At 59.4% G+C, this 40,811-nt stretch carries 44 protein-coding genes and 7 pseudogenes; 28 read left to right on the top strand and 23 right to left on the bottom strand.

Translation table 11 applies throughout. The features are described from left to right. Positions 1–132, top strand: a pseudogene (locus EN808_RS34415) (IS481 family transposase); the annotation flags it as partial. Positions 133–351: 219 nt separating this feature from the next. Here EN808_RS34415 and EN808_RS37885 read toward each other — a convergent pair. The 4 genes from EN808_RS37885 to EN808_RS34445 all read right to left on the bottom strand — a co-directional run bounded on the left by EN808_RS37885 (position 352) and on the right by EN808_RS34445 (position 4,151). Then, positions 352–639, bottom strand: a complete 288-nt coding sequence (locus tag EN808_RS37885; RefSeq protein WP_167531277.1) for a hypothetical protein — start codon at positions 637–639, stop codon at positions 352–354. 122 nt (positions 640–761) lie between these two features. Then, a complete protein-coding gene (locus EN808_RS37460) occupies positions 762–1,409 on the bottom strand; it encodes a hypothetical protein (RefSeq protein WP_245525190.1) in 648 nt (215 codons plus the stop codon). A 226-nt stretch (positions 1,410–1,635) separates the two neighbouring features. Next, complete coding sequence (locus EN808_RS34440; protein WP_245511659.1) at positions 1,636–2,511, bottom strand: plasmid partitioning protein RepB C-terminal domain-containing protein; 876 nt, start codon at positions 2,509–2,511, stop codon at positions 1,636–1,638. Between the two features lie 80 nt (positions 2,512–2,591). Further along, positions 2,592–4,151, bottom strand: coding sequence for a recombinase family protein (locus tag EN808_RS34445; protein ID WP_135880743.1), 1,560 nt, complete (start codon positions 4,149–4,151; stop codon positions 2,592–2,594). 317 nt (positions 4,152–4,468) lie between these two features. Between EN808_RS34445 and EN808_RS34450 the strand changes: the two genes are divergently transcribed. Then, positions 4,469–4,789: a YMGG-like glycine zipper-containing protein gene (locus tag EN808_RS34450; RefSeq protein WP_135881133.1), complete on the top strand. Its 321-nt coding sequence runs from the start codon at positions 4,469–4,471 to the stop codon at positions 4,787–4,789. Here the strand turns inward: EN808_RS34450 and EN808_RS34455 are convergent. Then, the gene (locus tag EN808_RS34455; RefSeq protein ID WP_135880744.1) at positions 4,783–5,415 is read right to left on the bottom strand and encodes a methyltransferase domain-containing protein; all 633 of its coding nucleotides are present in this window, start codon (positions 5,413–5,415) and stop codon (positions 4,783–4,785) included. The two genes, EN808_RS34450 and EN808_RS34455, sit on opposite strands and share 7 nt — an antisense overlap. Before the next feature lie 118 nt (positions 5,416–5,533). Next, a pseudogene (locus EN808_RS36605) lies at positions 5,534–5,680 on the bottom strand (sorbosone dehydrogenase family protein); the annotation flags it as partial. Positions 5,681–5,957: 277 nt separating this feature from the next. On the opposite strand from EN808_RS36605, the gene EN808_RS34465 reads away from it, so the two are divergent. The 3 genes from EN808_RS34465 (at position 5,958) to EN808_RS34475 (ending at position 7,539) form a co-directional block, all read left to right on the top strand. Further along, on the top strand, positions 5,958–6,518 hold the full coding sequence (locus EN808_RS34465) for a M20/M25/M40 family metallo-hydrolase (RefSeq protein WP_135906986.1): 561 nt from the start codon (positions 5,958–5,960) through the stop codon (positions 6,516–6,518). Then, entirely contained in the window at positions 6,460–7,308 is an 849-nt protein-coding gene (locus EN808_RS34470; protein WP_135918163.1) for a hypothetical protein, read from the top strand. The genes EN808_RS34465 and EN808_RS34470 overlap by 59 nt, the downstream gene beginning before the upstream one ends. 117 nt (positions 7,309–7,425) lie before the next feature. Further along, complete coding sequence (locus EN808_RS34475; RefSeq protein ID WP_272483032.1) at positions 7,426–7,539, top strand: DUF982 domain-containing protein; 114 nt, start codon at positions 7,426–7,428, stop codon at positions 7,537–7,539. Between the two features lie 118 nt (positions 7,540–7,657). Here the strand turns inward: EN808_RS34475 and EN808_RS34480 are convergent, their stop codons facing one another. Then, on the bottom strand, positions 7,658–7,861 hold the full coding sequence (locus EN808_RS34480) for a hypothetical protein (RefSeq protein WP_135880749.1): 204 nt from the start codon (positions 7,859–7,861) through the stop codon (positions 7,658–7,660). Further along, a complete protein-coding gene (locus EN808_RS34485) occupies positions 7,858–8,124 on the bottom strand; it encodes a hypothetical protein (protein WP_135918164.1) in 267 nt (88 codons plus the stop codon). The genes EN808_RS34480 and EN808_RS34485 overlap by 4 nt, the downstream gene beginning before the upstream one ends. A 156-nt stretch (positions 8,125–8,280) precedes the next feature. Here EN808_RS34485 and EN808_RS34490 point away from each other — a divergent pair, with 156 nt between their 5' ends. The 3 genes from EN808_RS34490 to EN808_RS34495 all read left to right on the top strand — a co-directional run bounded on the left by EN808_RS34490 (position 8,281) and on the right by EN808_RS34495 (position 9,575). After that, on the top strand, positions 8,281–8,475 hold the full coding sequence (locus EN808_RS34490; protein WP_135906982.1) for a hypothetical protein: 195 nt from the start codon (positions 8,281–8,283) through the stop codon (positions 8,473–8,475). 14 nt (positions 8,476–8,489) lie between these two features. Continuing rightward, a complete protein-coding gene (locus tag EN808_RS36610) occupies positions 8,490–8,657 on the top strand; it encodes a hypothetical protein (protein WP_167531276.1) in 168 nt (55 codons plus the stop codon). Between the two features lie 87 nt (positions 8,658–8,744). After that, a complete protein-coding gene (locus tag EN808_RS34495; protein WP_135918165.1) occupies positions 8,745–9,575 on the top strand; it encodes a Ku protein in 831 nt (276 codons plus the stop codon). Between the two features lie 215 nt (positions 9,576–9,790). On the opposite strand, the gene EN808_RS34500 is transcribed toward EN808_RS34495, so the two are convergent. Beyond that, positions 9,791–10,300 (bottom strand): pyridoxamine 5'-phosphate oxidase family protein, encoded by a 510-nt coding sequence (locus tag EN808_RS34500; RefSeq protein WP_135906978.1) that lies wholly within the window; start codon positions 10,298–10,300, stop codon positions 9,791–9,793. A 180-nt stretch (positions 10,301–10,480) separates the two neighbouring features. Here EN808_RS34500 and EN808_RS34505 point away from each other — a divergent pair, with 180 nt between their 5' ends. Together EN808_RS34505 and EN808_RS34510 are read left to right on the top strand one after the other, a co-directional pair. Then, positions 10,481–11,824, top strand: coding sequence for a phospholipase D-like domain-containing protein (locus EN808_RS34505; RefSeq protein WP_245511656.1), 1,344 nt, complete (start codon positions 10,481–10,483; stop codon positions 11,822–11,824). Between the two features lie 69 nt (positions 11,825–11,893). Continuing rightward, positions 11,894–12,338: pseudogene (locus tag EN808_RS34510) on the top strand (NAD(P)H-binding protein); the annotation flags it as partial. Between the two features lie 863 nt (positions 12,339–13,201). On the opposite strand, the gene EN808_RS34515 reads toward EN808_RS34510, so the two are convergent. The 3 genes from EN808_RS34515 to EN808_RS34530 all read right to left on the bottom strand — a co-directional run bounded on the left by EN808_RS34515 (position 13,202) and on the right by EN808_RS34530 (position 14,102). Next, a complete protein-coding gene (locus tag EN808_RS34515; protein ID WP_091586081.1) occupies positions 13,202–13,405 on the bottom strand; it encodes a CsbD family protein in 204 nt (67 codons plus the stop codon). 266 nt (positions 13,406–13,671) lie between these two features. Next, a complete protein-coding gene (locus EN808_RS34525) occupies positions 13,672–13,884 on the bottom strand; it encodes a DUF768 domain-containing protein (RefSeq protein WP_135918166.1) in 213 nt (70 codons plus the stop codon). Then, on the bottom strand, positions 13,881–14,102 hold the full coding sequence (locus EN808_RS34530; RefSeq protein ID WP_135918167.1) for a DUF768 domain-containing protein: 222 nt from the start codon (positions 14,100–14,102) through the stop codon (positions 13,881–13,883). The genes EN808_RS34525 and EN808_RS34530 overlap by 4 nt, the downstream gene beginning before the upstream one ends. 1,119 nt (positions 14,103–15,221) lie before the next feature. Between EN808_RS34530 and EN808_RS36615 the strand changes: the two genes are divergently transcribed. Together EN808_RS36615 and EN808_RS37890 are read left to right on the top strand one after the other, a co-directional pair. Further along, positions 15,222–15,638, top strand: a complete 417-nt coding sequence (locus tag EN808_RS36615; protein ID WP_167531274.1) for a hypothetical protein — start codon at positions 15,222–15,224, stop codon at positions 15,636–15,638. 264 nt (positions 15,639–15,902) lie between these two features. Next, positions 15,903–16,556: a hypothetical protein gene (locus tag EN808_RS37890; protein WP_189522251.1), complete on the top strand. Its 654-nt coding sequence runs from the start codon at positions 15,903–15,905 to the stop codon at positions 16,554–16,556. Between the two features lie 122 nt (positions 16,557–16,678). Here EN808_RS37890 and EN808_RS34555 read toward each other — a convergent pair whose 3' ends face one another. Continuing rightward, a complete protein-coding gene (locus EN808_RS34555) occupies positions 16,679–16,978 on the bottom strand; it encodes a DUF1236 domain-containing protein (protein ID WP_135880760.1) in 300 nt (99 codons plus the stop codon). 402 nt (positions 16,979–17,380) lie between these two features. On the opposite strand from EN808_RS34555, the gene EN808_RS34560 reads away from it, so the two are divergent. Further along, on the top strand, positions 17,381–17,608 hold the full coding sequence (locus tag EN808_RS34560) for a hypothetical protein (protein ID WP_135918168.1): 228 nt from the start codon (positions 17,381–17,383) through the stop codon (positions 17,606–17,608). 330 nt (positions 17,609–17,938) lie between these two features. Here EN808_RS34560 and EN808_RS34565 read toward each other — a convergent pair whose 3' ends face one another. Both EN808_RS34565 and EN808_RS34570 read right to left on the bottom strand, forming a co-directional pair. Beyond that, complete coding sequence (locus EN808_RS34565; RefSeq protein WP_245525191.1) at positions 17,939–18,427, bottom strand: hypothetical protein; 489 nt, start codon at positions 18,425–18,427, stop codon at positions 17,939–17,941. After that, positions 18,424–18,630 (bottom strand): DUF3606 domain-containing protein, encoded by a 207-nt coding sequence (locus EN808_RS34570; RefSeq protein WP_135880762.1) that lies wholly within the window; start codon positions 18,628–18,630, stop codon positions 18,424–18,426. Before EN808_RS34570 ends, EN808_RS34565 begins: the two co-directional genes overlap by 4 nt. A 152-nt stretch (positions 18,631–18,782) precedes the next feature. On the opposite strand from EN808_RS34570, the pseudogene EN808_RS37895 reads away from it, so the two are divergent. Then, positions 18,783–19,162: pseudogene (locus EN808_RS37895) on the top strand (ATP-dependent DNA ligase); the annotation flags it as partial. A 113-nt stretch (positions 19,163–19,275) separates the two neighbouring features. Further along, a pseudogene (locus tag EN808_RS34580) lies at positions 19,276–19,517 on the top strand (TOBE domain-containing protein); the annotation flags it as partial. Between the two features lie 67 nt (positions 19,518–19,584). Here EN808_RS34580 and EN808_RS34585 read toward each other — a convergent pair. Beyond that, positions 19,585–20,652 carry a LacI family DNA-binding transcriptional regulator gene (locus EN808_RS34585; protein ID WP_135880763.1) on the bottom strand — a complete coding sequence of 356 codons (1,068 nt, stop codon included), beginning with the start codon at positions 20,650–20,652 and terminating at the stop codon, positions 19,585–19,587. 218 nt (positions 20,653–20,870) lie between these two features. On the opposite strand from EN808_RS34585, the gene EN808_RS34590 reads away from it, so the two are divergent. From EN808_RS34590 to EN808_RS34600, 3 genes are all read left to right on the top strand, one after another. Then, the gene (locus EN808_RS34590) at positions 20,871–21,713 is read left to right on the top strand and encodes an ABC transporter substrate-binding protein (protein ID WP_135880764.1); all 843 of its coding nucleotides are present in this window, start codon (positions 20,871–20,873) and stop codon (positions 21,711–21,713) included. 95 nt (positions 21,714–21,808) lie between these two features. Beyond that, positions 21,809–23,350, top strand: coding sequence for an amino acid ABC transporter permease/ATP-binding protein (locus EN808_RS37745; protein WP_135906966.1), 1,542 nt, complete (start codon positions 21,809–21,811; stop codon positions 23,348–23,350). A gap of 64 nt (positions 23,351–23,414) precedes the next feature. Next, positions 23,415–24,539 (top strand): FAD-binding oxidoreductase, encoded by a 1,125-nt coding sequence (locus tag EN808_RS34600; RefSeq protein ID WP_135906964.1) that lies wholly within the window; start codon positions 23,415–23,417, stop codon positions 24,537–24,539. A 788-nt stretch (positions 24,540–25,327) separates the two neighbouring features. Here EN808_RS34600 and EN808_RS34605 read toward each other — a convergent pair. Continuing rightward, entirely contained in the window at positions 25,328–25,645 is a 318-nt protein-coding gene (locus EN808_RS34605; protein WP_135880767.1) for a hypothetical protein, read from the bottom strand. A 140-nt stretch (positions 25,646–25,785) separates the two neighbouring features. Between EN808_RS34605 and EN808_RS34610 the strand changes: the two are divergent. Beyond that, positions 25,786–26,514: pseudogene (locus tag EN808_RS34610) on the top strand (IS5 family transposase). Positions 26,515–26,526: 12 nt separating this feature from the next. Here EN808_RS34610 and ligD read toward each other — a convergent pair. After that, the gene (gene ligD, locus EN808_RS34615) at positions 26,527–28,455 is read right to left on the bottom strand and encodes a DNA ligase D (protein WP_135918169.1); all 1,929 of its coding nucleotides are present in this window, start codon (positions 28,453–28,455) and stop codon (positions 26,527–26,529) included. A 129-nt stretch (positions 28,456–28,584) separates the two neighbouring features. Between ligD and EN808_RS34620 the strand changes: the two genes are divergently transcribed. Continuing rightward, a complete protein-coding gene (locus tag EN808_RS34620) occupies positions 28,585–28,764 on the top strand; it encodes a DUF3606 domain-containing protein (protein ID WP_135880768.1) in 180 nt (59 codons plus the stop codon). Positions 28,765–28,779: 15 nt separating this feature from the next. Further along, on the top strand, positions 28,780–29,556 hold the full coding sequence (gene xth / locus EN808_RS34625; RefSeq protein WP_135918170.1) for an exodeoxyribonuclease III: 777 nt from the start codon (positions 28,780–28,782) through the stop codon (positions 29,554–29,556). 826 nt (positions 29,557–30,382) lie between these two features. On the opposite strand, the gene EN808_RS34630 is transcribed toward xth, so the two are convergent. The 4 genes from EN808_RS34630 to EN808_RS34655 form a co-directional block, all read right to left on the bottom strand. Continuing rightward, positions 30,383–30,595: a hypothetical protein gene (locus tag EN808_RS34630; protein WP_135880770.1), complete on the bottom strand. Its 213-nt coding sequence runs from the start codon at positions 30,593–30,595 to the stop codon at positions 30,383–30,385. Positions 30,596–31,793: 1,198 nt separating this feature from the next. Continuing rightward, positions 31,794–32,006, bottom strand: coding sequence for a DUF768 domain-containing protein (locus tag EN808_RS34640; protein ID WP_135879692.1), 213 nt, complete (start codon positions 32,004–32,006; stop codon positions 31,794–31,796). Beyond that, positions 32,003–32,185, bottom strand: coding sequence for a hypothetical protein (locus EN808_RS34645; RefSeq protein ID WP_135880771.1), 183 nt, complete (start codon positions 32,183–32,185; stop codon positions 32,003–32,005). Before EN808_RS34645 ends, EN808_RS34640 begins: the two co-directional genes overlap by 4 nt. Before the next feature lie 671 nt (positions 32,186–32,856). Next, positions 32,857–33,075, bottom strand: coding sequence for a hypothetical protein (locus EN808_RS34655; protein ID WP_245521065.1), 219 nt, complete (start codon positions 33,073–33,075; stop codon positions 32,857–32,859). 445 nt (positions 33,076–33,520) lie between these two features. Between EN808_RS34655 and EN808_RS34660 the strand changes: the two genes are divergently transcribed. From EN808_RS34660 to EN808_RS34690, 7 genes and pseudogenes are all read left to right on the top strand, one after another. Continuing rightward, entirely contained in the window at positions 33,521–33,889 is a 369-nt protein-coding gene (locus EN808_RS34660; protein ID WP_135918171.1) for a hypothetical protein, read from the top strand. 387 nt (positions 33,890–34,276) lie between these two features. Beyond that, positions 34,277–35,452 carry a zinc-dependent alcohol dehydrogenase gene (locus tag EN808_RS34665; protein ID WP_135880775.1) on the top strand — a complete coding sequence of 392 codons (1,176 nt, stop codon included), beginning with the start codon at positions 34,277–34,279 and terminating at the stop codon, positions 35,450–35,452. A gap of 15 nt (positions 35,453–35,467) precedes the next feature. Beyond that, positions 35,468–36,129 (top strand): annotated as a pseudogene (locus EN808_RS34670) (SDR family NAD(P)-dependent oxidoreductase). Between the two features lie 62 nt (positions 36,130–36,191). Next, positions 36,192–37,082: an NAD(P)/FAD-dependent oxidoreductase gene (locus tag EN808_RS34675; RefSeq protein ID WP_135906959.1), complete on the top strand. Its 891-nt coding sequence runs from the start codon at positions 36,192–36,194 to the stop codon at positions 37,080–37,082. Positions 37,083–37,377: 295 nt separating this feature from the next. Beyond that, positions 37,378–38,550: a PHB depolymerase family esterase gene (locus EN808_RS34680; protein WP_135918172.1), complete on the top strand. Its 1,173-nt coding sequence runs from the start codon at positions 37,378–37,380 to the stop codon at positions 38,548–38,550. 770 nt (positions 38,551–39,320) lie between these two features. After that, complete coding sequence (locus tag EN808_RS34685) at positions 39,321–39,785, top strand: hypothetical protein (RefSeq protein ID WP_135880779.1); 465 nt, start codon at positions 39,321–39,323, stop codon at positions 39,783–39,785. Between the two features lie 270 nt (positions 39,786–40,055). After that, positions 40,056–40,286, top strand: coding sequence for a hypothetical protein (locus tag EN808_RS34690; RefSeq protein WP_335930848.1), 231 nt, complete (start codon positions 40,056–40,058; stop codon positions 40,284–40,286). Between the two features lie 285 nt (positions 40,287–40,571). Here the strand turns inward: EN808_RS34690 and EN808_RS37750 are convergent. Further along, positions 40,572–40,811 (bottom strand): zincin-like metallopeptidase domain-containing protein (locus tag EN808_RS37750; protein WP_272483034.1); only part of this gene is annotated, 240 nt, incomplete at its 5' end.

Genomic DNA, 40,811 nt, shown 5'->3' on the forward strand with positions numbered 1-40,811 from the left:
CACCGCGCCGCAGAGTTGCCGGTCTGGCTGCACAGATACAATTGGCACCGTCCCCACGGGAGCCTAAAGTCCAAAACACCTATCAGTCGCCTCGCTCTAACCGAGGACAACCTGTTGAGGCTCCACAACTAGCTAGCTTCCTTGCAGAAGTTGATGGCGTGGCCCGTCGGGTCACTGGCCTGTCAGGTTCGAACGTCTACCCTGCCCCAACGTAGCGGTTCCATCCCGGCCGGGGACCACCGCGTCCGGGCGATTCATTGTCCACAACATAAGCGGAATGCTTTTCATCAACCTTTTGCGGGTCGGAACAAAGGCGAATGATCACATTCATCTGCTGAAGGGACACCGTAATCAGCAGACAGGACTATAAACATGAAGGCTTTGATCTTGAGCGCCGTAGCGCTTTCTCTTGGCATCCCGGCTATCGCCACGGCCGCCGAGGCTGATGTGGTGATCACGTCGCATCACCGTCACCACCATCGCGCCGTTGTCTATAATGACGAGGGAGGTCGGCTCCATCATCGCCATCATGGGCATGTCGCATTCTATGACAATGGCGAGCGTGCGTGGCGCCACCGCCATCACCGCCGGGATACGGTCATCGTGACGATGGGTCACCGTCGCCATCACCATCGACATGTCGTCATCGATCAGGGCAACGACTAGGCCGCGTGCGTGCCCGGCTCCGCTATATTGAAAGGCTCGAGCCGGGCGCACCGCAATCTGCCGGGCTTTCTTCTCGCTGGCTTTGTGGCTAAAAACTACTGACCCATCCCGAACTTGTAGGTCAGCCTAGCCATCACGGCATCAACTTTTGCGTCGGTGCGATAGGTCTCAGGATTAGCACCGAGGCTGCCGTTATCGAACACGTTGTTGCCCGTGCTCGTCTTATGACCGAGGTCAATGTGGGTGTAGTCCACGCCGAGCGAGAGGAAAAGCTCATCTCCTGTCACCAATTTGCCATCAGTGAACAAAATGAGAACATGAGAGTCAATACCTCTTGACCTGACAGGAATATGTTCCTTATTCCTGATGTATCTGAGCAGGAAAAAGGCCATGGGAAAGCGCCAAAATGCGCCGATTGGCGAAGCTATGTCCGATTTGGAGTTTACTGCCCAGCAGGCCATAGCTGCAGCCGGTGGCGACGTTGTGGTCGCCTTGCTGACCGTCTTGGCCAGGAACGCCAAACTTGAGCGGGAACTCGTTTTGTCACGCGCGGCGGTCTCGAATGGGTTTTCTCGCGGCTGGCTTAAGGCGCGCCCATAGATGGTGGACACCGCCGAAGACAATTTCCGGATCGAGGTTTGGGATCGGGAGGAGAAGACGCATCTCGAAACCATCTGTCGATCGCCGGATGCGATGGTGAGCCAAGCTGCCTGGCATGCCGCCATCAGGCGCCGGCCCGGCATGCTGCTGATCCATTACAACAGCCGCCACGTCATGGAGAAAATGGTCACGCCGGGCGAAGTAAAGCTTCCGCCTCAAACGATCATCGACGGCAGCATACACGCCGGACTCGACGTCTCGCTCGGCGATCTGCGAGAATGGCACACTCTGCGAGCCTGGTGCAAGAATTGCTCCCACCATGCCCCGGTAAAGGCGGCCGGACTTATCCGCCGATACGGGAGGGACGCGCTATTCAGCACTGTTGAGCGAGCGCTTCTCTGCACGAGCTGCGACCGGGGCGGGCCGGTCCGGCTCGAGGTCCACAGCATGCCGCGAAACTAAGGGTGATGACCGATCGCTTGCGACCCGGCTTGCGGCGGGTGTTTCTTTGTATCGAGCCTCGCGGAAGTCGAGCAAGTTCTGAAACACCTCCAGTTGCCCCGCGAAATTGCGCGCCAGATATCGAACCAGCTTGGGGTTGTTCAGCAGTCGGTCGAAATAGCTCGTAGCGGCGATCAGGTTTAGCATTTCTGAGCCGTGGGTGCTGGCAGCGCTCAGATAGTCATGGCTGACCTCGGCAATGTTGGCTTCCATGGCGGCCATTTGCGCCGGGGAAATACCCTCGTATCTTTTTCTGCGAGCCAAGGGATTGGTGAGTTGTGATCGTGGGGTGAGCTCGATCAAGAGCCTCGCTACTCGAAATTCCACGCGGTTCATCGCGAGCATCAACCGGACAACCTCAACCTGCCGGCCCGGCACGACCTCTCGTAACAAGCCGAAAATCTTCAAGGGGGCGCCGAAATCGTTCAGCATGTCGAGAGCTTCGAGGCAGATGCCTTCGACAAGCGGCTCGTCGACGCGCGGCAAGGAAATCTGCCGGTCTTCGCAGATACCCGCTTTCACCCCGGCCTCTGGCGAATTTTGCATCAAGATCGAAGGAAGCGTTGCGAAGCCATTCGATTGAAGCAATCCTTGAAATGCAGCGATGCGCAGGACATGACGAAAGGCATCGACGACGCTTTCCATCTGGTGTTTCACCGCGTCGGCTTCCCTGATGAATTCCTGCATATTGTCGACTTGGCGCCTGTAGGTCTTCAACAAACCGGAGACACGCAGCGGGTTCATCGGCGCCCGCGAATCTACCGTCAGCCGAATGGCATGCCGATTGTTTGTGACGAAGTCGCGAAGCCCGGCTTTCGTAGTTCTCATATATTTGCCGGCATTGGTTCTCGTCTCGCCATCTCAACCACAGGATCAAGCGAAGCGAACAGGAAGGCATCAAGGCGCACGCCATTGTCGGCCTTGAGCATGTGAAGGGCAGAATGCGCTTCATGAGCGGGTGCGATTAGGAAGTCACGAACGGTCTGATTATCGGTCTCCATCCTGATCAAAATCGTCACCTCTGGCCCGATGAGACCCCGCTTCCAGAACGGCCAGCGTGGAAACCCGGCGACGTTCATCCGATATTGCGCAGTCCAAATCGCCACGGAGAATTCATCATTGACACGCATAATCTTTGTTTGGGGATCGTACAGCGCCGAGCCACCGACCCCGCCGATGTCCGAGATCAAGTTCTCGATTGTTTGCTGCCGAATCTGAATGAGCCGCCTTCTGATGTCGAGTTTCCGATAGTTCGCCGACCCGTCGTATCCGATCAACTGGTAGGCGGCGTTCATGCTTCCAAAGCGATGCGCGTAAATGCTGGCTGAATGACAGCCTGGAGCTGCATCAATTATCGGACTCGACAGCCGTCCCCGCTCTTTCCAAAGCTTGGTCAGATCGGCCAGCAACTCCTCATCGGATCTGAGGTAGGTGCGCCCCCGCCTGATAGCTTGCGCACGATCGAACACCGCCCGGGTTACGAGCGGCTTGATGACGTTGTCGGCGCGCACAAATGCGCCTGGCGGATTTCTTACCCGGTTTTGCAGAAGCCTGTGGGATATCCGGTTCCAAACACTGTTGCCGATATATTTTTCGCTGGCCAGTATCGTGCCTACGCACTCTCCGGTCCAAGGCCGGCCAAACTCGGTGACCAGGCCGCGCGCGTTTAGAGCAGCCGCAATTTCGACTGCCGTTTTTCTCCTTTTCACAAACTGGTTGAATATCCATCGGACGGTTGAAACCTCATTTTCAGGCCCGGGAACGAGAACGACGCGGTCGCTGGCCAGGCCTTTTCGCTCATCGTGATGGAGGATTCCCTTCGGATTTCCAGAGCCGTCGACAAGAAGGCGCCTCAACCCATAGCCCGCGGGGCCACCGCCGCTGAAACCGAGTTTGACTATGCGGCTTTGGCCAGCAAAGACCCTCTCTGACAGCATTCGGCTGTATTCTGCTGCCATGCTACGCTTAATAGCCTTCAGCACGTCGGACCCGACGCTCCCATCGTTGACGAACAGTTCCGCGCAGAACTCGATCCGCACTCCGGCTCTTTGGCATCGGTATTCATAAGAGGCGCTTTCATCAGTATTCTGAAAGCGTCCCCATCGGCTGACGTCATAGACCACGACAGTTTCGAAATCGGCCCGCCGGCTTTCGATATCTTCGATCAGCCGCTTCAAGCCCGGGCGTCCCCAGATGTTGAGCCCGCTTCGGCCCGGATCTTCATACGTGGCAACGATCTCATAACCCATGACATCTGCATAGTTACGGATCGCGTCCTTCTGATTGTCGATGGAGTAGATTTGCCTATCCGTCGACATGCGCAGGTATTGAGCAGCGCGAGCCCTTCGCCTTTCAAACTCGGGGTGGGTGGTTGCTTTGTCCATCGCGCGGGCCATGGTACTCAGACCTGATAATAGAGGCCTGTACCGCCTGCGATTTGGTTAGGAAAACATGTCGAGTTTGCTTCGAATGCGAGCCGTCGGCCGCATCCAGATATATATCCGTGCGCAACTATATCGGCCGTTGAGATCAGCGGGTATGCCCGTTTCTTTTCCGCTTTGGAAACCATGGCTTTCAACTCATGGGAAACCCTGACTCACTTCGTGAGAATCCGCGCCGCCGTTCCGCCGCAATGCAACCGCACTCGGGCTTCATTCGCCCCTGTCCGTCAGTCCCCGGGGCTTTGAGTGGAGTTCCAGTGATGATCATCAAGAAGGCTATTCTCGCGGTGCTGGTTACCGCAGCACTTGCCGGCTGCCAGTCGCAGACCGAAGGCCAGCAGCGCGCCACCACGGGTGCGCTCCTCGGCGGCGCCGGCGGCGCGCTGGTCGGCCAGGCGATTGGCGGCAACACCAAGAGCACTGTCATCGGCGCGGCTGGCGGTGCGCTGCTCGGCGCCGTCGTCGGTTCCGCCACCACCCCGCAGCAGCCCCGCGGCGAACAGCTCTGCCGCTACCAGGACCGCTACGGCCGCATCTACACCGCACCCTGCGACGACCGCTATTACAACGGCAACTACTGAGCCGTTGCCGCCCCCTTCTTTGCGAAGGCCCAGACCATCAGCGGGTATTCCTCGTCGTTGCTGAGGTCCCGCCACAGACCGTAGGCGCGCACAGGGCCACCGATGTGGGCCCTGGCGCAGGCCTTGTTGCCCCAGCCATGGACCTTGACATTTGCTTCGGCAAAGCCGCCCTCGACCATCAGCTGCTTCAGGCCGGCGGGCGTCCACCTGTTGTAGTCGTGTGGCCTGGCGTGCACGCGAAACAGGAACGGTGTCGCCACCATCGCCCAGCCGCCTGGCCTGGTCATGGCGTGGATGTTTTGCACGGCCGCCGCCGGCCGCCGGACATGTTCCAGCACCTGATCGGCGATGACGATGGAATATTCTTCTTCCGTACGGTCCCGGCAGATGTCGAAGGCGGGGAAATCGACCGACCGGTAGTTTGGGCACATTGTCCGCCAGTATCGGTTCCAGCCGGGCGAGATCTCGATCACGTCCGAGGCCTTGCGGTTTCCGGCTTCTAGGAAAAGCGTGAACGCCTCAATCTGGCGGATGCGCAGCCAGTTGCGCGAATCATAGCCGAGCAGGCGTTTGGCCACCTGTTTGCTGCGGTTTTTCAGGGTGCCGGCAAGGCTTGTCGTCGTCACATCGACCTCCTCCTGCCCGCCGCGAGATGAGCCTAGCCCAGGCAAGTGGGCAAAAGATGACAGGACAGCCTATCGCACCCAGGACCATAGGCGCGAATAGCCTATTGAACCGTCATCTGTACAGATCGTTGCCGATCAGAGCGACGCCGAACGGCGAGTTGAGATAATCGAGGAACACGCCCTGATATTCTGGCACGCCGTCACCGTTGGTGTCACGCAGCAGGGTTTTCCGGTTGCTCGGTCCACTATCTTCGGCCGAGCTCGCGCAGCCTTGCGTCGCGGTAGCTTCGACCGGAGAGCGACGTGGAAACAGTTGCTCGCGCTGCTTGGTCCAGCCCTGTCGCGCTCTTGAAGGAACGGGCTCGCAAACACTAGGCTGGCGGGCAAGCTGGGCCAGGAGACCGCTTTTCGCCAAGCGGAAATATGGACCATCGAGGTCGAACCCAGAGATGGCCGACACTGCGTGGCGATGCTGCTGCGCGGCAGCGGCCGAGCCACTGTCGTGCTGACGGGACACTACGATACGGTCACCACCCGCGACTATGGCGCGTTGGAGGATATCGCCAACCGACCATCTGCTCACGCCGGCGCTCGGCAAAAGCCTCGCAGATGGTGGCACAGCGGCCGCCCAACGCGCGCGCGCCGATTTTGCCTCGGGGGAATTTCTCGCCGGCCGCGGCCTGCTCGACATGAAAGCCGGCCTCGCGGCGAGATTGGCCGTCTGCACGCAATTCGCCGAGAGCGCCAATCCGCCGGGGAACATCTTTTTCCTCGCCGTTCCCGACGAGGAGAACAATTCGGCCGGCGCGCGCAAAGCCGCGCAGGCGCTGCCATTCATCGCGCGCGAACGCGATCTCGACTTGGCCGCGGCAATCAATCTCGATGCGATCGCCGACGATGGCGACGGCAGCAAGGGTCGCATCATCGCCCTGGGCACCGTCGGCAAACTACTGCCCACCGCCTATGTGATCGGCATCCCTGCCCACAGCGGCTTTCCGTTGAACGGCTTGAACGCCGCAGCTGGCCGCCGCCATCGCCAAGCGCGTGGAATGGGCGCCGGAACTGACCGACCAGTCCCAGTTGGGGACTGGCACGCCGGCTAGCCTGCTCAGCATCCACGACAGCAAGGCCGGCTATGACGTGACAACGCCGGCAAGCGCCTTTGTCACCTTCAACGTGCTGAGCTATCGCTGGGCGCCAGACGAGATGCTCGACCGTTTCGAGCGGCTTTGCGCCGATGCGGTTTCGGCCTGCCTGGGAGATCTCAAGCTGCGCCTCGGCCCAGGCAATGGCTCCGCTGCGGTCAACCTGGTCGATAGCGTTGCGCTACACCGCTTTGAGGCTATTGCTGCCGGCCTCGACGAGGACGCCAAGTCCAAGCTGGGCGAACTCGGCGCTTCGCTTGCCGACGGAGAGCTCTCGCTGCCTGAACAGTGTCGGCTCGTCACGGAAGAAGCGTGGCGATTGAGCCATCTTTCCGAGCCGGCGATCGTCGTCGGCTTTGGCTCGATCCCCTATTTGCCGACAAATCTGTACCAAACACCGGCTGCAAAGAGGTTGCGCGAAATTGCCTTAGAGATCGCCGCCAACGCAACCCGACGCTACGGCTGTGCAATCGGCTGCGCGGACTATTTCGCGGGCATCTCTGATATGAGCTTCTTTGGGGAGGCGGTCGAGTCTTCGCTCGACGTTGTTGCCCGCAACACACCTATGTGGCGCGACGGTGTGCGGTGGCCCCTGCATCGTGGCCTGGCCAACATTCCGACGATCAACATCGGTCCGTGGGGTCGGGACTATCACACGCCGCTGGAACGGCTGCACATCGGCTACTCGTTCAACGTGCTGCCACGCGTCCTTGGCGAAGTCTGTACGGCTTTGCTCAACGAAGGCTGACGCGGACGCAGAGCACTTCGTTTGTCCACTCTAACGGAGGAAGAATTTGGCGAACGCAGAGTTGGACGGCGCTGGGTGGAAGCGAGGGCGCCCGGCCGGATTGACCGGGACCGGGTGGTGATTACGGTGGCCGATTCAGCGCAACTCCTGTTGCGTGACTGGCCGGCGCCGGCCTCGGAAGTTCGTCTCGCGGCACTCAGGGGCTGCCTCGCGGTACTGCGCGGTGAATAGCCGGCGCGATTTGCCAGGCAGGCATTCCTCGTCGGAGGCAGAGACGCCGAATACTGCTGCGAACCGATTTGACCTCGTCCCGCACTTTACTTCACAGCTCAGGGCTTAGACCTAGCCCTCAGGGTTTGGGCAATGTCGGTTGAGTGGGCTGCGTGCCCTGCTGGTCGCCGCCGGTGCTGCTCTGCGGCGTCGGATTGCTGTCGATCTTCGGGTTCTTGTCGACAGGCTGGCTGTTGACCGTATCCGTCTTGGATTTGGCGGGATCCTCATTGCATCCCGTCAAGGCAGCAAGCGCAATCGTCACCAACAGAATGGTTCTCATTCCAAGCCTCCCTTCCGTGCCACTGGCAAGACGTTAGACCAGTGACCCACCCGGTCAAATCGAACCGATAGGCCTTGCCGTGATGCTTTTCTGGCCAGCACCAGATCGAGTGCCGCGTCATCGACCGGACTGCGCATGAAGGGACGGACAGCCTGGCAAGCCGACTCCGTCGAGACAAAATCGCAGGAAGTGCTTCTGGCCACGACATAGTGTTCGATCAGAATACCAACCCGTTTCAGCGCGATGTCTTGGGCATACTGCATCTGCTTCTCCTTGGCTGCCGAACTTCCGGACACGAGTGTTGTTCCACCTGTACAGAAAACTTCGCTTCCGGGCCGCCGCACCATCTGACGCTGGCGCACGGATCCAAGGGACAATCCTGCCGCGCGGTGGTTGGGGCGCAACCAGGAGCGCAAAATATGACCGGCAGCAACAAAACTGGCGGTGGTTACCGGGGCCTCAAGGAGATAGACAAGAAACTCGCCAAACTTTGGGCGAGGGCCGGTTTTAACTTGATCATCGCGGCCGATGAGCCGGCGATCAGGCAAGCGGCCGAGGGCGCTTTCGTCGAAGACGTGGCGGTGAAGCGCTTGAAGTCGATCTGGCAACCCTAGAGGGCGCCGAAAAATTGATCGCCCGGATCGGCGATCGTATCGATCTTCTTTTTCTAAATGCCGGGCGCGGCCTCGGCACGGTTTTCTCGACCAGGACTGGAAAAAAGGCCCGTCGCATCGTCGACACCAACATGACCGGAACAATCTGTCCAGCCCATCAACTGGCGGCGGGGATGCCTTGAGTCGCGTCCGGCGCCAGATGGCCGGGGTTCGTAGGAACAATTGCAGGTGGCGTCCGTTTGTTGGCTATCAGCCATCGAGGAACCCGCATGACCGCACCACGAGCCGTTTGGAAGGGCTTCTTGAAAGTCGGATCCGTTACATGTGGCGTGAAGATCGTCGGCGCGACCAGCGAGGCGTCGAAGATCCATTTCAAAATTCTCAATCGCAGGGACGGCTTGCCGGAAAAAAGCGCCTACATCGATGAAGCGACTGAGGAGGAAGTCGACGCCGAGGACCAGGTGAAGGGTTTCGAGATCGACAAGGACGACTACGTGCATGTCGAGCCCGATGAACTCAAAAAGCTGAAGCTTACCTCGGAGCACACGTTGGAAGTCGGCGAGTTTGTCGACCTCGACGATGTCGACACGCGATATCTTGAAAAGCCGTATTACCTCATTCCGGCCGACGGCGCAGCGGCCGAAGCTTTTGAAATCATCCGCAAGGCCATGGAGGAGAGAAAGGTCGCGGCCCGCTCCTGCGTCGTGCTTTACCAGCGTGGCCGCGAAGTGCTGATCCAGCCCTTCGGCAAAGGCATGCTCTTGACCGAGCTGCGCAGCCACGGCGAGATGATATCTGCGGAAAGCGTGTTCGCCGATATCAAGAAGGTAGAATATGATGCGGACCTGATCGAGGTCGCCAGCCTGCTGATCGACAAGAAAGTGACCCGTTTCGATCCGTCGAAATTTGAAGACACCTACGAGGACGCGCTGATCGCGATGATCGAGGCCAAGCGCAAAGGCAAGCCGCCGCCAAAACCGGCGCCCAAGCCGAAGGAAAATGTCGTCAACCTGGCCGAGATTTTGCGCAAGAGCCTGGCGCAAGCGGACGGCAAGTCGGAGAAAGGCAAAGCCACGGCATCGCGCAAGCGATCGGCCTAGCTAGGGCGCTCGAGCCTGCCCGCCTCAGCCTCGCACTCCAGCGTCCAAAGCCAGGCTGCGAATGTTCGTGCGGGATGTTGCAAGGCTGCGGCCCAAGCTGCGGGAAGCGCATCGGAAGATTATCGAAATAGACTAGCCGAATATCCCGGATCCTTGCTGGGCAAGGTGCTCCGGTTCACTCTTGCCTGCCCCTGCAACAAGCCTCACCGGGAATTTCAGAGTTGCACCTTGGCATTGTCACCAACATCAGGTTTGGCCCCGGTAACTGCAGCGAAAACCATCTTTGCAGTAGCGACGACAAGCCCCGGGCTGTCCCACAATTCGCCTTCGTCCGGGGTCACCTTGATAAGCCGGATTTCAGGATCGCTGGCGCTTTCCCACCAGGCCTTGTCGGTCTTTTCCCAGAGCTCCGCGATTTTCCCTCTGTCGTTTGTCACTGCGGCCGACCCCGAGATCGTAACGTATTTGTAGTGGCTGCTGTCGCTCCAGGCCAATGTCACCTTGGGATATTTCGCCAGCTGCTTGTTCTTGGCGCCGTCGTCATTGACGAGGAAATAGACGGCATCCTCGTCCCTCCTGACGCGAGCCGAGAGAGGACGGGCGCGATTGTATTTCCCGTCCCAGGTCACAAACATGCAGATGTCGATATCCGTGGCGAGTCCCCAGATCCGGTCCGTGGCCTGGGCCGGGGTGAGGTCGCTATCTTGCTCTCGATCGTGGGTCATGAGTTGTCCTTCGGGATAAGGTGATTTTGCTACAACTCCGGGAGGGTCTCCACGTTCCAGTCAATCGCGCGAAGCGACACCGTGCAGACTGGACCCAGCCCGGTGCATTCCATCCGGGAACCCTCATCCCAATCGAGTGTTCTTGTTGGGCGAATTCACCCTTTGAACATGGCGAGAGACGTGCGGCTGAGCAACTTTGGAATGCGATCTGCTATCAGAAAGGCGGTCGCCGTCCGGCCAAGGCTTGGGCGTTGGCTCGATAATCTCAAATATCTTGCCGTTGCTATCACGGCCGGCCTGGTCACGCTGGTGGCGATTAACCTGATGCCGGATCCACGCGCGATGCGCACGATCGTCCCACACGTTTTCAATGCTGAAGATCCCGCATTCGCAAGGAGCATGAGCAGCTATTCAAACGGACAGATGTACGATGCGAATGCCGTACAGACCCTGGTCAATGGCGACGATATCTTTCCGGCGATGCTGCGAGCGATCCATGCTGCTCATTCCAGCATCGATATGGAAACCTACATCTATTGGTCGGGTACGGTCGGCTACGACTTCGCCATCGCTTTGGCTGCGAAGGCGCGAGACGGCGTCGAGGTTCGCGTACTTGTCGACTGGGCCGGCAGCCTCCCCTTCGACGAAGATCTAGTCCACGTCATGACGAGCGCCGGAGTGCGGTTTCAGCGTTATCGACCCGTCCATTGGTACACAATGGATCGGGTGAACAATCGAACCCACCGCAAGCTTCTCATAATTGACGGGAAGATCGCATTTACCGGAGGCGTCGGGATCGCCGACAACTGGCTGGGAGACGCACGCAACCCGAATGAGTGGCGAGACACCCACTATCAGGTAGAAGGACCCGCCGTATCCGCCTTCCAGGCGGCGTTCGCCGAGAACTGGCTCGAGGCGGCAGGCGAGACCTTGCAAGGTGAAAAATTCTACCCGCCACCTGAACCCGCAGGATCACTCAGCGCGCAGTTGATCCTGGCTTCCCAGCCGAATGGCTCTGTAAACATGGAGTTGATGATGTTGGCCGCCATGGCTGCCGCCAAGGATCACCTGCGGATCGGAATGGCCTATTTCGTTCCGGACGACATTGCGATCCAGCAAATCTTGGACGCCAGGAAAAGAGGCGTCGCGGTCGACGTCATTGTCCCCAACTCGCTGACGGATGTCCCCATCGTTCGAAAAGGCTCGCGCTATTTCTGGGGCGAGTTGCTCAAAGCCGGGGTGCGCATCCACGAGTTTCAGCCGACAATGTATCACCCTAAGCTGTTGATCGTGGATGATGTGTGGGCCAGCTTCGGCTCGGCCAACCTGGACGAGCGGTCGCTGCGTCTCAACGACGAGGCCAATCTGAACATTTACGGCAAGGATTTCGCACAGACGCAGATCGATCTGTTCAACCAGGACCTTGGGCGGTCGAGGCAGATCAGTCTTGAGGAGTGGCAAGCGCGGCCGTGGACTGAAAAGGTGACGGACTGGTTGTCGAGCAGACTGCGCTCGCAGCTGTAGTGTCTGTGCAGACAAGCCGCACTATGTAAGCCTCTGATCGAACAGGTGAGAGGCAGCTGATCAATGGCAAAGCATGCCGTTGTCAGTTCATTGGCACCTGCCATGAGCCCATTCCACAAGGTGACCCTGCTCTCGACGGCGACGCGCGCGCTGGTCGGTCATGGAGCAGCAGAACATCCGCCGGTTGGTATGCATCACCGGCCTCGGCGCCGGTGACAGCCGCGGCCATGGCGGTTTCTTCTTCGACCGACTGCTCCTGCCCCTGATGCTGCGGAAGGTCTATGAAGACAAGGATCGCCAGGAAGATGCCATCCGGGGCAGCACGCTCGACTGGACCATCGTTCGACCGATGGTGCTCAACGACAAGCCAGCGCGCGGCCGCATCAAGGCAGTGACCGACCTTTCAGGGGTACATGGCGGGACGATCGCGCGAGCCGATGTCGCGGATTTCGTCGTTCAGCAACTCACCGCGGATACGTGGTTGCGCAAATCGCCCCTGACCGTGAACTCATAAAGGGTCGGGGTGGGCGGGCTCGTGCTCTTACGGTGCTGCAAACTGATCCGCAAGACACTGATGCGCAGCGAGAACGTCGAGATACTATCGGACAAGACCAATGCCGCTGTCATGCGGCATGCTGGTCGCGCCTTCCCGGGCGTTAGGCGGGTGCACCCTTGCACACACGGTTCAGACGCACGACTTCCCCGTCGGAATCGGCATGATACTTTACGCGCTTACGGCGTTTGTTCGTGGCCCCTGTGGGCAGGTCCTTTAAAAGCTTGAAAGCTCTGGCCACTCTCCGCTGGCAGGTCGAAGGCCGACTTCTCCTTCGTGATTCCCTCGATGGGCACACCAGCGGATTTTCTGCATGGCGGCGATGGTTCCCGCGGAGAAGCGAGGGGCGCGGACTGCGTCGTGGCCGGGAAAGAAGAGGCTACGGAACATTAGAAGTCGCCAATTGTTTATAGCATCGGAAAACTGAAAAAGCCCCAGTGGATGCTCGTGAATGAACACTGCCCAGCGCGTCAATTCGTGGATTACTGCTCAGAAGCCAATCGCTATCTGCGACAGCTGCATCGTGGACGAATTGAATGTAACTCCAGCTCAAGTCGGCCAGATCACCGGGGCCCTTGGAACCACGTCCGACTTCGACCGCGATAAAGGAGTATGCGGGCGCTGCTGCGAGAAGACCGTTATACGCGCGAATTAGTCTGGAGCTGAGCGTCGACTGAAGGCAGTCCCCGGCCAAGCAAGGGGTCGATGTGCTGGCCTGCTGAATTGTCATTCGGCTGGTGAAGCGAAGTCAGGACGAACTATCAACGTGGGAGCGCAGGTAGGTCCGGCGCCGCCCACCGCCGGGCCATCTTTCGCTTTCGGTTTTACCAACCTTGCCTGCCATACCAGTCATCGATATCGCGTCGCGCGCGATCCTTTTCGATGCCGTAGCGCTCCTGGATTTTGCCTTCGAGCTGGTCGCGCTTACCTGCGATGCGATCAAGGTCATCATCAGTGAGTTTCCCCCACTGTTCCTTGACCTTACCCTTCACCTGCTTCCAATTTCCTTCGACGCGGTTCCAGTCCATGACGACCTCCATTGTTCGAAAAAGGCGGAACGTCGTCGAACCTCCGAGGTTCCCGGCGACCAGGGATTCATAAAATGACCGGGGTCGCAGCAAGACACTGTCGGGGCGCAATTCCTGCTATAAGCGCGATATCGCCAGGATGAGCAAATTCGAAGCGCCGCACCATGTCGGGGATTGTGGCTTTACGAAAACGCGTCCACACATTTTAGGTCATGCTCAATTGTTGCCGTCAGGGATGACCAAAATGGGAACGGACTGCGAACGAGTCAGCCGCCACGGCGATGCGCCATCGCTTCGAAGATCACTTCGAAGACGCTCCCCACTTCTTCAGTCACCTCGCTGGGTGCGATCCCCAGCTTTTCAGCAGCTTTCAACATTTGATCGGCCACGTCGCTAGCAGCGATCGGATTGCCAACCGGTTCGTCCGGCAAATGATTTACGACCCAGTCGTCAAGGAACCAGCGGCCGCGCAAACTCACTCGGGAAGACCGGGGTCGAAATGCATGATGGCTTCGATGATGGTGCGGTAGAGGCTGTCGACCTCTTCGTCGATCTCCCCACGCTTAATGCCGAGCGCCTTCGCATCGGCAATTAGCTTATGGGTAAGTTCGTCCACGGTGATGACATCTGCTTTTGCCGTCTCCGCGACGTTGTTCGCGATCCATTGGTCCAGGAAATCGATGCCACGCGCGCTCATTAAGCCATAATTTCAGGACGGCTCTTAGGTTCCTCCTACCGGCCCAGGGGCTGCTTCGAAAGCGATGTCAGCTCGGCTTCATCTTTGATGCCGGCCATGTAATTGGCAATGATACGGGATGCGAGGGCGTCACGACTACCGGGTGATTGATCATCGCTCTTGAGGCGATGAAAACGCGAGCAAGCAGGGCCAGTTCCGGTGGCTGAAGAATGCCGGCCTCAGCAGCTTTGTGTCGAATTGGCATGCTCCCAACTCCAACAGCGAGGCCGCTATAAAACCAGGGCGCCGGCTAAAGGCAAGGCTATTCCTCTTCTCGGAAATCCTGCAGCGGGGCGTGACGAAGGTCTTCCTCGCCCCGCAGGTGCTTTACGCGGCCAATGTGCCCAGGCTTTACCCATTGCGTCGCCGGCCGCTTCATGCCCTTCGGCGCCGGTCCAGCGTGCTCCTGGACACGCTTCTATAGGCGCTTGCGGATGGCCCGGCTGGAGTTCATGAACGCCAGCAGCGAGCGCAACCAGGACTGGAAGCCGACGTTCGAGCGGGAAGGATGAAGGATGGCTGTCGCCTTTTGGCGGGGGCGTTGGGGACAAGGCGCCGGCCGGGCGAGCCGATCAGGTTCCGCCGCGTTGTAAGTATGGGCGATGTGTCGGAGCAGAGGATGTGGCGTGATCGCGTAAGGCTGTTCAGCGTAGTGTCATCAGTTTGCTCTTCGAAGTACGCTTGGCAGCCTTCGCTGAAAAATTGGCTGTCCGGTTCAGGCTGCAGGCCGAATGGGTGCCAGGTTTGCAGTCGGGATTGCAGGTGCGACTGACGACATGAATGACCGGCGAATCGCTGCGGCCTTGAGGGCGATGCCAACGGAGGGGCAGGCCCGATGCCGTCCTGGCCTTCACCCTGGCCGCTGGCGTCGTCATAGCGTTGCTTGGCCGTTTTAAGGAAAAGGAATTCTCACGCTCGATCTAGGCGGCTCGGCGCCGGGGGCATCGAGAGGAGGCGGCGCCGAGCCTAACCGGTGGGACACAAGGTTGGGATGATATGAGCATCCCGCCGGCTACGGGCGGTTATGCTCTTCCTGAAATAGATCCGAAGCATCCGAACGAACGAAAATAAGAGGCATCCTTGCGCGACCACGAACTGACCGAGCGGCCCGGCAAGGGCTGGACGCCATGGGAACACGGGCCCGCAGCGGTCTGGTGGGATGCGCGGAAGCTGCACTTTGCTCTGTTGAACGTCAGCGTGCTCCTTTCCGGCTCTGAACTTGTTGCGATCGAGCATTGGGATTTTCGCGGCGACAGATGGTGCATGCGCAAGCCGCCGTCCGATCCCCCGCCGCTTCCCGAGGTCAACCGGATCGAGAGGCAACGCGCGGCAGACGAAGCCTATGAGCGATTCCGTGCGCAAGGCGGCAGCGCGCGCAGCTGGGGCCAGCGAGCCTATTTGCGCGGGCGAAATTCAAGAATCGTCGCAGATGGCTCCGGTTCCAAAGGTTCGTGGCCGGGCTCCTCGTGCCACATGATCTGGCGCAAGTCGCGCTGATCGACCGGCTGACCGCATGTCGGACAGTTATAGAAATGATCTGCTTCGCGAATGAAGACCGCGCTGTGCACCTTGCCTGGAATCGGTGGGCCGAGGTCTGATAGCTTTGTCATGGCGATCGAAACAAGCCGTCACGAGTTCCGGACTTATATTAGCATATGCTAATTTAATCACAGTTGCGAGTCAGCGCATGTGTCTAACATCAAGCCTACCCGAAACTATTTTAGCACATGCTGATGGAATCGCGCTTTTGCGAGTCCAGTCATGCGTTTGAGGTTTGTCGCGCCTTTGATGCCGACGCATATCGCTCAGCCATCCGAGGGCGAAAACTGGCTGCACGAGGTGAAGTTCGACGGCTTTCGCTGGCAACTCATTATCGACGAGAATGGCACCCGCATTTACACCCAACGGTCTCGACTGGAGCGTCCAAGTTCGCGAGCCAGAGGCTTAAGCCGCATACCTTGGGCGGAGAGCGCCATAGTCAACGGCGAAATCATCGTTTTGAACAATGCTGGTCTGTCTGACTTCGCGGGCTGCGCAAGGCCACCTCCCCCCGGCAGCACGACCTCTATTTCGTGGCCTTCGATCTGCTGCATCTCAATATGCATGATTGCGCGACATGGCGCTGGAAGGCCGTCGCGCGATCCTGGCCAGCATGATCGGGACGGCGGTCGGATTCAGTTTACCGAGCCGCTGCCGGGCGAAGCCAAGGCGGCATGCTTCTTTCCACGACTTTCGGGCGGCCGCTCATTGACCAGCGTCTTCGGTGAGGAAAGATGCAGCAATCAGGTCGTCGCCAGCAATCTGACCGTGACCGACATCCATGATGGCCACGACCTTGTGAAAGATTTTGAGTTCGGCCTCAGTTATACGCGCTGCCCGCATTCTCGCCTGCAGATCTGCCAAGCGCGCCACTAGAGCCTCGGTCGTCTCAAGCTCAGGGTTCTTCATCTTCATTTGTCCGGTTGAGGTGTGACGTGCGATGCACGCCTTACACGCCCCGCCACGGTTGGCGGCGGGGCGCGAGTTCGTTCGAACTTTCAGTCGTAGACTTTGACGATCTTGCGGGTGCCCGGGTCGACCAGAACTGTGTGTTTGTCGACCACTACATAACGATACTTGACGTTCGGAACTTCGTGGAGCTCGACCGTGTCAGGTAGAGCCGTGCCGACGTTCAGTTCCACTCCCGGAATCTTGACTGAAGCCAGCGGTTGCTTCTTCACGTATTCGCGCACTACAGTGTCCTGTTCGGGTGTGATGACAACATCCTGCGCTGCCACCGCGCCGACGCCGGCAAGCAGAACGAGCGCCGCGGCGCCGCTGGTTAGGTGCATTCTCATACTTTTTCTCCTCTGACCTGGCGAACGGCACGACCGCCTGTGCGCCAAAAATCCAAACCTGTCGGCAGGCCAGACGTTCCCTGCCGGGACTTCGGTCTGATCTTCTGCATGACCAAGGTCCCTTCGCAGATGCGCAATGGTCGTGCCTCTTCGACACGGCGGAACGGCCTCGAGCCAGGGTAGTTGCTTCTCCAAATTCGGAGAAAGCAGATGGATAGAAGCGTTGGGCAAGCGCGCTGGTTGCTAGCGCCGATTTTCGCGACGGCCGTCACCTTTTTGGTGATGGGCATAATCCTCGGGTGACATTTCATGGATCGGCACAGCTACGTCCCTTCCTGTGCTGATAGGACCCGCGAGCCGCTCCGGCAGGCTGGCGGGTCCTCTATTTGGAGTATGGAAACGATGACATTGGCCCAGATATCGAAGGTGCATGCGAACGCTAACGACGCAGCGAATGACAATCCTTCGCCTGAGCCTGGTTTGCCGAACGCCGTGTCTTTGACTGACGAGGAAAACATTGCCGATCTTGTCAGGCGAACCGAGCGCACGGCTATGTGGGTGCTTCTGGGAATGGGCGGCTGGTTGGCGTTAGTCCCTGTTGTCTACCTTGTGATGACCCACGGAATTTGAACGCTTACGAGCATTGCCCGACCGCCTAGGCCGGCTATGGCTCATTACGTCAGGACCTCGTGTCCGGATTGCAAAGCCGCCGGCCGCGATCGGCGACAGGTGTTTTTCACAGGCATTCCCGACTGCGAAGGCCAGCAGCGGGCGCGCAACCGGGACTGGAAGCCCACATTCGCGCGGGAAGGATGAAGGATGGCCGACGCCTTTTTGGGCGAGGGGCGTTGGGGATAAGGCGCCTGCCAGACGAACGATTCAGGTGGACAGATGGCCGATTTATCCGGGCCAACCCTGGAAGAGCCGGAGATACTCCGAGCCATCGATCCCGGTGCAATTCTAACAGGCGCCCTTGATCAAGTGCTCCAAAACAGCGAAGTCATCTAGATCCCTATATGGTGTGAGATCCAGATCGCCGGGAACGCGCTTGAGCGCCTCTTCATCGATTTGTTTCTCGTGAGCTTTCATCACCGACTGGTAGGCCCGCCAAGTCAGGCCGGCGCCTCTGACAGCTCCCTGCTCAGCGCGCAACGCAATCTGATGGGCATGGAGGTAGTGCAACCTCAACTCGTCGAGGAGTGCCTTCTCTACAATCTCGTGCGTGACCAGGAAGGGCGTAAGTCGCATGTCGACGCCCTTCCATGCGATCGTGCGCGGTAGATGCCGATCGATGTAGACGGTTTTCGCATCTTCGCTATAGCCAGCAATGTAGGGGATGTCGAAGTCGTGACTAACCGTAACTCGCCTCTGAAGCGCCGTGACAGCGTCCGCTAAGACCCTATCATCCACCTCCTCAGATTTGTGGCGGACTTCGTTTTCAAGCTTCAAGACGTTGCTCCATTTGATCGTGCATTGAGAGCTTTCGCCTCCCGCTCAAGGGTGTCGCGATCGTTGCCGTGCCTTTTGATCAATTCACGGACCTGCGGGATAGACAGGCCGAATTTGCTGGCGAAGTAGCCGACCTCATATTCCTCATCTCCGCTCACGCGGCCGCGATCCTGATAGCCAAGCTTGTTCTTGTCGTCAGTCATCGTTTTCACTCCCGTCTGAGATCGAGCGCAACGTGCTGTGCGCCAGTTTGTTTCGGCCGGCACTGCCAATTTGGGAACTATTTTAGCAAATGCTGATTGAATCGCCGGTTTGCGAGTCCGTTAGTATGCGTTTGAAATTCGTCGCGCCTTTGATGCCGCCCCTTGTCGACCAACCGCCCGACGGCGAGAACTGGCTGCACGAGGTGAAGTTCGACGGCTATCGGTCGCAGCTCGTCATCGATGAGGATGGCACCCGCGTTTACACGCGCAACGGTCTCGACTGGACCTCAAAATATCGCACCCTGGTCGAGGAAGCCGCGCAGCTCGGCGCCGAAAGCGCCATTATCGACGGCGAGATCATCGTTCTGAACGATGCAAAGCGATAACCCGCCGGCAGCACGACCTCTATTTCGTCGCGTTCGACCTGTTGCACCTCAATGGTCATGATCTGCGCGACATGGCGCTGGAGGAACGTCGTGAAATCCTGGCCGGTATGATCGAGCCTGGCCGCCGTATCCATTTCAGCGAGCCGTTGCCGGGCGATGCCAAAGCGATCTTTCACCTGGTCGACCAGGCTGGGCTGGAGGGTATCCGGTTGGTGACAAAGGCGACACGGAGCCACATCGGGCAGGTCGGCACGCCCATGGCCGCAAGGCGACAGTGCCGATCGCGACGCCTGCTTCGGCAAAGGGAGTGGGGTCAGCTTCGGCGTGCGGCCGGAAGATCTCGCGATCGCCAGTGATACGGACTATCTGTTCGAGAGGACGGTCGACTATGTCGAGCAGCTCGGCGAGGTCCAGCTGGTCTATATCGACATCGGCCGTGCCGACCTTCCGCTGGTGACCAAGCTGCCGGGCAATGTCGAGGTCAGGCGCGGCTCGACGCTGCCATGGCTGGACCAATCGGCCGATCGCCGCTGCGGTACCTGCGCTTGGCGCTAGGCGTCTAGGATCCTCAGCTCGACGGCGGCCCAACGGATCCGCGTTCGATGATCGTGGTCGGCAGGATGAGCCTTTCGGGCGATCGTATTTCGCCCTTTAACCGCCGGATGAGCAGTTCCGCGACACTGTTGCCGAGCGCATAAACGGGCTGATCGATGACGGTAACTGGCGGGGTTGTCACGCTCGTCCAATCCGCATCATGGAAGGTGATCAGGGAGATATCCTCGGGGACCTGCAGGCCACGCTGGCGGATCACCCTGAATATCTCCAGTGCTATGACGCTGTCGGAAGCAAGGATCGCCGTCGGCCGATCCGGCCCTGACAACATTTCGTCGGCAACCCTGCGCGTTTCGACATGGCTAGTCGCCCCAAGGCGAACAAAACGTTCCGGCCGGTCAATTCCGGCATCTCGGCACACGGCGAGGAACCCGTCGATACGCTCGCGAACCGACGAGGTGTAGATTTGCCCGAGATCGCGGTACTCACGCCCCTCGGAGGCGACCGCGGTCACATAGGCGATGTCGCGGTGTCCGGCATCCACAAGAACGCGGGTCGCCCGCATGGCGATGCCGCGATCGTCGACCGTGACTGTATCGACATCCAGATCGGGCAGCGCCCTGTCGAGCAGGGCAAGCGGCCGGCCAGAACGATGGATGTCGCGCAGGTGCGAGATGTCGCGCGATTCCGACGGTGTGACGATCAGCCCGTCGACGCGCTTGCCGATCAAAAGCCGCACGGCTGCCTTTTCAACTTCGATCTTCTCGCCGGAGTTGGCCAGAATGACATTGAAGCCAGCCGCCCTTGCCGCATCGCTGATACCGCGCACTGCCAGGCTGAAGAAGGGGTTCTCAATATCGCCAACCACCACTCCGATGATGCCGGACCTGCCGGTCGTCATGCTACGGGCCAGCTCGTTAGGGCGGTAATCCAGTGTCTTGGCCGCAGCCATAACCTCAGCGCGGATCGCTTCGCTGACCACGCCGTATCCACCCAGCACGCGCGCGGCTGTCGCCTTCGACACGTTTGCCGCGCGGGCGACATCGCTGACTGTTATCGACCGTTTCGGCGCGGTTGTTTTCATCGAATGAGGACTTACAAGAGTTATTGACGGAAGGTCAATCTGACGGTAACCCTTACCAAAGAGACCGGTCTCACGCAATAAGAGACCGGTCTCTAACGAAAGGTGATTCCTGACACGGAGTGACAGCTAGCGTGCGGTGCGCCGACGAACGATGTGCCGCGTGAAATTTTCCGGAACAGACAAAACCAGAAGAACAACTTTCAGAGTGGAGAGAAGACATGAGCAGGATTGGAATTCTCAAGCCGTTGATCTCGCCGGTCCGGGCCGGCGCAATGGCTCTTATGGTTGTATGCATCGGAGCGGGTCTGGTTTCGCGGGCTTCCGCGGCGGATGACAATCCCTTTGGCCTCATTGATGCGAAGGTCATCAGCGTCGGCACCATGGGAGACGCCAAGCCATACGCTTTCACCCAGGCGGATGGCACATTCACAGGGTTCGACCTTGAACTGTTTCGCAACGTCGCTGGTCGCCTTGGATTCAAACCCGACCAGGTGATCTTCACCGGCCAGGAATTCTCGGCGCTTATGCCCTCGGTTGCCAACGGGCGATTCGATGTCGCTGTCGCCGCGATCGGCACGACGGATGCGCGCAAGCAGACGGTCGACTTTTCTGACGGGTATCTTGCAGGCTATCTCTCCGTGCTGACCGCCGACAAGGCCATCACGTCGGCGGATGGGCTCAAGAGCAAGCGTCTTGGCGTCGTCCAGGGTACGCTGCAGGAAATCTACGCCGCGAAGAATTTTGTCGGAACCGATCTCGTCAAATTTCCTGACAACAATTCGGCCGTCTCGGCGCTCAATAATGGCACGGTGGACGCTCATTTCCTCGACTACGAGGCCGCCAAGCAGTATGGCGAGCGGTATCCCGGGCTGAAGATCGCAATCAACATTCCGTCCTTCGACGCTCCCGCCGGCTTCGTGATACGCAAGGGCAACGACAAGTTCCGCGATGCATTGAACACCGCGCTTCACGCTGCGATGCAGGACGGTACCTGGAAGACGCTCTACGAAAAATGGTTCCCCGGTTCGCCGATGCCTGACCAATATCTCCCCAAGAAGTAGCCGCGCCCGGCCGTCGGCCTGGGTGCCGGCGGCCGGACCTTACCTGCCGCGCTTGATGTCTGCCGGTGCCAACAGCGCAACGGAAAGGGGACCGAATGGACTGGCTTGAAAACTTACGGCGCAGTTTCCTCGACTGGCAAGCCATGGCGGACGTGCTGCCAAGCATGATCACCATCGGATTGAAGAACACCTTGATCCTCGCCGCCGCATCCACGGTGCTCGGCATGATCCTGGGCATGATCCTTGCGGTCATGGGCATCTCGCAATCGCGCTGGTTGCGCATTCCGGCTCGCGTCTACACCGATATTTTCCGTGGCCTTCCGGCGATTGTCACGATTCTGCTCATCGGCCAGGGCTTTGCCCGCGTCGGCCGTGAGATCTTCGGGCCGTCGCCCTTTCCGCTCGGCATCCTCGCCCTCAGCCTGATCGCCGGCGCCTATATCGGCGAAATCTTCCGCTCCGGCATCCAGAGCGTCGAGCGTGGGCAGATGGAGGCCTGCAGGGCGCTCAGCATGAGCTACGGCCAGGGCATGCGCCTGATCGTGATACCGCAAGGCATCCGCCGCGTCTTGCCGGCCCTGGTCAACCAGTTCATCGGCAACGTCAAGGATTCGAGCCTTGTCTACTTCCTCGGCCTGCTCGCGTCGGAGCGTGAGATCTTCCGGGTCGGGCAGGACCAGGCGGTGGTCACCGGAAACCTCTCGCCATTGCTTCTGGCTGGTGTCTTCTATCTCGTCATCACCGTGCCGTTGACCCATGTGGTCAACTACATCGACAACTCGCTGCGGGTCGGCAAGCAAAGGCCTGGCCTCGTCACCAGCGGCCTTGCCGAAGTCAGCGAACTGGAAAGCGCCATCGGCGGCCCGCCTTCGGAGACCAGCCCTGAAGACCGCTCGGCGCTGCCCCGGTTCAAGGGCGGCAGTCTTGCCGTCACCGATCTCGACATGGCCTACGGCGATCTCAATGTTCTCAAAGGCGTCAGCCTGACGGTCAAGCCTGGCACGGTCACATGCGTCATTGGTCCATCAGGTTCGGGCAAGTCGACCTTGCTGCGCTGCCTCAACCGCCTGGTCGAGCCCAAGGGCGGCGACGTGTTGCTCGATGGCGCGAGCATCCTGGCGATGAAGACTGAAAAGCTGCGCCGGCGTGTCGGCATGGTGTTCCAGCAGTTCAATCTGTTTCCCGACCACACGGCCCTGGAAAACGTCATGCTGTCGCTGACGAAGGTAAAAGGCCTCCCGGTGCCGGAGGCCGAGCGCATCGCCGAGGCGCGCCTTGCCGATGTCGGGCTGGCTGCCCGCAAGAACCATCGTCCCGGCAGCCTATCCGGTGGTCAGCAGCAGCGGGTGGCAATCGCCCGCGCGCTGGCAATGGACCCGGAGGTCATCCTGTTCGACGAGGTTACGAGCGCTCTCGATCCCGAACTGGTGAAGGGCGTCCTAAATCTGATGGCGGATCTCGGCCGGCGCGGCATGACGATGGTTGTCGTCACCCATGAAATGGGCTTTGCTCGCAAGGTGGCCGATCAGGTCGTCTTCATGGATGAGGGCCGCGTCATCGAGGCCGGCACGCCCGCTGCGATCTTCGATACACCGAAAAGCGCACGCCTGAAGCACTTCCTAGCCGAAGTGCTTTGATCCCACGATCGCGGCCCCCTGAAACGGTCGCCCCACCAACCTCCACCAATCGAAAGAATATCCCATGGCTACCTCACGTTCGGTCTCAAAGGTCGTTGTTGTCGGGGGCGGCATTTTCGGTGTCTCCTCGGCGGTTCATCTTGCGAGGCTCGGGATCGAAACCGTTCTGGTCAATGATGGACCGCTCGCCAATGGAGCTTCCGGCCGCTCGCTCGCCTGGTTGAATTCCGCGCGCAGGCGATCAGCGGAGTATCATCGCCTGCGCATGATCGGTATCGACCGCTACCGCACGCTCTCGGCAAGATATCCGGATGTTGCCTGGCTGCGCTTTGACGGCGGCCTGACATGGGATGCCGATGACGCCTCCAACGAGATCGCGGATATCTTCGCCCATGAAAAGGGCCTCGGCTATGACGCGCAACATCTGTCCGCGGGTGCCATCGCTTCAGCTACCCCCGGCATCGCCGCAAGCGCTGTCACGCCTCAAGGTGCGATCTTCAACCCTGGCGAGGGGTGGGTCGACCTGCCGTCGCTGATCGAGATATTGATCGCGGAATTCCTGCAGCGTGGCGGGCAACTGGTCACCGACGCCGGAAGCGCCGCGGTCACCGTCATTGACGGCCGCGCCACCGGCGTGACCACGACAAACGGCGCCAGCTTCGCTGCCGATGCGGTCCTGCTGGCGACCGGCGGCGACGTGCCGCGAATGGTCGCGGTCACCGGGGAGCATATCGACGACGGATCGCCGATCGCTCTGCTGGTCAGGACCAAATCGGTCGATTTGCCCCTCCGGGCCGTGCTCAACACACCGCGCGTCGCCATCCGCCCGACGCCGGACGGAGCTCTCGCGCTCGATTCCGCCTGGTCGGAAGAAGAGGTGGCCGTCGATTCCGACGGCACCTATGGTGTGAAGGATTCGACCGTACAGGGCCTTCTCGATGAAGCCTCGAAGGTTCTTGAGGGTCATCCGAAACTGGAACTGGAAAGCTACGGCGTCGGCCCCAAGCCGATCCCCGGCGACGGCGAGCCGGTCTTCGGCCAGCTGAAGGACATCCAGGGATATTACGTCGCCTTCAGCCACAGCGGCGCGACGCTTGGGCTGATTGCCGGCGAACTGCTTGCCGGCGAGATCGCCACCGGAAAAGAACATCCGCTCCTTGCAAACTTTCGGCCAACTCGATTTTCTTGAGTACCAAATCCAAGGGCAATTGCGCCAAGCCGAACAATAGCCGGCGGTTGCGGTCGACCGTTGCAGACAATGGTGACTTCGTCCCTCGTCGCGCTGGGTTTGGCTTCAAATTCTCACCTTCTTGGGCATCGGGATCGCGCTGCCGAATATTGTGATCTCCGTCCTGGCGACCGTCATCGGCCATCAGCAAGTAGAGGGTTGAATACTCACCGACGCCGGGCGGTAGCGATATCGCGGAATCGCGGTGGCACCGTATACGCCAGCGCTGGCCAGCCAGTAATTCAGTGAGAAAGGTGGGAAGATTCATGGCCGCCCGCCCTGACTGACTTGGTTGAGCGTTTCGCAACGCCACCGCCCATCCTAAGATTGAGGAGCTTTTCCTAGCTGTCCCACCCAAGATAGACTCCCGGCAGTGCCGCCATGTCATCACTGATCACCTGGACCTCCCGGCCACTAGCCACGGCCCTCAGCTGAAAAGCCCGATCCGATTCAGGTAGTAAAGCGTTTGGAGGCTTGCGCGATGGAGTGCCAAGCATCGAGGAGCCGTACGGGTGGCTCTGACGGTGAAAAACGCCGACTTGCAGCAAACCCGCGCAGCCGCACGATCGCGTGCATCAGCAATCCCCCGCTGGCGGCACTCCCCCCGATCGGGTGTTCCCTGTCCGGAATCCGTTTGCTCGGAGTGACGCTAACCGAATTTGGGCGACACCTGATCCGGGCCAGGTCGGCAAATCTCCCTGACTATCTAGGCCGTAAACTCATAAATACGAGATGGCCGGGATGGGTGGCTAACGGACAAACCAAAAGGGTGTATCTGCTCCAATTTGATATAGCTCTTCAAACATATCTGCACTGATCTTCTCGAGCTTTGCCTCAGCCATGCCTTCGCGCCAGCTGACATCAATCAGCGACGGACAGTGGTCTCCGTTGCGCTGCTCAAGTCCAACACTGTTGCGAGTGACCTGCCCGTTGGGAAAGATCTCCACAGACCGCAAAACATTGTCAGCCGCCTCATCTACCTCATACAGTAGCCAGAGCGGTTCACCTTCCGGCACAATGTCATCCGGCCAGCGTCCACGAAAGTAGGTGTAAGAGTTCTCGCTCATGGGCGAAATTTAGTCTTTCTGCCTTCGTTGTTGAATGTCCGAATGGGTCGTCTATCGACTGGCGGCTTTCATGTTGCGGTGAAATCTGATTCACGCTCGGCATGAGCCGATATGACCTGACTGAGTTCGAGTGGTAAGCGATCCAGCCACATCTGCCCAACAAGTTGCGGGGCGTCCCGCGCGTGGACGACCGCCGTGTGATGAACGGTATTTTCTGGGTGTTGCGCTCAGGCGCTCGCTGGGCCGATCTTCCCGCCCGCTATGGGCCGCCTGCGACAATCTACAATCGGTTCAACCGCTGGCGCAAAGCTGGGGTCTGGGACCGCCCGATGAGGGCCGTCACCAAGACCTATGACGGCGAAGTTCGGAAGATCGACACTTCTATTGTTCGCGTCCACCAGCAGGGTGCGACGGCAAAAAAGGGGGCCGAGATCATTGTCTCGGTCGTTCCCGAGGCGGGCTTACAACTAAAATCCATGCTCTTGTTGACGCGCAAGGCAGGCCGATCAAGCTGTTACTGACGGCAGGCCAGAAGAGCGACATCGCATCCGCAGCGGACTTGATCAAGAATTTGCCTGAAGGGGCCATGCTGCTCGCCGACAAAGGCTATGATGCCGACGCTTTGCGCGCTGCCATCACCGAACAAAATGCTTGGGCCAAATATCCCGCCAAAGGCCAATCGCCAAGACCCGATCTGCTTCAGCCCGTTCCTCTACAAGGCGCGTAACCTCGTCGAGCGCTTCTTCAACAAAGCCAAGCAGTTCCGCTGCATCGCAACTCGATACGACAAGCTGGCCGAGAACTACCTAGCCGCACTCAAACTCGTCTCAATTCGCATCTGGCTACGCGGTAATGAGTCTACGTCCTAGGAAGCAGCATCGTTATCGAATTGCTTTGCGAATGCGGTCAGTCAGCGTTTGCTCAACATCGAAGTAACCCTGCCAGGCGTCGGGCTCTTGAGCCCGCGCGGCAGCGGCAAGGACGTCGAACGTGGTAGCGCTTTTGAAAGTCGGCAACTCGTCCCAGGTGACCGGCACGGCGCAGGAGGCACCGGGCCGCGCACGGGTCGACCAGGGGCAGATTGCCGTTGCGCCTTGTCCGTTGCGTAGGTAGTCAAGAAACATGCGGCCCTTGCGCTTCGCCTTGCTCATGTTGGCCACGAAACGCGAAGGGTCGGTGCGAGCCAGCAGTTCAGCGAAGTCCTGGCAGAAGCTTTTGACCTTCTCCCAGTTTGCTTCGGGAATAATCGGAACGACGACGTGAACGCCCTTGCCGCCGGATAGCAACGGCCACGACTGCAGGCCGAGCGCTTCCAGAATGCTTCGGATATCAAGCGCTGCCTGCTTGACGTCACGGAAGTTCAGGCCCTCGTCCGGATCTATGTCGAAGATCATGCGATGTGGCAGGCTCGGCTGCTGCCGCAGGCTGCCCCAGACATGGAATTCGAGCACGTTCATCTGTACGCCGGCGATCAGCCCGGCCAGGTCGTCGACCCAGAGGATGCGGCTTTCCTTGCCGGACATCTTCTCCAGCTGCCCGTCATGGATGGCCTTCGGCATGCCAGGCAACTTGTGCTTCTGAAAGAAGCTCTGCTGCAGGTCGCCGTCGGTGTCGCGCACCAGCGAAAGGGGCCGATCCTGGATGTGCGGTAGCATCCTCTCGGCAACCGCTGCGTAGTACGCGACGAGCGTCGCCTTTGTCGCCTTGGTTCCGGGGTACATGAGCTTGTCCGGATGCGTGAGTTTGACTCCAACCGCAGCGGCGATCTCCTTGCCGATTGCCGGATCGAGGTCGGCGGAACCAGACGTCTTCGCCACTTCCATGACGACCTGATCGGCTCGCTTGTCTTCACGCATCCCCTCGAAACTGGGATGCCGCAGACTGCCATCTGGTGTCACCTCTGAATAGGTTACCTCGGCAACGAGTTCGGGCTTCACCCAGCGGGCGCGACGCGCGATGTCGAGCGGCACAGAGGAAAAAGCCGGTTTTTCCATTCGCCGTCGTTCAAGCTGGGCAAGGATCTTGTTGCGCATCGCCTCGGTGAAGCCGGTGCCAACACGTCCCCGGTACACCAGCTTGCCATTCTCGTATGTGCCCAGGATCAGCGATGCCATGCCGCGGCCAGTGTCGCTCGGGCGGTAGCCGCCGACCACGAATTCCTGTCGTTTCGTGCACTTGATCTTGAGCCAGGTGGCAGTTCGGTCGCCGACATAGCGGCTGTCCGCGCGCTTGGCGATCACTCCCTCGTGGCCCCCGGCGCACATGGTCTCGAGGATTTTCTCTCCATGATCGGCAATATGGCTGGAAAACTGCAGAGCTTCATCCGGGTCGGGTTCGCCCAAAAGCTCCGCAAGCCGCTCCTTGCGCTCGAGGAGCGGTTGGTTCGAGATATCGCCGCCGTTAAGTTCGAGCAGGTCGAAGGCGTAGAACTTGAGCGGCATGCCGGCAGCAATGCCAGTTTTGAGCATGGAGAAATTCGTGCGGCCCTGGCTGTCGATTGCGACGATTTCACCGTCGATCAGCGCCGAGCCTTTGGTGAGTTTCCGCAGCGGTGGGAGGACCACCTTGAACTGGCGGGTCCAGTCGTGACCGTTGCGGGTGTAGACGACGACTTCCGATCCGGAGACAGCGACCTGGGCTCGATAGCCGTCGAACTTCATCTCGAAGAGCCAATCGGCGCCCACCGGAATGTCGTCGGTCAGCGTGCAGAGCTGAAATGGCCGAAACGTGGGGAGTGGGTATCGCGGGGTAGAGTCTGAGTCTCTGCGCCGTGTACGCTTTTTGCCGAGGGCGGCCTCTACGGCCGACATGCCGAACTCGAATACATGGTGCGATTCAATCCTCGCCCTGGGATTTTGTTCCACACGCGCGTCGTTGAATTGAACCGGAAGAGTCCGGCTGCGTTGTTCAGAACTGGAACGCAACCTTGGAGCAAGAAAATGGCAACTACTCAAACAACTCGCGGCCGCAGCCAGGATCGCGCGAAGGTCGCTGGTGGGCAGGATCATGAAGTCAAGTATGAGGCGGGCAAGACCGGAGCAAGCAAGCCCGAGGTGAAGTCGGCCGTGAAATCGGTTGGTAACAGCCGCAAGAAGGTTGAGGACAAGCTCAAGAAATAGCTGGGTGCGCAAGCGATGATCCGTATCGCCACCTTCAATGTAAACGGTGTTAACGGTCGGCTGCCGGTCCTCCTCGCGTGGCTCAGGGCCACGCGTTATGACGTCGTCTGTCTTCAAGAACTGAAAACATCCGACGAGAATTTTCCGGTTGAGGCGATCCGCGAGACGGGATACGGCGCGATCTGGCACGGCCAGAAATCCTATAATGGTGTTGCTATCCTGGCTCGCGGAGCAGACCCCGTTGAGCGCCGGCGCGGGCTTCCCGGCGACCCTGACGACAGCCATAGCCGCTATATCGAGGCGGAGGTTAGTGGGCTCGTTGTCGGCTGCCTGTACTTGCCAAACGGAAATCCCGCCCCTGGTCCCAAGTTTGATTACAAGCTGCGTTGGTTCGACCGCCTGATCAGCTACGGCCGGGGTCTCCTCAAAGAGGGCGCACCGACCGTGATGTGTGGCGACTACAATGTCGTCCCAACCCCGATTGATGCAGTGGTGCCGCGACGATGGCTTGGCGATGCAGTGTACTTTCCCGAGAGTCGGCAAGCCTATGCCGGGATGCTTGAGGATGGCTGGGTCGATGCGGTCCGGCGCATCCATCCGCAAAGGGGTGTCTATACTTATTGGAATCACACCTATGGCGGCGGCTACGACAGGAGTTCGGGCCTGCGAATGGACCATCTGCTGGTCAGTCCCTCGCTGTCGCCTCGGCTTGGCGATGCCGGGGTGGATGTAGAGACCCGGGCCTGGGAGAAGCCGAGCGATCATGCGCCGGCGTGGATAGAGCTTGAGTAGCCCGAGTCGAGGCGATCCCGCCAGCGATTCAGACGGCGTTCGTTGCTGCGGGCTGCTAACTTCGCCACTCTTTGTCAGAAATTTGTAGCATTCGTCGGAAGGGCGGCGGGTCTTGCAGCATTACTACGCCTTGCACTGCCTCAGGTAGTCGAAACCAGCCGCCGAACTAGATCGCGGCGCTGATTGCGTGCGTCACCCGATGTTTTTCGATCTGCCCGACTATGATCACGCTTTGGCAGTGCCGGAGAACTTTTGCGATCGAGCCAATTCCAAAGCGGTCGATGCGCTTGCGCGCGACTACGCCAATAAGATATCGACGTAGCAAGCATGAAGGATCTCTGGATCGACTGCCTCACCGTCGCAACCAACAAAGACGACCACGCCATACGCAGACGTCATTACTGACAGGCCAAAGGGCGGTATCTTCCCGGATCTAGCGGATAGCGTCAGCCAGCGCGTCCCGTGAGCAAATGCTATGCAATCCCGGTCTATCTCCACCGGCACCGCAAGTCCGGGCACCACTTTCACGCCTTCCTCATCCAGCTCGAAACTCGAATCGACGATCGTGACGACCGTCGCATGGATCCGTCCGGTGCGAACCTGACCGTCGTGCGTAGCAATTGGCCAACTGCCGACGATTCATAGACGATTGTGCTGTCCTTCTGCGCCTCTAGGACGTCAATGCCACTCCGGTTACAAGCGAAAGCGGCAAACCCCGTTTCGCCTGCGGCCCGCGGATTTCTTTGGACTTTCCACCCCTGTCGATGCCGAAACTCTTCAAGAGGACGGTATGTCCGCTTCGGCTTTGATTAGGGCAGGATCGCCCTTATTCCAGAAACATCAGGGCTGTGGCCAGAAATCCCATTCCGAAGCAAGAGGCCATCGAATAGGCGATCATCCCAACAGCCAGATAAGCGCCGCTGCCTGCCGGTATATGGCTGCCGATAGCGCCAAAGGCCACGAGCCAGCCCGCCACCGTCAATCCGATGATCGCGCCTGCAGCAAGGTTTTTGATCACAAAAAGCACCAGTGGAGGCATGGACTGTGCTCCCGGAAAGAGTCGCGGGCGTTTGCCGCCGGCTGAAATTCAGCAACTGACACCTAACGGCAAGACACGCGTCCGGGTTGCCTCCTGTCTGTTTTCTTTCGGGACCGGGTCGACACTGAGGTCCTGTGCAATGGACAGCCGATCGGGCGCACAGGGTTCCGATCGAGTGGTCGAGCTCCAGCGCCACAGCGGCCGTAACCCGTGAGCGCTTCAAGGTTCTCAGCAACCTACCCTTCAGCCGACTGGATCATCACGAAATAGCGGCGGGAACGCTCTACGTGACTCGGGTTGGAACAATGCCGGGGAAATCATCTAAAACAGAAGAGAACAATATGCACAAACAGGCGGGTAGCCGACCCATACAGTGAGCGGGCTTTTAGCCTGCAAGGCTATTTTCACGGTATCAAGCGGTCCAGGGATGGCTATCTCCTTAGGTTCAAATCGCGAACGGTCACATCGGGAGCAGCAGCCGGGATCGCGATGCTGCCTGCCCGCGACGCTGTCAAAGCCACGCTAATTCGGCGTAACCAGCAAACGTGTGGCTAGCTGCAGGTCAGCTGTCTCCAAACCCTCTCCCAGAATCGGGCGAAAATTGGCCGAAGGAGTGCTTGGGCGGCCTCGTGTCGTCCGCGTATCGCCAACAGCGAAGCGAGGTCAATAGCGCTCCGCAGCCCCCATGCGCGAGCCCCCTGACGATCGCTGCACCGCGCGTTGACGGGCGGCGGTCGACCACCGCCTTCCCGAGCCCAACCGGGAACCAGGCCCCAGCGCGCCGAGACAAGGCCGCCCATGCTGGTCGACAACTCCTCACGCATGATGATCGGATAGGTCAGGCTCGGCGCGCTGTTTCACAGCGGGAAGCTGTTGCTCAGTCGTTCGACATCGCCCGGATGGGCGAATTCGAACCGACGAACCATGTCGGGGATTGTCGTCTTTACGAAAACGCGTCCACACAGATTACGTCATGCTCAATCGTTGCCGTCAGGGAAGACCAAAATGGGAACGAGTCAAGGCGACGATTGCCTTCGCAGCCAAGCCTCAGACTGCTCGTTGTTGAACGCAACCGCTTCCTCCAGCGAGGGAAACTGCCGCGCCGTTATCGATCCGTCCGGCATCATCTGGACTGCCAAAAAAGGCAGGCCCTTGATGGGTGGTGGGTAAATTACGAAGGTTGGCGCAACCTGCTGATTCACTCAGGGAGCCCCGGTTCGAAATGTATGATCGCGTCGAGGATCGTGCGGTAGAGACTGTCGACCTCTTCGTCTATTTCGGCCCGCTTAATTCCGATCGCCTTGGCGTTGGCAATGAGCTTGTGGGCGAGCTCGTCCACCTCCGCATGGGCAGTTTCGGGAACAGTGTTGGCGATCCACTGGTCCAGGAAGTTGCTGCCGCGCGCGCTCATTGACGCTTAAGCTTCGTCGCCGGCTTTGGTTCCTGCGAGGACAATTGCGCGGCTTTAAGCCGCTGCTCTCTCAATCGAGCGGTCTTATCGGCCCTTGCCTTCCGCTCCGCATCCAGCACAAGCTTGCTTTCCCGGTCGGCTCTTTCGATCCTTTCGCGATCGACCTTGCGTTGCGTCATGACAGCCTCCTTTGGCAGGACAAGCCAAGAAAGAAATGAGTCTGAAAAGGTTCAACACGAAATTCAGCCGTCCAATGTCAAACGTTATTGCCGTGGCCTTCGGTCCAGGCGTCTTCGCGGACCCTCACCCTCCACTGAGAGTTTATGCAGGCCGAGGCCGATCCGTTGGCCCTCTGCGAAGGCCCGCGCATACGATTCGATCTCGAACGACTTGATTGTCGCGTTGCCATTCCGCACAACGCGAACGAACCACTCGCCGAGGTTCTCGGTTATTTCGACGGAATCGGGGGGTATTTCTGAAGCCATGCTTCCTCCCAAGATTGGGCGAAAGCACCGGAGTTGGCTTCCAAGCGACCGTTTGCCGTGCAGTTGCGGGCGACTTAAGGATCCTACGCTATCTGGGAAATCCCGGACACAACATTTGTGTGTCACGGCCTAAGAATCAATCTGAATATGAAAAGTCATAGCCACTTGCAGAAGCTGGCGGCCCCTCTCGTCCCGGACCTTGAATGGCAGCTCCCGATGGGGGCCATCCGGCAACACTTCCTTTATCACCTGGCGGCCTCACGCTTGACCGCATCGAAACTGGATAAGTCTGTCCCCACCTCGTCGGGCTGAGCTACGCCATTATCCAAAAAGTCGAAGAAATAGAGCGCCATAGGCGTTCAATCTCACAACCATGAAAAAGTTTCCTGAAAGCGAGAATTTCGTGAGCCGCCCTGTGCGAAAATCCTCGACCAGGGTGCGATATTTTGAGGTCCAGTCGAGACCGTTGCACGTGTAATACGAGTGCCATCCTCGTCGATGACGAGCTGCGAGCGATAGCCGTCGAACTTCACCTCGTGCAGCCAGTTCTCGCCGTCGGGCAGCTGGTCGACAAGGGTCGGCACTCGGACCTCGGTCCTACGGTTCCGACGGCCTGGAGGGTGAGTTCGAGGACGAACTCACCCTCCAGAAGCTATATGAAGCTCACGAGCTCAAGCCGGCGATCGAGGAAGCGTCGGTGCGGGTCAGCGGCTGATTGCATCCCCGTTCACTTGCCTGCGTGGAATCTATCGTTCGGGCGTCAACCAATCCTGTTCGACGAGATCGCGCAATTTGTTGGCGCGGTCGAGCGCCTGTCTGCTGGCGGCTTGTCACGAAGCGTCCCATGAAGCTTTTGCGATTTCGGGCAACCGCGTCATTGTTGCAGACGCGATCTGCTCCGGAGCGGACTGCACGACGCCATGCTGGCCATCTACGAGAGCCGCTTTGGGATGCAAGTGGAGACGGTCACCCCTGCCGATCTCGTGGCGGCGGGAATCGATGGAATGCTTTGAGCAGGAGTGAGCGCGCATGAGAAAGCAGCAGTGCATCATCGAGACGCTAGGAGTATCGTCCCGTTTCGATTTCGCACAGGAAGGCCGGCAGCGCATCGACTTCCTCGCTTCCTATCTGCGGGCATCGGGTCTCGGCACTTATGTGCTCGGGATCAGCGGCGGAGTTGATTCGTTGGCTGCGTTCCTGGCGCAACGCGCCGTCGATGATCACGGCTGGCCGGAAACGAGGCAGAGTTTCTGGCCGTTCGGCTTCCTTATGGAACCCAGGCTGACGAGAGCCACACACAGCGGACACGATACAGGCGGACGAGGTCCTCCGCATCGACATCCGGCCGGCTACCGACGCGATGTTGCCGTCTATAAGGTTCGCCGGCGCTCATCTTAGGATGCCGGCCGTTAGGATTTCGTGCTCGGCAACATCAAAGCGCGTCAGCGCATGATTGCCCAATTCGCGCTGGCCGGCGCGCCCGGATCAGCGCCTGGAAGGCCGAGAGGTCGACGACGCCGACTACAGTCGGATACTTCACATGCTTCGGGCAACTCACACAAGCGCGCGCTTCCGGTCGCGCTTATCCGCCTGCCCTCTTCTGCCTGATCAAAGCCGGCATTTACCGCGAACCCGCACACCTTTGCCCCAAGAAGTGGACGACGGACGCCCCCGGCAATGGGCGACCGATGCAATTCTCGCAGCGGCGAATGTCACTTCTGTACTAGGATTTCGGAACAACGAGGCGCGCCAGAGCTTAGGCTTTGAATTCAGCGAGAGGTTACGATGCGCGCACTCACCTGGCACGGCAAACATGACATTCGTTGCGAGAGCGTGCCCGACCCCACGATCGAAGCGCCTACGGACGCGATTATCAAGGTCACCTCCTGCGCCATCTGCGGCTCCGATCTCCACCTCTACAATGGCGTTATTCCCGACATGCACAGCGGCGATGTGCTCGGCCACGAGAACATGGGCGAGGTTGTCGAAGTCGGATCCAGCGTCTCCAACCTAAAGGTTGGCGACCGCGTCGTGGTGCCGTTCGTCATCGCCTGTGGCGAGTGCTTCTTCTGCAAGCGCGGCGCCTTCTCCGGCTGCGAGCGGTCCAATCCGCAGAAAAGCAAGGAAAAGGCTCAGACATTGTGGGGTCATTCGCCAGCTGGCCTTTTTGGCTACTCGCACCTCCTCGGTGGTTTCCCTGGCGGCCAGGCGGAGTATCTTCGCGTACCCTACGCCGATGTCGGGCCGATCAAGGTGCCGGCAGGCCTGAGCGACGAACAGGTGCTATTCCTCTCCGACATTTTTCCAACTGGCTACATGGCGGCGGACTTCTGCGACATCCAACAGGGTGACACGATCGCCATTTGGGGCTGCGGCCCGGTGGGACAGATGGCGATCAGGAGCGCGTTTCTGCTTGGGGCAGAGCGCGTTATCGCCATTGATACGGTTCCGGAGCGATTGGAACTGGCGCGCGCCGCCGGCGCCATCACAGTCGATTTCCTGGATGAAGATGTCTACGACCGCATCCAGGAGTTGACCAAAGGGCGCGGAGCAGACGCCAGTATCGATGCGGTCGGTACCGAGCCGCTGGCCAATTCCAGCTTCTACGCGATGGTCGACCGGGTGAAGGTCGCGACCTTCATGGGCACGGACCGGCCGCATGTCCTGCGTCAGGCAATCCACTGCACGCGCAACTTTGGCACGGTCTCCATTGTCGGCGTCTACGGCGGATTTCTCGACAAGATCCCATTTGGATCCGCCATCAACCGGGGTCTGACGATGCGCATGGCCCAGACGCCGGTACAGGGCTATTTGTCGAAACTTCTTGTTCATATCGAGAACGGCGACATCGACCCATCCTTCGTGATCACCCACACGGCGAGCCTCGAGGAGGGCCCTGACCTCTACAAGATGTTCAACGACAAGAAGGACGGCTGCATCAAAGTCGTTCTCAAGCCCTGACGACGGAGGTAGCACATGTCTGATCCCTCACGACCCCTCGCCATCGTCACCGGCGCCTTTAGCGGCATTGGCCTCGAACTTGCGAAACTCGCGATTGAACAGGGATATGATCTTACCATCGCTGCCGACGAACGCGATATCCACGAGGCCGCCAGGACGCTCAAGGCCCAGGGAGCCAAGGTTCAAGCCGTTCAGGCTTCCACCACCGAGGGTGTCGACCAACGCTATGATGCCCCGCGCGACCTAGGGCGTCCGGTCGAAATCCTGATCGCAAACGCCGGATGTGGCCTCGGCCACGCCTTTCTCGACCAGGATATTGACGAGGCCAAGCGCGTTGTCGACATCAACATCGTCGCGATCTACCTAACGCAAAAGGTCGGATGTGACATGCGCGAACCAAACCGGGGCAAAATACTTCTCACCGGCTCGGTTGCCGGTTTCATGCCGGGCTCTCGCTTCTTCGAAAGGGCCGATATGCTCGATACCAACGTCGGTCAGCAGGAGAAAGTCGATCCCGCCGATGTCGAAAGCAGGTTGGGACGCGATGATGCGGGGCGATGGCGACACTGTCAGCGGCCTGAAACAAAATCCAGTCCGCAGTCGCCAACGGTACGCCAGCGCGCCTGCTTGCCGAGCAGCATCGGAAGATGGCCGAGCCCGGTTCGGCTGACGACTAGTGCGTGAGCCCAATCCGCCGACTCTTGCGTGTCCCCGAGACAACGAGGATTCGAACTACAACATGAGGTGCGACTGTCTCATAGTCGGCGGCGGCCCGGCCGGGTTGGCGGCGGCGACATACCTCGGGCGGTTTCGCCGTCGGGTCATCGTCGTCGACGCCGGGGAAAGCCGCGCGAAATGGATTCCCGTCAGTTACAATTGTCCTGGTTATCCCGACGGCATCGTCGGCGTCGACCTGCTTGAACGCCTGCGGCAGCAGGCGCTGATGTGTAACGTTGACCTCATCAACGATACAGTGACGGCGCTGCTGCGCGAAGGAGATGATTTCGTCGCCGCGGCATCCTTTCCTATTCGGGCGCGCGCGGTGCTCATCGCCACCGGCATAGTCGATACGCTTCCTCCCATTCCGGATGTGGCCAACATGATCGCAAGTGGCGCGCTGCGGCTATGCCCGATTTGCGACGCCTACGAGGTTGTCGATAAACGCGTCGCCGTAATCGGCCCTGCAGACCGGGCTGCAAAGGAGGCCGTCTTCCTGCGGACTTATTCCAGAGACGTCACTTTGCTCGTGACTGATCCGATATCTGACCTTAACCCCGCCGCGTGTGAACTGCTCCACGGGGCTGACGTCACGGTGCAAGAATGCCTCCCGGATTCGATACGCGCAGAGGACCAAAAGGTTCGTGTAAGTCTTCTAGACGGGAGGACGCTTTCCTTCGACACGATCTATCCCGCCATGGGTTGCACCATGCGCTCAAAGCTCGCCATCGATCTCGGCGCGGCATTCGACGAGGCCGGCAATCTGGTCGTGGACTCACACCAGCGCACCGGCATAGCGGGCCTCTATGCAGCAGGCGACGTCGTCGACGAAATCAACCAGATCGCGGTGGCCTTTGGGCACGCGGCGATCGCCGCCGTCGCCATGCACCGCTATCTTGCGACCACCGACTAGGAAAACTGGGCGCGTTGCGGGCGGAAATGGTCGGTTCGGGGGTCGGCCCTCATGTTGAACGTTTCGGAACTTTTGGTTCGCTGGGCGCTTGTTGAGCATGCTCTTCACGACTCGGTGAACGGCAGCGCACATAAACCTCTCGACACTGATTTGCAGATCGGCCGGTCCGTAGGGCCGGCCATTGTCCCATTCAAGTCTGTCTCCATTGTTATTGTGCAGTGCAGCAACGATATTGCTGCGAGTGCGTTGCACACACGCCGTCCAATCCCGGGCGTCAAAAACAAGGACGGCTCAATTGCGAAAAGTCTCCGATAAGATCGCGCGCCTTGCAGCACTGCGCGGGCTACAAGGCACACATCCCACCTCTTTCACATCCGCCGATCGCCTCTCCCCCCTAGTAAATTTCGGCTCCAATCCTGGTGTCTTGCAGGCACAATATTATATGCCCGCTGACCTCCCGGATGGGGCGCCGCTGGTCGTTGTGCTGCACGGTTGCACCCAGAATGCAGCCAGTTACGACCATCAGTCGGGGTGGTCGCAACTCGCTGACGAGGCCGGTTTCGCGCTTCTCTACCCCGAGCAGCAACGCGCCAACAATCCGAAGCTCTGCTTCAACTGGTTCCTGCCGGCAGACATTACGCGCGATCGTGGCGAGGTCTTCTCGATCCGGCAGATGATCGAGACAGTGGTCGTTGCCCACGGCCTGGACCGAAAGCAAATATTCGTCACCGGTCTTTCAGCCGGCGGCGCAATGGCCGCCGCGATGCTCGCTACTTATCCTGAGGTGTTCGCCGGCGGCGGCATCATTGCCGGGATGCCCTTCAGCTGCGCGACAACCATTCCGGCAGCGTTCGATCGGATGCGTGGCCACGGCATCCCTTCTGATAAGGAGTTGCAGCGGCTCTTGCGAAAAGCTTCCAAGCACAATGGGCAGTGGCCCAAGATTTCGATCTGGCACGGCTCCGGCGATCATATTGTGGCCTCTACCAACGCGGAATCCATCGCGGCCCAGTGGCGCGACGTGCACAAACTCGACACGGCGCCCACGCATTCGACAAGCGAGCGCGCACGAAGCCGGCGGGTCTGGGCTGACGAAGCAGGCGAGGCGAAGATCGAGATCAATATGATTGCAGGTATGGGCCACGGTACCCCCATCGGCAACGGCGTTGGCACGGCCGGGCCTTACATGCTCGATGTAGGAATTTCATCAACCGAGGAGTTGGCGCGGTTCTGGGCTCTCGGCGATGCCGTTGACGCGAGAGGGTCAGCGAGGGCTAGGTCCGCGCCGAGGCCTGCTGAGCCGAGGGTCGAGAGAAAGCCATCAGCATTTGATCTTCGGCCAGCGGCCGTGGAGCCGGCTAAGGCCAGGCTTGCAGAACCAGATCGCATAGATGTGGGGTTATCGAAGGGTCGAGCGGTGAGGAAGGTCATCGAGGACGCTCTGCGTGCCGCGGGCCTGATGCGGTAGGAGAGCGCAAACCCTTAAGGTTCCGTAAGCACGGCTAAGCGCAGTAGAGGCTCTGAACTAAGGAACGCGGTAGCTTTGTAATCGGATCCTTCTCGCCCGCGCCGACAACACCGGCCAGCCTTTCGACGTTCGGATATTTGTCGCCCATTATTTTGCCTCTATCGGTGGAAAGCGCACCCTGGACGCGGGGTTGCGAGCCCGTCACCTACGCATTCCACAAAGCAGTAGTCAACCTCCCTGCACGACTTCCTCGGCCACTCGGTGAACAACCCCTGCGCCGCTTTTGTCCCATGAGAAGAATGGTCGCGACCGTCGAATAGCGGCATTGCCCATCAGTCGGCCGGTCGTTGCTGTCCGGTAGGCGTACGGTGCCCCCGGATAACTCTGCGTAATCATCGATGGCGAGGAAGGGCTTGTGCACCATTTGGGGAGCCAAGCGATCATCTACCCCAGGCAGTAGAAACCTAAGCAGACCGAGAAGGCTGCGGGAGCCTCTCATGTGGCGCTTGCAACGACGCGGTGGCCGGCGGCGCTGGCGTAGCCAATGACCCAGTCTCTTGGCCGTCCCCAAAAAGGCGGCCTAGGCGAGATGGCCGCGCAAGGTCACTTCCAAGGCCAGCGAGACGGTGGAAATCAAGGCAGGCGCACGGTCAAATTTTCTCGGCGATGGAACTTCCCGACGGATTGCGGGTTCGCCGGTATAGGGACGACTGAGGCCCATTCCGGCCTGTGCAATTTGCAGGCAAGCGCCTCGCCAACAGGAGACGTCCATGAAACATCAGACACTTGAAGAACTGCATGGGGTCGCGGAAGTCGAAGAATCCTTCCCGGCCATGACGCGGCGTGAGCGTTTGGAACATTGGGCCATGCTGCTCGAACGAAATCCCGAGCGGTGTCTCGCCGCCTTCCCCGGGACGGAATACATGACCTTGGGTGTGCGCGAGAAAGCCCAGTCCCTCGGCTCCGCGATCAGCATCGCTTTCGCCGATCCAATGTTGTGCGCGCAAGGATTGAAGAACGATACGTATGGCGAAGCGAAGCGCTTCTTCGACCTAGCGGATTGGCAGTTGCACGCTATAGTTTGCCATTGCCATGTCGGCGGGACGATGAAAGCCGGATGGGCCGCAGTTCAAGTCCGATCTGCCATCGACAAGGAAGGCAAGGCTTTCAGCAAATTGCGCGACGCCATGGCGCATTGGCCAGTATTCCGCATCCTAACTCACGCAAGTGAGTAAGAGACGCCTCAGGAAACTGAAAGAGGCAGCGGTCGGAAAAGGTCCAAGCACGTGACCGACGGTATTTTGGACCTGAGATCGCCAACCGTGAAAAAACGGGCGAGCGTCGCTCGTTTCCTTTTGCCTCATGGAGCTAGCTGCCGAGCATGTTCCTCGGAAGTGGTCCGCTGAGATCCGCAGCGTAGCGTGCTTGCTATGTATCTTGTCCAAATACTGTTGCCCCGCTCAGACAACCAGGGTGAACCCTTCCCCCGAACGGATTTCGACCGCGTGAAAGAAGAATTGGCCGCCCGCTTCGATGGGGTGACCGCCTATCTCCAGGCGCCTGCGGAGGGTCTTTGGAAGGACGGCGGAGAAACAGACCGGGACGATATCGTCGTCTTCGAGGTGATGACGCCGAAGGTGGACGCTTTGGAATGGCAGCGTCGACGCAGCGATCTAGAGCGCCGCTTCCGGCAGGATAAAATTGTGGTCCGCTACTCGAAGATAACGGTCCTTTGAAGCTTATTGTCTTGGGCTCGTCGGCCTCGGATACGTTCCAGACTGCCCTTTTATGCGACCTTCGAAACACGAATGGCGAACGTTGAGAGGGCGTTCTGTGTTTTGACGTCAACAAGCCTGCCCATTCCGCAGTTCCCTGATCATCAGCAATGGCATGAACGGCGCCGAAAGCCGAATGACAGTTCGCGACTTCGGGATGGCGATAGCGGACGTTTCGCATGGGGGGCTTGGAAGTCCCGCCTGACCCTCGGGATCCGGAACTATCGGACCAGACGACATGCCAATTCAACGGAATTGGTGGGCCCACGCTTGCTCAGCCAGCAACCCGAGCGGGCAGCAAAGCACTTGCCTATTTGGTATGCTGGTATAATATGTACCTGACATAGCGTGTTCCCGAGGTACCGTGGGCACGATCCCCAAGGCTGCGCAGCAGAAGGCAGCGTTGATCTCTGCCACGAGTTCCTCGAACGCATATTTTCTGGAGCCCGAAGGGCCGGAGCAGTCACGGGCCAAGCGTGAACTGTG

The sequence above is a fragment of the Mesorhizobium sp. M8A.F.Ca.ET.165.01.1.1 genome, assembly GCF_004792065.1.
In the GTDB taxonomy this organism is placed as follows: domain Bacteria; phylum Pseudomonadota; class Alphaproteobacteria; order Rhizobiales; family Rhizobiaceae; genus Mesorhizobium.

Excerpts from the sequence above, each read along its gene's own strand:
- EN808_RS37885 (WP_167531277.1), bottom strand. The coding sequence starts at position 639 with ATGTCGATGGTGATGGCGACGGTGACCCATCGTCACGATGACCGTATC.
- EN808_RS37460 (WP_245525190.1), bottom strand. The coding sequence starts at position 1,409 with ATGCCGGGCCGGCGCCTGATGGCGGCATGCCAGGCAGCTTGGCTCACC.
- EN808_RS34440 (WP_245511659.1), bottom strand. The coding sequence starts at position 2,511 with ATGAACCCGCTGCGTGTCTCCGGTTTGTTGAAGACCTACAGGCGCCAA.
- EN808_RS34445 (WP_135880743.1), bottom strand. The coding sequence starts at position 4,151 with ATGGACAAAGCAACCACCCACCCCGAGTTTGAAAGGCGAAGGGCTCGC.
- EN808_RS34450 (WP_135881133.1), top strand. The coding sequence starts at position 4,469 with ATGATCATCAAGAAGGCTATTCTCGCGGTGCTGGTTACCGCAGCACTT.
- EN808_RS34465 (WP_135906986.1), top strand. The coding sequence starts at position 5,958 with ATGGCGCGTTGGAGGATATCGCCAACCGACCATCTGCTCACGCCGGCG.
- EN808_RS34480 (WP_135880749.1), bottom strand. The coding sequence starts at position 7,861 with ATGAGAACCATTCTGTTGGTGACGATTGCGCTTGCTGCCTTGACGGGA.
- EN808_RS34485 (WP_135918164.1), bottom strand. The coding sequence starts at position 8,124 with ATGCAGTATGCCCAAGACATCGCGCTGAAACGGGTTGGTATTCTGATC.
- EN808_RS34490 (WP_135906982.1), top strand. The coding sequence starts at position 8,281 with ATGACCGGCAGCAACAAAACTGGCGGTGGTTACCGGGGCCTCAAGGAG.
- EN808_RS34495 (WP_135918165.1), top strand. The coding sequence starts at position 8,745 with ATGACCGCACCACGAGCCGTTTGGAAGGGCTTCTTGAAAGTCGGATCC.
- EN808_RS34500 (WP_135906978.1), bottom strand. The coding sequence starts at position 10,300 with ATGACCCACGATCGAGAGCAAGATAGCGACCTCACCCCGGCCCAGGCC.
- EN808_RS34515 (WP_091586081.1), bottom strand. The coding sequence starts at position 13,405 with ATGGACTGGAACCGCGTCGAAGGAAATTGGAAGCAGGTGAAGGGTAAG.
- EN808_RS34530 (WP_135918167.1), bottom strand. The coding sequence starts at position 14,102 with ATGAGCGCGCGTGGCATCGATTTCCTGGACCAATGGATCGCGAACAAC.
- EN808_RS37890 (WP_189522251.1), top strand. The coding sequence starts at position 15,903 with ATGCGTTTGAGGTTTGTCGCGCCTTTGATGCCGACGCATATCGCTCAG.
- EN808_RS34555 (WP_135880760.1), bottom strand. The coding sequence starts at position 16,978 with ATGAGAATGCACCTAACCAGCGGCGCCGCGGCGCTCGTTCTGCTTGCC.
- EN808_RS34560 (WP_135918168.1), top strand. The coding sequence starts at position 17,381 with ATGACATTGGCCCAGATATCGAAGGTGCATGCGAACGCTAACGACGCA.
- EN808_RS34570 (WP_135880762.1), bottom strand. The coding sequence starts at position 18,630 with ATGACTGACGACAAGAACAAGCTTGGCTATCAGGATCGCGGCCGCGTG.
- EN808_RS34585 (WP_135880763.1), bottom strand. The coding sequence starts at position 20,652 with ATGAAAACAACCGCGCCGAAACGGTCGATAACAGTCAGCGATGTCGCC.
- EN808_RS34590 (WP_135880764.1), top strand. The coding sequence starts at position 20,871 with ATGAGCAGGATTGGAATTCTCAAGCCGTTGATCTCGCCGGTCCGGGCC.
- EN808_RS37745 (WP_135906966.1), top strand. The coding sequence starts at position 21,809 with ATGGACTGGCTTGAAAACTTACGGCGCAGTTTCCTCGACTGGCAAGCC.
- EN808_RS34600 (WP_135906964.1), top strand. The coding sequence starts at position 23,415 with ATGGCTACCTCACGTTCGGTCTCAAAGGTCGTTGTTGTCGGGGGCGGC.
- EN808_RS34605 (WP_135880767.1), bottom strand. The coding sequence starts at position 25,645 with ATGAGCGAGAACTCTTACACCTACTTTCGTGGACGCTGGCCGGATGAC.
- ligD (WP_135918169.1), bottom strand. The coding sequence starts at position 28,455 with ATGTCGGCCGTAGAGGCCGCCCTCGGCAAAAAGCGTACACGGCGCAGA.
- EN808_RS34620 (WP_135880768.1), top strand. The coding sequence starts at position 28,585 with ATGGCAACTACTCAAACAACTCGCGGCCGCAGCCAGGATCGCGCGAAG.
- xth (WP_135918170.1), top strand. The coding sequence starts at position 28,780 with ATGATCCGTATCGCCACCTTCAATGTAAACGGTGTTAACGGTCGGCTG.
- EN808_RS34630 (WP_135880770.1), bottom strand. The coding sequence starts at position 30,595 with ATGCCTCCACTGGTGCTTTTTGTGATCAAAAACCTTGCTGCAGGCGCG.
- EN808_RS34640 (WP_135879692.1), bottom strand. The coding sequence starts at position 32,006 with ATGAGCGCGCGCGGCAGCAACTTCCTGGACCAGTGGATCGCCAACACT.
- EN808_RS34645 (WP_135880771.1), bottom strand. The coding sequence starts at position 32,185 with ATGACGCAACGCAAGGTCGATCGCGAAAGGATCGAAAGAGCCGACCGG.
- EN808_RS34660 (WP_135918171.1), top strand. The coding sequence starts at position 33,521 with ATGAGAAAGCAGCAGTGCATCATCGAGACGCTAGGAGTATCGTCCCGT.
- EN808_RS34665 (WP_135880775.1), top strand. The coding sequence starts at position 34,277 with ATGCGCGCACTCACCTGGCACGGCAAACATGACATTCGTTGCGAGAGC.
- EN808_RS34675 (WP_135906959.1), top strand. The coding sequence starts at position 36,192 with ATGAGGTGCGACTGTCTCATAGTCGGCGGCGGCCCGGCCGGGTTGGCG.
- EN808_RS34685 (WP_135880779.1), top strand. The coding sequence starts at position 39,321 with ATGAAACATCAGACACTTGAAGAACTGCATGGGGTCGCGGAAGTCGAA.